General features: G+C 33.3%; 49 protein-coding genes and 1 pseudogene (1 of these 50 running past the window's edge). 33 read left to right on the forward strand and 17 right to left on the reverse strand.

Features of this window, described 5'->3' with window-relative positions; all coding sequences use genetic code 11:
* The 20 genes and pseudogenes from ASD98_RS24030 to ASD98_RS11280 all read left to right on the forward strand — a co-directional run.
* A pseudogene (locus ASD98_RS24030) lies at window positions 1–480 on the forward strand (gliding motility-associated C-terminal domain-containing protein); the annotation flags it as partial.
* 59 nt (window positions 481–539) lie between these two features.
* A complete protein-coding gene (locus tag ASD98_RS11190; RefSeq protein WP_056204418.1) occupies window positions 540–2,513 on the forward strand; it encodes a gliding motility-associated C-terminal domain-containing protein in 1,974 nt (657 codons plus the stop codon).
* Window positions 2,514–2,563: 50 nt separating this feature from the next.
* Window positions 2,564–3,475 (forward strand): type IX secretion system membrane protein PorP/SprF, encoded by a 912-nt coding sequence (locus ASD98_RS11195; protein ID WP_056204422.1) that lies wholly within the window; start codon window positions 2,564–2,566, stop codon window positions 3,473–3,475.
* A 9-nt stretch (window positions 3,476–3,484) separates the two neighbouring features.
* Window positions 3,485–5,488, forward strand: coding sequence for an OmpA family protein (locus ASD98_RS11200; RefSeq protein WP_056204426.1), 2,004 nt, complete (start codon window positions 3,485–3,487; stop codon window positions 5,486–5,488).
* 525 nt (window positions 5,489–6,013) lie between these two features.
* Entirely contained in the window at window positions 6,014–6,439 is a 426-nt protein-coding gene (locus ASD98_RS11205; RefSeq protein WP_053471668.1) for a CBS domain-containing protein, read from the forward strand.
* Window positions 6,440–6,596: 157 nt separating this feature from the next.
* Window positions 6,597–8,888 (forward strand): NADP-dependent malic enzyme, encoded by a 2,292-nt coding sequence (locus ASD98_RS11210; protein ID WP_056204430.1) that lies wholly within the window; start codon window positions 6,597–6,599, stop codon window positions 8,886–8,888.
* Window positions 8,889–8,970: 82 nt separating this feature from the next.
* Window positions 8,971–9,552: a Holliday junction branch migration protein RuvA gene (ruvA, locus tag ASD98_RS11215; protein ID WP_053471666.1), complete on the forward strand. Its 582-nt coding sequence runs from the start codon at window positions 8,971–8,973 to the stop codon at window positions 9,550–9,552.
* 24 nt (window positions 9,553–9,576) lie between these two features.
* A complete protein-coding gene (sprA, locus tag ASD98_RS11220; RefSeq protein ID WP_056204432.1) occupies window positions 9,577–16,797 on the forward strand; it encodes a cell surface protein SprA in 7,221 nt (2,406 codons plus the stop codon).
* 85 nt (window positions 16,798–16,882) lie between these two features.
* Window positions 16,883–17,263 carry a glycine cleavage system protein GcvH gene (gene gcvH, locus ASD98_RS11225; protein WP_056204435.1) on the forward strand — a complete coding sequence of 127 codons (381 nt, stop codon included), beginning with the start codon at window positions 16,883–16,885 and terminating at the stop codon, window positions 17,261–17,263.
* Window positions 17,256–17,639 carry a VanZ family protein gene (locus ASD98_RS11230; RefSeq protein ID WP_056204439.1) on the forward strand — a complete coding sequence of 128 codons (384 nt, stop codon included), beginning with the start codon at window positions 17,256–17,258 and terminating at the stop codon, window positions 17,637–17,639. Before gcvH ends, ASD98_RS11230 begins: the two co-directional genes overlap by 8 nt.
* A gap of 114 nt (window positions 17,640–17,753) precedes the next feature.
* Window positions 17,754–18,497: a deoxyribose-phosphate aldolase gene (gene deoC, locus ASD98_RS11235; RefSeq protein ID WP_056204443.1), complete on the forward strand. Its 744-nt coding sequence runs from the start codon at window positions 17,754–17,756 to the stop codon at window positions 18,495–18,497.
* A gap of 19 nt (window positions 18,498–18,516) precedes the next feature.
* Window positions 18,517–20,631: an energy transducer TonB gene (locus tag ASD98_RS11240; RefSeq protein WP_056204447.1), complete on the forward strand. Its 2,115-nt coding sequence runs from the start codon at window positions 18,517–18,519 to the stop codon at window positions 20,629–20,631.
* A 158-nt stretch (window positions 20,632–20,789) separates the two neighbouring features.
* Window positions 20,790–21,692, forward strand: a complete 903-nt coding sequence (cyoE, locus tag ASD98_RS11245; RefSeq protein ID WP_056204449.1) for a heme o synthase — start codon at window positions 20,790–20,792, stop codon at window positions 21,690–21,692.
* A gap of 7 nt (window positions 21,693–21,699) precedes the next feature.
* Entirely contained in the window at window positions 21,700–22,287 is a 588-nt protein-coding gene (locus ASD98_RS11250) for a cytochrome c oxidase subunit 3 (protein WP_056204451.1), read from the forward strand.
* 42 nt (window positions 22,288–22,329) lie between these two features.
* Entirely contained in the window at window positions 22,330–23,316 is a 987-nt protein-coding gene (locus ASD98_RS11255; RefSeq protein ID WP_056204454.1) for a cytochrome c oxidase subunit 3, read from the forward strand.
* An 18-nt stretch (window positions 23,317–23,334) separates the two neighbouring features.
* Window positions 23,335–23,685, forward strand: a complete 351-nt coding sequence (locus tag ASD98_RS11260) for a cytochrome C oxidase subunit IV family protein (RefSeq protein ID WP_056204456.1) — start codon at window positions 23,335–23,337, stop codon at window positions 23,683–23,685.
* 78 nt (window positions 23,686–23,763) lie between these two features.
* Entirely contained in the window at window positions 23,764–24,420 is a 657-nt protein-coding gene (locus tag ASD98_RS11265) for a hypothetical protein (protein WP_056204459.1), read from the forward strand.
* Window positions 24,421–24,432: 12 nt separating this feature from the next.
* A complete protein-coding gene (locus ASD98_RS11270; RefSeq protein WP_056204462.1) occupies window positions 24,433–25,119 on the forward strand; it encodes an SCO family protein in 687 nt (228 codons plus the stop codon).
* Between the two features lie 2 nt (window positions 25,120–25,121).
* Window positions 25,122–25,703, forward strand: coding sequence for a DUF420 domain-containing protein (locus ASD98_RS11275; RefSeq protein ID WP_056204465.1), 582 nt, complete (start codon window positions 25,122–25,124; stop codon window positions 25,701–25,703).
* Window positions 25,704–25,758: 55 nt separating this feature from the next.
* A complete protein-coding gene (locus tag ASD98_RS11280; RefSeq protein ID WP_369814766.1) occupies window positions 25,759–25,998 on the forward strand; it encodes a hypothetical protein in 240 nt (79 codons plus the stop codon).
* Between the two features lie 15 nt (window positions 25,999–26,013).
* Here ASD98_RS11280 and ASD98_RS11285 read toward each other — a convergent pair whose 3' ends face one another.
* Entirely contained in the window at window positions 26,014–27,420 is a 1,407-nt protein-coding gene (locus tag ASD98_RS11285) for a DUF4403 family protein (protein ID WP_056204473.1), read from the reverse strand.
* A 178-nt stretch (window positions 27,421–27,598) separates the two neighbouring features.
* On the opposite strand from ASD98_RS11285, the gene ASD98_RS11290 reads away from it, so the two are divergent.
* From ASD98_RS11290 to tsaB, 7 genes are all read left to right on the forward strand, one after another.
* On the forward strand, window positions 27,599–28,300 hold the full coding sequence (locus tag ASD98_RS11290) for an ABC transporter ATP-binding protein (protein ID WP_056204476.1): 702 nt from the start codon (window positions 27,599–27,601) through the stop codon (window positions 28,298–28,300).
* Window positions 28,293–29,537 (forward strand): ABC transporter permease, encoded by a 1,245-nt coding sequence (locus ASD98_RS11295; RefSeq protein WP_056204479.1) that lies wholly within the window; start codon window positions 28,293–28,295, stop codon window positions 29,535–29,537. The genes ASD98_RS11290 and ASD98_RS11295 overlap by 8 nt, the downstream gene beginning before the upstream one ends.
* A 2-nt stretch (window positions 29,538–29,539) precedes the next feature.
* Window positions 29,540–30,805: an ABC transporter permease gene (locus tag ASD98_RS11300; RefSeq protein WP_056204482.1), complete on the forward strand. Its 1,266-nt coding sequence runs from the start codon at window positions 29,540–29,542 to the stop codon at window positions 30,803–30,805.
* Between the two features lie 42 nt (window positions 30,806–30,847).
* Entirely contained in the window at window positions 30,848–31,966 is a 1,119-nt protein-coding gene (locus tag ASD98_RS11305) for an efflux RND transporter periplasmic adaptor subunit (RefSeq protein WP_056204485.1), read from the forward strand.
* 80 nt (window positions 31,967–32,046) lie between these two features.
* Window positions 32,047–33,498, forward strand: coding sequence for a TolC family protein (locus tag ASD98_RS11310; RefSeq protein WP_056204488.1), 1,452 nt, complete (start codon window positions 32,047–32,049; stop codon window positions 33,496–33,498).
* A gap of 5 nt (window positions 33,499–33,503) precedes the next feature.
* Window positions 33,504–34,787, forward strand: coding sequence for an efflux RND transporter periplasmic adaptor subunit (locus ASD98_RS11315; RefSeq protein WP_056204492.1), 1,284 nt, complete (start codon window positions 33,504–33,506; stop codon window positions 34,785–34,787).
* 290 nt (window positions 34,788–35,077) lie between these two features.
* The gene (gene tsaB, locus ASD98_RS11325; protein WP_056204499.1) at window positions 35,078–35,752 is read left to right on the forward strand and encodes a tRNA (adenosine(37)-N6)-threonylcarbamoyltransferase complex dimerization subunit type 1 TsaB; all 675 of its coding nucleotides are present in this window, start codon (window positions 35,078–35,080) and stop codon (window positions 35,750–35,752) included.
* Window positions 35,753–35,760: 8 nt separating this feature from the next.
* Here tsaB and ASD98_RS11330 read toward each other — a convergent pair whose 3' ends face one another.
* The 3 genes from ASD98_RS11330 to ASD98_RS11340 all read right to left on the reverse strand — a co-directional run bounded on the left by ASD98_RS11330 (window position 35,761) and on the right by ASD98_RS11340 (window position 38,025).
* Window positions 35,761–36,573 carry a mechanosensitive ion channel family protein gene (locus ASD98_RS11330; RefSeq protein WP_056204502.1) on the reverse strand — a complete coding sequence of 271 codons (813 nt, stop codon included), beginning with the start codon at window positions 36,571–36,573 and terminating at the stop codon, window positions 35,761–35,763.
* Between the two features lie 92 nt (window positions 36,574–36,665).
* A complete protein-coding gene (locus ASD98_RS11335; protein ID WP_056204505.1) occupies window positions 36,666–36,992 on the reverse strand; it encodes a YtxH domain-containing protein in 327 nt (108 codons plus the stop codon).
* 133 nt (window positions 36,993–37,125) lie between these two features.
* Window positions 37,126–38,025, reverse strand: coding sequence for a NifU family protein (locus ASD98_RS11340; protein WP_056204508.1), 900 nt, complete (start codon window positions 38,023–38,025; stop codon window positions 37,126–37,128).
* 143 nt (window positions 38,026–38,168) lie between these two features.
* Here ASD98_RS11340 and ASD98_RS11345 point away from each other — a divergent pair, with 143 nt between their 5' ends.
* Both ASD98_RS11345 and ASD98_RS11350 read left to right on the forward strand, forming a co-directional pair.
* Entirely contained in the window at window positions 38,169–39,158 is a 990-nt protein-coding gene (locus ASD98_RS11345) for a type IX secretion system membrane protein PorP/SprF (RefSeq protein WP_056204510.1), read from the forward strand.
* Window positions 39,159–39,167: 9 nt separating this feature from the next.
* A complete protein-coding gene (locus ASD98_RS11350) occupies window positions 39,168–39,680 on the forward strand; it encodes a gamma carbonic anhydrase family protein (protein ID WP_056204513.1) in 513 nt (170 codons plus the stop codon).
* A 95-nt stretch (window positions 39,681–39,775) separates the two neighbouring features.
* On the opposite strand, the gene ASD98_RS11355 is transcribed toward ASD98_RS11350, so the two are convergent.
* The 5 genes from ASD98_RS11355 to ASD98_RS11375 all read right to left on the reverse strand — a co-directional run bounded on the left by ASD98_RS11355 (window position 39,776) and on the right by ASD98_RS11375 (window position 43,836).
* A complete protein-coding gene (locus tag ASD98_RS11355) occupies window positions 39,776–40,492 on the reverse strand; it encodes a LytTR family DNA-binding domain-containing protein (RefSeq protein ID WP_056204514.1) in 717 nt (238 codons plus the stop codon).
* A 117-nt stretch (window positions 40,493–40,609) separates the two neighbouring features.
* Window positions 40,610–41,701, reverse strand: a complete 1,092-nt coding sequence (locus tag ASD98_RS11360; protein ID WP_056204515.1) for a sensor histidine kinase — start codon at window positions 41,699–41,701, stop codon at window positions 40,610–40,612.
* The gene (locus ASD98_RS11365; RefSeq protein WP_056204516.1) at window positions 41,702–42,031 is read right to left on the reverse strand and encodes a DUF4907 domain-containing protein; all 330 of its coding nucleotides are present in this window, start codon (window positions 42,029–42,031) and stop codon (window positions 41,702–41,704) included.
* The gene (locus ASD98_RS11370; RefSeq protein ID WP_056204519.1) at window positions 42,021–43,028 is read right to left on the reverse strand and encodes a kelch repeat-containing protein; all 1,008 of its coding nucleotides are present in this window, start codon (window positions 43,026–43,028) and stop codon (window positions 42,021–42,023) included. The genes ASD98_RS11365 and ASD98_RS11370 overlap by 11 nt, the downstream gene beginning before the upstream one ends.
* A gap of 16 nt (window positions 43,029–43,044) precedes the next feature.
* A complete protein-coding gene (locus tag ASD98_RS11375) occupies window positions 43,045–43,836 on the reverse strand; it encodes a DUF6268 family outer membrane beta-barrel protein (RefSeq protein WP_242412100.1) in 792 nt (263 codons plus the stop codon).
* Window positions 43,837–44,117: 281 nt separating this feature from the next.
* Here ASD98_RS11375 and ASD98_RS11380 point away from each other — a divergent pair, with 281 nt between their 5' ends.
* Together ASD98_RS11380 and ASD98_RS11385 are read left to right on the forward strand one after the other, a co-directional pair.
* The gene (locus ASD98_RS11380) at window positions 44,118–45,446 is read left to right on the forward strand and encodes a DUF4270 family protein (RefSeq protein ID WP_056204526.1); all 1,329 of its coding nucleotides are present in this window, start codon (window positions 44,118–44,120) and stop codon (window positions 45,444–45,446) included.
* Entirely contained in the window at window positions 45,447–46,685 is a 1,239-nt protein-coding gene (locus tag ASD98_RS11385) for a hypothetical protein (protein WP_056204532.1), read from the forward strand.
* Here the strand turns inward: ASD98_RS11385 and murI are convergent, their stop codons facing one another.
* From murI to ASD98_RS11425, 8 genes are all read right to left on the reverse strand, one after another.
* Window positions 46,686–47,462 (reverse strand): glutamate racemase, encoded by a 777-nt coding sequence (murI, locus tag ASD98_RS11390; RefSeq protein WP_056204534.1) that lies wholly within the window; start codon window positions 47,460–47,462, stop codon window positions 46,686–46,688.
* Window positions 47,463–47,611: 149 nt separating this feature from the next.
* A complete protein-coding gene (locus tag ASD98_RS11395; RefSeq protein ID WP_242412101.1) occupies window positions 47,612–48,115 on the reverse strand; it encodes an OmpH family outer membrane protein in 504 nt (167 codons plus the stop codon).
* 13 nt (window positions 48,116–48,128) lie between these two features.
* Window positions 48,129–49,151 (reverse strand): OmpH family outer membrane protein, encoded by a 1,023-nt coding sequence (locus ASD98_RS11400; protein WP_056204536.1) that lies wholly within the window; start codon window positions 49,149–49,151, stop codon window positions 48,129–48,131.
* A 59-nt stretch (window positions 49,152–49,210) separates the two neighbouring features.
* Window positions 49,211–51,967, reverse strand: coding sequence for an outer membrane protein assembly factor (locus ASD98_RS11405; RefSeq protein ID WP_056204540.1), 2,757 nt, complete (start codon window positions 51,965–51,967; stop codon window positions 49,211–49,213).
* On the reverse strand, window positions 51,900–52,640 hold the full coding sequence (locus tag ASD98_RS11410) for an isoprenyl transferase (protein ID WP_056204543.1): 741 nt from the start codon (window positions 52,638–52,640) through the stop codon (window positions 51,900–51,902). Before ASD98_RS11410 ends, ASD98_RS11405 begins: the two co-directional genes overlap by 68 nt.
* 5 nt (window positions 52,641–52,645) lie before the next feature.
* A complete protein-coding gene (locus ASD98_RS11415) occupies window positions 52,646–53,335 on the reverse strand; it encodes a DUF6089 family protein (protein ID WP_056204547.1) in 690 nt (229 codons plus the stop codon).
* A gap of 173 nt (window positions 53,336–53,508) precedes the next feature.
* Entirely contained in the window at window positions 53,509–54,393 is an 885-nt protein-coding gene (locus tag ASD98_RS11420; RefSeq protein ID WP_056204550.1) for an NAD kinase, read from the reverse strand.
* A gap of 98 nt (window positions 54,394–54,491) precedes the next feature.
* Window positions 54,492–55,151, reverse strand: a complete 660-nt coding sequence (locus tag ASD98_RS11425) for a CBS domain-containing protein (RefSeq protein ID WP_056204554.1) — start codon at window positions 55,149–55,151, stop codon at window positions 54,492–54,494.
* Between the two features lie 116 nt (window positions 55,152–55,267).
* Between ASD98_RS11425 and ASD98_RS11430 the strand changes: the two genes are divergently transcribed.
* Window positions 55,268–55,981 (forward strand): pyridoxine 5'-phosphate synthase, encoded by a 714-nt coding sequence (locus ASD98_RS11430; RefSeq protein ID WP_053471624.1) that lies wholly within the window; start codon window positions 55,268–55,270, stop codon window positions 55,979–55,981.
* Window positions 55,982–56,058: 77 nt separating this feature from the next.
* A protein-coding gene (locus tag ASD98_RS11435) for a TonB-dependent siderophore receptor (protein WP_056204557.1) crosses the window boundary here: on the forward strand, window positions 56,059–57,671 show its 5' portion. 661 nt of this gene lie beyond the right edge of the window; only the first 1,613 of its 2,274 coding nucleotides appear in the window; it begins with the start codon at window positions 56,059–56,061; its stop codon lies beyond the right edge, outside the window.

The following is a 57,671-nucleotide window of genomic DNA, read 5'->3' on the forward strand; positions in this document are numbered from 1 at the left end:
TCAAGCAGTTCATCTCAGACCTTACCATTAAATGTATTTAGTAACGATACTAAAAACGGAACAGCATTAGTTCCATCAGATGTAAATCTGACAACCACTACTGCAGACCCGAYAGGATATTTAGTTCTAAATCCAGATGGAAGTTTAACATTAGGTGCTAATGCTCCGGCAGGTACTTATCAGTTAACTTACACGATTTGTGAGAAACTAAACCCATCAAACTGCAGTTCCAACACAGTAAGTGTAACAGTAGGGGCACCGACACCAACACCAATAATTGATGCAGTAACTGAAACTACAGCAGCTATTAACGGAAGTATAGGAGGAAAAACAGCGCCATTAACAGCAAACGATACCTTAAACGGAAACCCAGCTGTGATCGGCAGTTCATCTGGACAGGTAACATTAACAGCAATCAGCGTTCCAACAGGATTAACATTAAATGCAGACGGAACAGTAACGCCGGAATCTACGATGTAGAATACCGTATCTGCGAGATTACTAATCCAACAAACTGTGATGCAGTAATCTCAAAAGTTGTGGTAATTAACGGAGCACTATTACAAGCGATTGATGATCTAGTGGGTTCAGTAGTTGGAGTAAATCATCCTCAAACCATTATTAATGTTTTTGATAATGATACTAACAACGGATTACCAGTTGTCACAAATGATATGAATCTTTCAATTGTAATTCCAGATCCAACAGGATTCTTAACATTGAACCCTGACGGAACAGTTACTTTGGGAGCAAATGCACCAAGAGGAACATATGAGTTGGCTTATCAGATTTGTGAAAAGTTGAACCCAACAAATTGTAGTTCAGCTTCGATTAAAGTAACAGTTGATGAACCAACAATGACAGTAACAGCAAGCAGTTATTGTTCTAATAATGTTCCTTATGTAACATACAATGTTGTAGCAGATAATTTCACACCTACAAATTTGTTAACAATCCAATGGGTTGATAGTGCAAACAATGTAGTGGCGACTCAAACAAACTTGCCATTAAGTGGAAATATTTTATGGCCGGGTGCAGTAATTGATGTCAGCGGAAATGGAGTAGACTGGCCAGGATGGATAAATACAAACGGTCAATGGACAGAAGGAGCGGATGGATTTGAGAAAACAAGACCAGCGGTTACAATGGTATTCTCATTAAACCCAACAGTTAGTGTGTTGGTAAATTATCCAATAGCTACAGGAGATTGTAATGCAAGACCAACTTTTGCTATCCAAGCAAATAATGATTCGGCAGGACCAATTGACATTACTAAAGGAACGGGTTCAGGTATAAATGTATTTAACAATGATACACATAACGAATCAGCAGTTATTCCAGCGAACGTAACTTTAAGTACAGTTACTCCAAATGCTAATTTAACTTTAAATGCAGATGGTACAGTTGATATTAAACCTGGAACACCAACAGGAACTTATCAATTGACTTATCAAATATGCGATGCTTTAAGTTCATCTAATTGCAGTCAGGCAGTTGTAACGGTTGAAGTCTTGAATACAGTTATTCCAGTTACACCAACAAAACCAATTGTAGCTAACAATGACGGAGTAATATCGGTTGATGGAATTAATGGTTCTCTTGAATTCATAAATGTTTTAGATAATGATTTATTAGACGGATTGGCAGTTAATCCTGCAGACGTTACTATTACAAACACATCTGGAGATAACAATTTTGAATTTAATGCAGATGGAACCGTAAATGTAAAACCAAATACACCAGGCAGAACATATCAAATTACATATCAAATTTGTGAAAAAGCAGCAACGACTACAAATTGTGCTACAGCAACATTGACAGTTTTTGTTGAAGTTCCGGGAATTGCAATTGTTAAAACAGCAGTCTTCAATGATGATAATGATAACAAAATTGCAAATGCAGGCGAAACAATTACATACAAATTCGAAGTAACAAACACAGGAAATGTGCCGTTAACAGGAATTACAGTTACAGATCCGCTGCCGGGAGTAATCGTTTCAGGACAGGTTATCAGTTTAGCAGTTGGCGAATCAAACGATACAAACTTTACAGCAGTTTATAAAATAACACAAACTGATATTAATAACGGAAAAGTTACAAATCAGGCAAGTGTTAAAGGAAGCAGTGGAAAAGGAGTAGTAGTTGAAGATATCTCAGATGATACAGGTATCAACGGAGACAAACCTACTGTGATAACATTAAATGGTTGTGAAATTGATGTTAAGAAAGGTTTCTCTCCAAATGGAGATGGTAAAAATGAGCGATTCTACATTCAGGGAATAGAATGCTATCCAGACAATACAGTAGAAATCTACAACCGTTGGGGAGTATTAGTTTTCGAAAAATCTGGATATAACAATGAAGACAGAGTATTTAAAGGATATTCAGAAGGGCGTACAACTATGAAACAATCAGAAGGATTGCCAGTAGGAACCTATTTCTATATTCTAAAATATAAAGACAGCGGTTCAAACCCTCACGAAAAATCAGGTTATTTATATATCAATAAATAAAAATTACAAACGGCTTAGTACAAGCTAAGCCGTTTTTAAAACTCTTATAAATGAAAAAATTAGGCTTAATTTTCATGTTTTTTACAATTGTGTGTTCTGCTCAGCAAGACTCTCAATTCACACAATATATGTATAATACAATCGAAATCAATCCGGCATATGCAGGTTCGCGCGGCGTATTAAGTGCTTTCGGTTTATATCGTACACAATGGGTTGGACTTGACGGAGCGCCGGTAACAAGTACTTTTTCAGTAAATACACCTTTGGATAATAGTAAATTAGGATTAGGAGTTTCGTTGGTAAATGATAAAATTGGACCAACGACTGAAAACACACTATCGGCAGATTTGTCTTATAGTGTTCCAACTTCAGAGTCATTTCAACTTTCATTTGGTATCAAAGCCACAGCCAATCTTTTTAATCTTGATGCAAGTAAATTAAGCTATGAAGATCAAAATGATGAAATGTTTCAGGATTTAAGAAACAAGTTTACGCCAAATATTGGAGCCGGAATTTACTGGCATTCAGATCGTGCTTATTTAGGATTATCAGTTCCAAATTTTATCGAAACAAACAGATACGATGATAACGATGTTGCCATCTTCAAAGAAAAAATAAACTACTATTTCATGGCAGGTTATGTTTTCAATTTAGATCGTTTAGAATATATAAAATTCAAACCGGCATTGTTAACAAAAATGGTTGAAGGAGCACCTTTGCAGGTAGACCTTTCAGGAAATTTTATGTTTAATGACAAATTTGTTGTGGGACTTGCTTACCGTTGGAGCGCTTCTGTAAGTGCGATGGCAGGTTTTCAGGTTACAAAAGGAATGTATATAGGATACGGTTATGATCATGAAACCACACGTTTACAAAAATACAATTCGGGATCACATGAAATTTTCCTTCGTTTTGACTTCTTTAATAATTACAGCAAACTTACTTCACCAAGATTCTTTTAATATTTAAATATGAAGATGAAAAATTTAATTTATTCCTTTTTATTCTTTTGCTATTTCTTCAATGCAAATGCGCAAACTGCCGGTATAAAAAATGCAGATCAAAAATATGATAGTTACGCTTACGCAGATGCTATAAAAGCGTATGAAAGCTTAGTAAAAAAAGGAGTTAAAGAAGAAAGAATATTTCAAAGACTTGGTAATTCCTACTATTTCATAGGAGAATTAGAAGAAGCTTTAAATTACTATCAGGAACTATTTAATTTAAATGAAAATCAGGAAGCGGAGTATTTGTACAAATATGCCCAATGCTTAAAATCAATCGGGAGTTATCGTAAAGCAGATGAAGTTTTAGAAAAATTCAGCCAAAAAGCATCTTCAGATAAAAGAGCGATTTTGTTTTTAAAGAACAGAAGTTATCTGGAAGATATCAAAGCAAATTCAGGACGATTTGATATTGCTGACGCTGGAGTTAATTCAAAAGATTCAGATTACGGAAGTACAATTTTAGACAATAAATTAGTATTTACTTCTGCAAGAGATACAGGTGCGATCATCAAAAAGAATTTTAAATGGACAAATAAAGCCATTTCGACATTATATACTGTTGAATTAAATGCTGACGGAAGCATCGAAAAACCAGTATTATTTCACAAAAAGAATTTAAAAGTAAACTTCAACCAATCGACTCCGGTTTTTACAAAAGACGGACGAACTATGTATTTTACCAGAAACAATTCTGTAAACGGTAAAAGAAGACAAAACGAAAAGAACATTACACTATTAAAACTTTATAAAGCAGTTTTAATTGATAACGAATGGAAAGAAGTTCAGGAACTTCCTTTCAATAGCGACGAATACAGTGTAGCACATCCAGCTTTAAGTGCCGATGAAAAAACATTATATTTTGCATCAGATATGCCGGGAACATTTGGCCTTTCTGATATATTCAAAGTAAGTATAGCGGCCGATGGAACATTTGGCACACCACAAAATTTAGGCCCTGAAATTAATACAGAAGGAAGAGAAACTTTTCCATTTATTTCAGATGAAAACGAACTTTATTTTGCCAGCGACGGAAGACCAGGTTTGGGCGGACTTGATATTTATGTTTCAAGAATAACTAAAGAAGGTACTTTTGATGATGTACTAAATGTTGGAGAACCAGTAAACAGTAAACAAGACGATTTTGCTTTTATAATTGATAGTAAAAACAGAAATGGTTTTTTCTCTTCAAATAGAGTAAATGGCCACGGACTTGATGATATTTACCGTTTTACAGAAAACCGCAGATTAATCTGCGAGCAGCAATTATCAGGAACAGTTACAGATCAGGAAACAAACGAACCACTTTCAAATGTTAATTTGATTCTATTTGATGAAGCTGGTAAAACTGCTGTTGAAACAAAATCAGACGCAAACGGAAATTATGTTTTTGCAGATGTAAGATGCGGAAAAAAATATTTTATCAAAACATCAAAAGAAGATTATTTGTTTAAAGAAGTTTCTATAACGTTAAAAAAAGCTACAGGTTCAGTTTCTCTGCCAATCGCTTTAGAAAAGAAACCAAAACCAATTGTAACGGCAATGCCAATTATAATAAAAGGAAACGCTATCAAACCAGTTAAAGTTAACATTACAATAGGAACCGATTTGGTAAAACTTTTAAACATCCCGATGAACTTTTTCGATTTAGGTAAAGCAACAATTAAAAAAGAATCTGAGCCTAAACTGCAAAAAATTGTCGATATGTTAAAACAATATCCAACCATAAAAATAGATATTCGTTCACATACAGACAGTCGTTCATCATCAGAAAGCAATCAGACTTTATCAGATAAAAGAGCACAGTCTTCTAAAAGCTGGCTCGAGCAAAGAGGAATTGATCCAAGCCGCTTAACAGCAAAAGGATACGGAGAAACACAATTGGTAAATAATTGTGCCGATGGTGTAAAATGTACCGAAAAAGAACATCAGCAAAACAGACGAAGTGAATTTATAATTACAAGTATGTAATTTTAGAATAAAAAAAAAGCCCTTTTCTAATCCAGAAAAGGGCTTTTTATTTTTATGTTGATTACAACATATATGTAGTGTTCATAATTTTTATTTAATCCCTATGGAATATTTCAATGGGATTTTCTTTTTCTACCGATATAACTCCTAACGGAGTATTCCATACAAATCACAACATTTGATTTTACCAATCTTTAATTTTCACGAAACAATCCGTTAGGAATGACTGGTCGGTAAAAAAAAATATCCCACATGCATTTTGTCTCGTAGAGACATTTGTTCGTCGACAAAAATAGGAATATATAATGAAATTCATATTTTATAACCAACACGTCAAAACGTTAAAAAATCTATTTTTATACAAAAAAACTTTGTAAATCTTTTCTTTCTTTGATGTATAATTTCGAAAACTCTAAATTTAATGTATTTTGTTTAAAATGAGCAAGTTGTGTTTTTAAAAAATCGATTTCGTTGCGCATCGTATTTGTTTTTATTTTAACTTTATAAATCTAAAATTTTTCAGATATGACTGTACATCAAATACTTAATGCAAAAGGAAGGAATGTTTATTCCGTACGTTCAACAACTACCGTTTTTGAAGCCTTAAAAGTAATGGGCGATAAAAATATAGGTGCCATTCTGGTTATTGACGGAAACGATTTAAAAGGAATTTTGTCTGAGAGGGATTATGCTCGAAAAATTGTTTTAAAAGACAAATCTTCAAAAGAAACTTTTGTACATGAAATTATGGAAAGCAATGTTTTCTCAGTATTGCTTTCAAATAATATTGAAGACTGCATGGAACTCATGAGTTCAAAAAGAATCAGACATCTTCCTGTTTTAGAAGATGGAACAGTAGTGGGAATTATTTCAATCAGCGATGTTGTTAAGGCAATTATCGAAATTCAAAAAGACACTATTAACCACTTAAACTCTTATATATCACAGTAAATACGCTTATTAAAATACTTTTTTCAATAGTCCGAAACAGCTCGGACTATTTTTTTTGACTTTCCAATTTTTATATTTTAACAAAAGAAAGCACCAAAACGCCCCATTTTAAAAGTAAGACTTATATCTTTGTAAGCTAGAATAAAAGCTAAAAATAATGAACAAAGAGAGTAAAAAAAGAGAGGCGTTACTGTATCACTCAGAGCCAACTCCAGGAAAAATTCAGGTAGTTCCAACAAAAAAATATGCAACCCAAAGAGATTTATCGCTGGCTTATTCGCCAGGTGTTGCAGAGCCATGTTTAGCAATTGCAGAAAACATTGAAGATGTTTACAAATACACAGCAAAAGGAAATTTAGTAGCTGTAATCTCAAATGGTACAGCTGTTTTAGGTCTTGGAGACATAGGCCCTGAAGCAGGGAAACCTGTAATGGAAGGAAAAGGTTTATTATTTAAAATATTCTCTGACATTGACGTTTTTGATATCGAAGTTGGTACAAAAGACGTTGAAGAATTTATTCAGACTGTAAAAAATATTGCTCCAACTTTTGGAGGTATTAATCTTGAAGATATCAAAGCACCGGAATCTTTTGAAATCGAAAGAAGATTAATAGAAGAATTAGATATTCCGGTAATGCATGATGACCAGCACGGAACTGCAATTATTTCTTCTGCAGCATTAATCAATGCACTTGAATTAGCAGGTAAAAAAGCCGAAGATGTAAAAGTAGTAGTTTCTGGAGCAGGATCTGCAGCAATTGCATGTACAGATTTATACGTATTATTAGGTGTAAAAGTGGAGAACGTTTTAATGTATAACAGTAAAGGACTTTTAACAAAAGACAATCCTTCACTTTCAGAATTACAATTAAAATATGCAATCGACGGTCCAAAAATTGAATTAGCAGAAGCTGTAAAAGGAGCTGATGTTTTCATCGGATTATCGTCTGGAGATATTCTTTCGCCAGAAATGTTATTGACCATGAAAGAGAACCCGATTGTTTTTGCAATGGCAAATCCAAATCCAGAAATCGATTATAACTTAGCTGTAGAAACTCGTAAAGACGTTATTATGGCTACAGGCCGTTCAGATTTTCCTAATCAGGTAAATAACGTTTTAGGATTCCCTTACATTTTTAGAGGAGCATTAGACGTACGTGCTACAAAAATTAATGAAGCTATGAAAATGGCCGCTGTGAAAGCATTGGCTATTTTAGCAAAAGAACCAGTTCCAGAACAGGTTAACGTAGCTTACGGAGCAACAAAATTAGGTTTCGGACAAGAATATATTATCCCTAAACCATTTGATCCTAGATTAATTACAATTGTTGCGCCTGCAGTTGCAAAAGCAGCAATGGAATCTGGAGTAGCAAAAAATCCTATTACAGACTGGGCTGCTTATGAAGATAAGCTTCGCGAACGTATGGGTAATGATAATAAAATGGTACGTTTAATTACAAACCGTGCTAAATTAGAGCCTAAACGAGTTGTTTTTGCCGAGGCAGATCAATTAAATGTATTAAAAGCAGCACAAATTGTGCATGAAGACGGAATTGGTATCCCGGTTTTATTAGGAAACAGAGAAACTATTTTAGAATTAAAAGAGGAATTAGGTTTTGATGCTGAATTAGAAATCATTGATCCTAAAACAAACGAAGAAGAAGAAAGACGTAACAGATTTGCAGCTTCATACTGGGAAACAAGAGAACGCAGAGGAGTTTCATTGCTAGATGCTCAAAAGTTCATGCGCGAAAGAAACTATTTTGCAGCCATGATGGTAAACGAAGGTGAGGCAGATGCTTTGGTAACAGGCTACTCAAGAAGTTACCCAAGTGTGGTAAAACCAATGCTTCAATTAATTGAAAAAGCACACGGAGCTTCACTTGTTGCAACAGCAAACATGATGTTAACGTCTCGTGGCCCAATGTTTTTATCAGATACTGCAATAAATATTAATCCATCTTCTGAAGATTTAGTGAACATTGCATTGATGACTGCTAAAACGGCAAAAATGTTCGGAATTGAACCTGTTATTGCAATGGTTTCGTATTCAAACTTTGGTTCATCAACACATCAAAATGCTTCAAAAGTAAGAGATGCTGTGGCGTATTTGCATAAAAATCACCCAGAGATGGTCGTAGATGGTGAAATTCAGGCAGACTTTGCTTTAAATTCAGAAATGCTTCAGGAAAAATTCCCTTTTTCTAAATTAGCAGGAAAGAAAGTAAATACACTGATATTCCCTAACTTAGAGTCAGCAAATATTACTTATAAGTTGATGAAAGAGTTGAATAAATCAGCTTCTATTGGACCAATTATGATGGGATTGAATAAACCGGTTCACATTTTTCAATTAGGAGCAAGCGTTGAAGAAATGGTAAACATGGCAGCAATCGCTGTTATCGACGCTCAGGAAAAAGAAAGTAAAAAAAATAAATTAGTTCAATAGTAGTAGCATTAAATAAGGATCAAATAATATTGTCTTATTTTTATTGCATTTTTATTATATTTGATACTTATTTAATAATACTATGATAGCACATTTGCAGGGGAAATTAGTTGAAAAAAATCCCACAGAAGTTGTAATTGATTGCGGTGGAGTAGGATACCACGTAAATATTTCTTTACATACTTTTTCATTAATCCCTAATGCTGATTTTATAAAATTGTATACGCATCTTCAAATCAAAGAAGATGCGCATACTTTATTCGGATTTGTAGAAAAATCTGAGCGTGAAATATTTAGAATGCTTTTGTCTGTATCGGGAATTGGGGCAAACATTGCACGGACAATGCTTTCTTCGATAGAACCAAGACAAATTATTAATGCAATTGCTTCAGGAGATGTAGGTTTAATACAATCCATAAAAGGAATAGGAAACAAGACTGCACAACGTGTAATACTTGATTTGAAAGAAAAAGTGTTAAAGTTGTACGATTTAGATGAAGTTTCGGTAGTTCAAAACAATACAAATCGAGATGAAGCGTTATCTGCTTTGGAAGTTCTTGGGTTTGTTAGAAAAACTTCTGAAAAGGTAGTAGAAAAGATTGTCAAAGAAGACCCGGAAGCTACTGTAGAAACGATCATTAAAAAGGCTTTAAAAAGCTTATAAAACCAATTTTTTATAACCAATTGTATGCGTAAAATTTGTATTTTTTTACTGGTTTTATTTTGTGGTAATGTTATACGATCACAAGTAAATCCGGCGGTTCAAGATACAACTAAAACTCAGTTTTCTGTAGGGAAACTCGAGATCGATAATCCTCCAAGCATACTTTCGGCTTATAAATATGATCCTATTACAGATCGATATATTTACACCAGTTCGGTTGATGGTTTTTCAATCGATTACCCTATTGTTTTAACTCCCAAAGAATATGAAGATTTAGTTCTAAAAGAATCACGAAGAGATTATTTTAGAAAAAAAGCGGATGCAATCGATGGGAAAAAAACCGGAGCTGAAGCAGCTAAAAAAGATTTACTTCCAAGATACTATATCAATTCAAGTCTTTTTGAAAGCGTTTTTGGAAGTAATACCATTGATGTAAAACCTACAGGTTCTGTCGAAATGGATTTAGGTGTTCGTTACACCAAACAAGACAATCCTTCGTTCTCTCCTCGTAACAGATCAAGTCTTACATTCGACTTTGATCAGCGTATCAGTATGAGTTTAATGGGGAAAGTAGGAACCAGATTAGAGGTAAATGCCAATTACGATACCCAATCGACATTTGCATTTCAAAACTTATTTAAGCTGGCTTACACTCCTTCAGAAGACGATATTATTCAAAAAATAGAAGTGGGTAACGTAAGCATGCCGCTAAATAGTACCTTAATTCGTGGAGCACAAAGTTTATTTGGGGTAAAAGCACAATTGCAATTTGGAAAAACTACCATTACAGGAGTTTTCTCCGAACAAAAATCACAGACAAAAAGTGTAGTTGCAGAAAACGGAGGAACGGTTCAAAACTTTGATTTATATGCTTTAGACTACGATAGCGATCGTCACTTTTTCTTATCTCAATACTTTAGAAATAAGTACGATGCATCATTAAAAAAATATCCATTTATTGACAGCCGTGTTCAAATTACAAGATTAGAAGTTTGGGTAACCAATAAACAAAATCGTGTAAGCACAAATAATAATAACCTTAGAAACATTATTGCGCTTCAGGATTTAGGTGAAGCTCAAATTACAGGAATTCCAGATAATCAAGTTGTAGTTATTAGTTCAACGGCAGGATTTTTCAATAATCCGATAGATTCGCCAACCGATAACAATAACAATAAGTACGATCCGGCAACAATAGGTCAGGCAAGTTCTTTCTTAAATTCTAAAATTAGAGAAATTGTAACCGCAAAATCTGGATTCAACAACACAAATGTCAGCGAAGCAACAGATTATTCTGTTTTAGAAAATGCCAGAAAATTAACCACTGCAGAATATACATTTAATCCACAGTTAGGATACCTTTCTTTGCAGCAGCGTTTAGCAAATGATGAAATTCTGGCCGTTGCCTTCGAATATACAATTGGAGGAAAGGTGTATCAGGTTGGAGAGTTTGGTAGTGATGGTGTTGACGGAACTGTTGTAACAGGAAATAACAATGCTAATCAGGCAATTATTACACAAAGTTTAGTTTTAAAAATGCTGAAAAGTAATTTGACAAACGTTCAAAATCCGGTTTGGAACCTGATGATGAAAAACGTTTATCAAATTCCACAGGCTTATCAAATTAAACAAGACGATTTCAGGTTAAATATCCTTTACACAGACCCTTCGCCAATAAATTATATTACGCCGGTTCAGGGATCCAGTTTCCCTTCAAACCCAACATCGGATATGAAGGTAGATCAAACTCCATTATTAAATGTTTTCAACCTAGACCGTTTAAATTATAATAACGATCCACAAGCTGGCGGTGATGGTTTCTTTGATTATATTCCGGGTGTTACAGTCGATGTTCAAAACGGGCGAATCATATTTACCACAAAAGAACCTTTTGGGGAACTTATATTTGACAAATTGAAAGATGGTGGTCAGAATTATAACGATCCATCAACCTATAATGCAAACCAGCAGAAGTATGTATTTAGAAATATGTACCGAAATACTCAAGCTGGCGCATTGCAGGATAGTGATAAAAACAAATTCTTATTAAGAGGAAAATACAAATCATCTGGAAGTAACGGAATCCCAATTGGAGCATTCAATGTACCGCAAGGTTCTGTTGTCGTTACAGCAGCCGGAAGAGTTTTAGTTGAGGGAATAGATTACAGCGTCGATTATCAATTAGGAAGAGTACAAATTCTGGATCCTTCATTACAGGCATCAAATACACCAATTGAAGTTTCGTTAGAAAATAATTCAATCTTCGGGCAGCAGACTCGAAGATTTATGGGATTAAATGTCGAGCATAAAATTTCGGATAAATTTGTAGTGGGTGGAACTTTCTTAAAAATGACAGAAAGACCATTTACTCAAAAATCAAGTTATGGTCAGGAATCTGTAAACAATACTATTTTTGGATTCAATGGAAACTATTCAACAGAAGTTCCATTCTTAACCAGATTAGCAAACAAGCTTCCAAATGTTGATACAGATGTTCCTTCGAATTTATCTATTCGTGGTGAGATCGCATTTTTAAAACCAGATGCACCAAAAGCCAGTGATTTTGAAGGAGAGGCAACAATATATGTTGACGATTTTGAAGGTTCGCAGTCAACCATAGATATGCGTTCTGCTTATGCATGGAGTTTAGCTTCTGTTCCATTTATCACTAATGATGCCGATGTTACTTTTAATGCTAATTTTAATGATTTACGATACGGTTATAAAAGAGCAAAATTATCTTGGTATACAATTGACCCGGTATTTTATACCTCAAAACCATCCGGAATCTCAAATGATGATTTATCATTAAATACAACAAGAAGAATCTACAGCCGAGAGTTATATCCAAATACAGATATTGCCCAAGGACAGATTCAGGTAATTAATACACTCGATTTAACTTATTATCCATCTGAAAGAGGTCCGTATAATAATAATCCCGATTTTGGAACAACTAATCCGGCAACAAATTTTGGTGGAATTATGCGTGCTTTAAATTCAACTAATTTTGAACAGGGAAATGTCGAGTATATTCAGTTTTGGGTTCTTGATCCATACGTTGGAAATTCAGAAGCACCGACAAATAATACAGGTAAAATTTATTTCAATTTAGGTGAAATCTCTGAAGATGTATTAAAAGACGGAAGAAAACAATATGAAAACGGATTAGGACCAGACCAAATAAAGGTTAATCCGAGGCCGCTTTGGGGAGATGTTCCGGCTTCGCAATCCTTAATTTATGCTTTTGATACGAATCCTGATAACAGAAAAAATCAGGATATTGGTTTAGACGGATTGCCAAGTTCTCAAGAAGCACAAGTCTATACAAATTATGGTGGAGAAGCAGATCCTGCAGCAGATGATTATACTTATTATTTAAATACAGATGGAGGCGTTTTAGAGCGCTATAAAAATTATAACGGTACAGAAGGAAACTCTGCAGTTAGTATAGACGATCCTAATCGTGGTTCTACAACTTTGCCGGATGTTGAAGATATTAACCGTGACAACACAATGAGTACCATCAATGCTTATTATGAATATAGTATTGATATTAAACCCGGAATGCAGATTGGTCAAAATTACATTACAGATATTCGTGAACCAGGTGATGTAGGACCTGTAGAATTGCCAAATGGAGGAACAACAACTGCCAGATGGATTCAGTTTAAAATTCCTGTTTCGCAGCCGCAAAATACAATTGGAAATATTACAGATTTTAGATCTGTTCGTTTCATGCGTATGTTCATGACCGGATTTAGCAGTCAGGCAACGGTACGCTTTGGTGCTTTAGATTTAGTAAGAGGGGAATGGAGAAGATATACAGGGACACTAGATGTTAATCATCCTAAACCAGACGATTCTACTGTAGAATTTGATGTTGCAGCAGTAAACATCCAGGAAAACAGCAATAAATGCCCGGTTAACTATGTAATCCCGCCGGGAGTACAAAGAGAACAATTGTATAATAATAACACCGTTATTAATCAAAACGAACAAGCATTAGCAGTAAGAGTTGCAGGCTCAGGTTTACAATATCAGGATTCGAGAGCAGTTTTCAAAAACGTAAGTGTCGATATGCGTCAGTATAAAAAACTGAAAATGTTTTTACACGCAGAATCTTTACCGCGTGAAAATACACTTGAAAATGATGAAATGGTAGGTTTTATTCGTTTTGGAAATGACTTTACACAAAACTTTTATCAGGTAGAAATTCCGTTAAAAGTAACTCCTTCGGGAGGAGCTTGTAACATAAGTCCAGATCAGGTTTGGATGGAAGAAAATGATATTGATTTAGCGCTCGAATTGCTTACAAAAATGAAAATCAAAGGTATGAGCATTGATATCAATTCTACTAAAAGAGATGTCAATGGAATTTATTATCCAGATAACGATCCAGATGCTGAAGGCGGTGACGGAAGCGACAGATTAACTTTGGGTATTAAAGGAAATCCAAACTTCGGTTTAGTTCGAAATTTAATGGTCGGAGTAAAGAGCAGGGCAGATCATAAAGATATTAAAGGAGAGGTTTGGTTTAACGAACTTCGTATGTCTGATTTAGAAAACAAAGGCGGTATGGCAGCGATATTAAATGTCGACACCAATATGGCTGACCTTGCTACGCTTTCTGCAACGGGTAGAAAAAGTACAATTGGTTTTGGGTCTTTAGAGCAGGGAGCAAATGAGCGTAGTCGTGAAGATATTCAGCAGTATAATATTGTAACCAATTTAAACTTAGGAAAATTACTTCCTAAAAAATGGGGAATTAACCTGCCATTTAATTATGCAATTGGGGAAGAAGTAATCACTCCTGAATACGATCCGTTTAACCAGGATATTAAGTTGGATCAATTAATTAGAGAAACGACAGATCAGGCAGAAAAAGACAATATTAGAACTCGTGCTGTAGATTATACAAAACGAAAAAGCATCAACTTTATCGGAGTAAGAAAAGACAGAGCACAAGAGCAAAAACCTCACGTTTATGATGTCGAAAACTTTACGTTTTCACAATCATACAATCAGGTGGAACGTCATGATTATGAAGTTGAAGATTATGAAGACGAACAATCAAATACGGCTGTAAATTATGCTTATACATTCCAGCCAAAAGAAGTTGTTCCTTTTAAGAGTACCAAATTCATGAAGAAAAGTGATTATTGGAAATTACTAAGTGATTTCAACTTTAATTATCTTCCTTCAAATATATCTTTTAACTCTAATATTTTAAGACAAAGCAATCGTCAGCAGTTTAGAGAAGTTGAGTTAACTGAAAATAGTATTGGACTTGATCCGCTTTACAGAAGAAATTTTGCCTTTAATTATCAATATGGTTTTGGTTTTAATTTAACCAAATCTTTAAAGCTTAATTATAGTGCAACATCAAATAACATTGTTCGAAACTTCTTAAACGATGACAATACTCCAAAAGAAGATTTTAATATCTGGGATGATTATTTTGATATTGGAACGCCAAACCAGCACGCACAGCAATTGGTCTTGAATTATGAAATTCCAATTAACAAAATTCCAATTTTTAGTTTTGTAAAAGCGAGTTACTCTTATACGGCCGATTATAACTGGCAGCGTTCATCAACAGCGTTTTCTGAATATGAGGATCCTAATACCGGTACTATTTATGATTTAGGAAATACAATTCAAAATGCGAACTCAAATACGCTTACAACGACCTTAACTATGGCTACGTTGTATAAGTATTTAGGTTTAGTTCCTGGTGCAAAAAAACAAGCGAAACCTAAACCAACCGCTCCACCAAAACCGGGAGAAAAAATTGTAAACACGGCTAAACCAGTAGTAAGCAGTAGTCCGTTTTATGATGGTTTAATAGGTGTATTAACAAGCCTTAAAAATGTTCAGATTAATTATACCAAAAACAGTGGAACTGTTTTACCGGGTTATACGCCAAGTATTGGTTTCTTAGGAACGTCTAAACCATCTTTAGGATTTATTTTCGGAAGTCAGGATGATGTACGTTACGAAGCAGCTAAAAACGGATGGTTAACAACTTATCAGGATTTCAACCAAAGCTATTCGCAGGTTACTAATAAACTGTTGAAGGTTACGGCTAATATTGATTTACTGCCAGATTTAAAAATTGATTTGTCAATGGACCGCTCTTATTCTGAAAATACTTCAGAACAATATACGGTTGATCCGGCGACACGCGAATATATGCCATTGTCTCCTTATACTTATGGAATGTTCTCTATTTCTACAGTATTAATAAAGACAGCTTTTCAAACGAGCAACGAAAACGAGTCGGCTGCATTTGATGATTTTAGAAATAACCGTTTAATAATTGCAAACCGTTTGGCAGAGCAGCATTACGGTTCAGGAGTTGAGATTCCAAGATATGGAGATGTAAACAATCCAATTCCGGCAGAGACCGCTCCAAATTATGCGATTTATACTGCTAATCAAGGATATCCAATAGGATACACTAAGAGTAATCAGGCCGTGTTATTGCCGTCATTCTTGGCAGCGTATGCAGGAAATGATGCTTCCAGTTCATCAACAGATATATTTAGAAGTTTCCCAATTCCAAACTGGAGTATTAAGTACAACGGGTTAATGCGTTACAAATATTTCAAAGATAAATTCAAGCGTTTTTCATTACAGCATAATTATAGAGCATCATATACAATCAATCAGTTTAGATCAAATTTTGATTATAATGATACGCCAACAGTGCAGGACGTTAATACCAATTTCTTCAATAAAATTATTATGTCGAATATCAATTTGGTAGAACAATTCAGTCCATTAATTAGAATGGATTTTGAATTGAAAAGCTCGCTGAGAGTTCTTTCTGAAATTAAAAAAGACAGAGCATTATCAATGAGTTTTGACAATAATTTATTGACAGAAGTTAAAGGGATTGAATATGTAGTAGGTTTAGGATACCGATTTAAAGACGTTATATTTTCGTCAAGACTTGCTGATAATCCAACAGGAATTATTAAAAGTGACATTAATATAAAAGCTGATTTTTCATTTAGAAACAATCAAACCTTAGTTCGTTACTTAGATTATGATAACAATCAATTAGCAGCCGGGCAAAATATCTGGTCATTAAAATTAACAGCAGATTATTCATTCAGTAAAAACCTTACAGCAATATTCTATTATGATCATTCGTTCTCAAAGGCAGTGATTTCGACATCATTCCCGTTAACGAATATTCGATCAGGTTTCACGCTTCGATATAATTTCGGAAATTAAATTTAGGTTTCTAATCGAGATTTTATTAGAAGATTATTACATTTGTTGCTGAATTATTAAAATATCAATTTTCAAACATACTATTATGAGCATACCAGCAAATTTAAAGTACACAAAAGATCACGAATGGGTTAGCATCGAAGGCGATGTTGCGACTGTAGGAATTACTCATTTTGCACAAAAAGAGTTAGGGGATATCGTGTATGTTGAAGTAGAAACTTTAGATCAGACACTTGATAAAGATGAGGTTTTTGGAACAGTTGAAGCTGTAAAAACAGTTTCTGATTTGTTTTTACCTTTAACTGGAGAAATTATTGCTTTTAATGAAGATTTAGAAAGCGCTCCTGAAACTGTAAATTCTGATCCTTACGGAGCTGGATGGATGATTAAAATTAAAATTGCTGATGCATCAGAAATAGATAGTTTATTATCTGACGAAGCTTATAAAGAACTTATCGGTGCCTAAACAATTATTGTTAATCTGGGCAATTATCTGCTCTGGAATCATTGCGTATTTTTGTTTAATAGATTCAAGCAATATTCCGGCAGTAAATTTTCCGAGTATTGACAAGATCGTGCATTTTTGTTTTCACTTTGGATTTACGATTTCCTGGATCTTATTCTTTAAGAAAGAGCTTAAAGGAAAGGATGCTAATGATTACAAAGCTTATTTGATTTCGTTTATCTTTTCTGTTTTTTTCGGAATAACAATCGAAATTCTACAAGGTGTAATGACAATAACTAGAGCATCAGATGTAACGGATGTTTTAGCAAATGCATTAGGTGCATTCGTAGGCGTTTTTTCGGCGATAGCTTTTAAAAAACAAATCGATAAAATATAAGAATATAATTACCCACTTCGGTGGGTTTTTTATTGGGATAAAATCAAGCTTTTAAAACAGTATTTTTTCTGAATTTAAATGTATTTTTGCCCCATTCGATGTAACTTCAATATTATGAATGTTAAGCAATACTTAGATTCTACTTATTTAAAAACTGCTTCTCAGGCCGGAATTTCGGAAGAGGATAATAGTATTGTAGTTAAAAACGCAATTGCTGAAGCAATTAAGGAAAAGTTTAAACTCATAATGATTCGGCCTGAATATGTGAGTCTGGCTAAAGAAATGATCTTAAACGAAAAATCGAATTTACTTGTTGGGACTGTAATAGATTTTCCAAAGGGGAATTCAAGTTTAGAATCTAAGATCAAAGAAGCAAATGAAGCAATTGAAAATGGTGCCGATGATTTAGATTTTGTCTGCAATTATGAAGCTTTTAAAAACGGAGATGTTTCATTAATAAAAGAAGAAATTCTAATAGGAAGCCAAATAGGATTAGCCAGTAATAAAACAGTGAAATGGATTATTGAAGTTGCAGCATTGACGGATAAAGAAATTATTCAGCTTTCGGCTTTAATAAAAAATGTTGTTATATCGAATTTTAAAGAAGAAGATTATGCTTCTGTTTTTGTAAAATCATCAACAGGTTTTTATAAAACCGAAAATAATCTGCCAAACGGAGCTACAGTTCCTACCATTATAATGATGCTCGAAAACGCATCGCCTTTGCCGGTAAAAGCTGCCGGCGGTGTTCGCTCTTATGAAGACGCCGTAGAAATGATTCGTTTAGGAGTTAAACGCATAGGGACTTCGGCAGCAAAAGCGATCGCAGACGGAAAAAATACCACAAATCAATATTAAATCATAAGCCCCAATCTACGTGAATAAGTTTTTTTTATCTTTTGTTATCACCCTTTTTACTTTACTTGGTTTTGCACAGCAGACTAATGTAAAGCCTGATTTTACTTCAGAGCAGTTTCCTGTTTTTCCTCATTGTGAAAATCTTCGGGGTAAAAATTTAGAAAACTGTTTTTACAGAGAAGTGCAGAATTTTGTATATGATAATTTTCAAATTCCGGAAAACTTAAAACAAAATAATTACAAAGGAGAAGTAAAAGTGCTTTTTGAAGTTGATGCAAACGGTGAGTTTAAAGTAATTTATGTAAATGCAGCAGATGATTTACTAGTTGAAGAAGCAAAACGTGTTTTTGGAAAATTCCCGAAAATAAAACCTTCAACTTATAACGGAAAACCGACTTATTCAAAATATACGATTTCAATTGATATTCCTTTAAAAAGTGCAGATCAGATTGCGGCAGAAGCTTTGGCAGCATCCGAAATTGAAAAGCCAATTGAAAAGCCAATGACAGAATTAGATAGTATTGTATACAAAAAATACAATATGCCTGAATTTGAAAGTCATTTAAATATACCATTTTCTCATAGTTATTATGCGCAGTTTGACGGTGCAATGAATCAGGTGGGGACTAATAATCATACTGCTTCAAAACCTTATACGTATACTGAGGTTTCAAAATATTACAATTTAAAGGCAGTAAACGAATCGCTTCAGAAAAAAGTTTCGGGCTGGTGGGGAAGAAAACTTTGGAATGAAAACCTTGTTCAGATTCAGGGTGAAGATTATTGGCTGGCACTAAACCCAATTCTTGATTTACAAATGGGAAAAGCGTCGGATCTTGATGCATCTTATTCGTATGTAAATACGCGTGCGCTTAATTTTAGAGGAGGTTTAGGAAAACAGATTAATTTTACCACAACCATTTTTGAAAGTCAGGGAAGATTTGCAGGTTATTACAATGACTATGCAGAAACATTAAAACCTTCAGGAGGGAATCCGGCGATCATTCCGGGAATGGGAATTGCAAAACAATTTAAAACTGATGCTTACGATTTTCCTTTGGCGGAAGCCAATATTACTTTTGCGCCAAGTAAAATATTTGATTTGCAGTTAGGTTACGGTAGAAATTTTATTGGAGACGGATATCGTTCATTACTTGAAACTGACGGAGCAAGTCCTTATCCATACTTTAAAATCAATACTACTTTCTGGAAAATTAAATATACCAATACTTATATGTGGCTTAAAGATGTTCGCCCAGATGTAACAGTTGACAGAACGTATGCAAGCAAATATATGGCAAACCATTATTTGAGTTGGAATGTTTCGAATAAACTGAATTTAGGTTTCTTTGAGTCAGTAGTTTGGACAGATACCAACAACAGAGGATTTGATGTTAACTTTGTAAATCCTATTATTTTTTACCGTTCTGTTGAATTTGCCTCATCATCACGAAGTGGAAATGCGCTTTTAGGAATGACGTCTAAATACAAATGGAATAACAATGTCAATTTGTACGCTCAGTTTTTATTAGATGAATTCTCGATTGGCGATATGAAGTCTGGAGACCAAAGCTGGAAAAATAAATTTGGTTACCAGTTAGGCGCTAAATATTATAATGCTTTTCATGTAAAAGATTTGCTTTTACAATTAGAATACAATCACGTTCGCCCTTATGTGTATTCTCATAGTGATCCAATTACGAATTACGGTCATAACAATCAAAGCATTGGACATCAATGGGGAGGGAACTTTGAAGAATTTATCGCAATTGGCCGTTACCATAAAGGACGTCTTTTTGCCGATGCTAAATTTACAGTTGGAAAAAGAGGTTTAGATTTTGATACCGCAGAAAACAGCTTTAATTATGGAGGAAATATCTATAAAGATTATGACGAAAATCGCCCATATGATACAGGTGTAAAAGTTGGTCAGGGAAATAAAACGAGTATTTTTATTGCTGATATTCAAGGTGGATATTTAATAAATCCGATCACAAATTTAAAATTTTTTGGAAGTTTTATTTACAGAAATTTTGATCCAACACAGGAAACGGCGACAACATTTAAGCAAAGTACGACCTGGTTTACTATTGGTTTACGCTCTGATATCTTTAACTGGTATTTTGATTACTAGAATTTTTAATAAGATTTTTCGAAATAATAGTGTTAAAGATTGGGAAGTTCTTATTTTGTAGAGGTTTTATTGGAAAAAATCTAATTTTAAAGTTCCAAATTCTATAATCTAATTTGTACATTTGCAGCACTCAAAAAAAATATACAAAGACTACGGTATTGAACGCTGCTAAAAATACAATTTCAATCAAATCAATATTTCTGGATTTCAAAGAGATAACTAAGGCCGGCTTGGCTATTAGTGTTTTGTTTTCTTCAATTGCCGGATATTTATTAGGAGTTAATGACGAACATCCTTTTAAATGGAGTGTTTTGATTATTTTGTCAATTGGCGGCTATTGCATGGTTGGAGCTTCAAACGCTTTCAATCAGGTAATTGAAAAAGATATCGATTCTTTGATGGATCGAACAAAAAATCGTCCGGTTCCTTCCGGAAGAATGTCTCCCGTAACAGCATTAATTGTTGCAAGTCTGCTTACTATAATAGGTATTGCATTGTTGTACACGATCAATGCAAAGTCGGCAATGTTTGCCGCAGTATCAATATTTTTATATACAAGCATATATACACCATTAAAAACCGTAACTTCATTGTCAGTTTTTGTTGGTGCTTTTCCCGGAGCAATTCCATTTATGTTAGGCTGGGTTGCGGCAACCGGAGAATTTGGTATCGAAGCCGGAACATTATTTTTAATTCAGTTTTTCTGGCAGTTTCCTCATTTTTGGGCCATTGGATGGTTTTTGTATGATGATTATGCAAAAGCAGGCATTTACATGCTTCCAACCGGAAATAAAGATAGAAAAACAGCTTTGCAGGTTATTTTATATACGATTTGGTTAATTATAGCTTCTCTATTACCGGTTTTAGGATATACAGGGCAGTTATTTATTTCGCCAGTTGCAGCAGTTTTAGTGTTTTTACTAGGTTTATGGATGTTGTTTTATGCGGTGCGTTTGTACCAATTAAGAACACCAAAAGCTGCAAGAACATTAATGCTGGTAAGCGTATCGTATATTTCGTTACTGCAGATTGTATTTATAGTAGATAAATTTTTAAGATAGTTATGTTATGGAAATGACAATTAAAGTAAGTGAAGAGCAGGTGCAGAAATCAAAATCAGCTAAACTGATTTTGTTATTCGCAATGGTAAGTATGACCATGATGTTTGCTGGTCTGGCCAGTGCATTTGTAGTAAGTAAATCAAGAGCAGACTGGTTGACGAATTTTCAAATACCAACTGCGTTTTATTTTAGTACAGCAGTTATTATTGCCTGTAGTGTTACTTTTTATTTAGCAAAAAAAGCAATTGAAAAAGGAAACAGAAGTGCAACTTCTGCGTTTCTTTTAGGAACATTTGCTTTAGGAGTTCTATTTGTAATTTTGCAATTTAGAGGTTTCGGGCAAATTATCGAAAGCGGTTATTATATGACAGGACAAGGTAGTTCAATTACTACAACTTTCCTTTATGTAATAGCGCTTATGCACTTATTGCACTTGGCAGGCGGATTAATTTCGCTTTTAATTATAATTTATAATCATTTTAAACAAAAATACAATCCGACTCAAACTCTTGGTATAGAACTAGGTGCGATGTATTGGCACTTTTTGGATTTATTATGGGTATTATTATTTTTATTTTTATATTTCTTTAAATAAGAAAAAAACGTAAATTTGGGAACTTTTTAACGAATATCTTTTATGGAAGCGACAGTTACTACTGCAAATAACGACGAAAAAACTTGGGGAGGCGGTGAGCATAGCCAGCCACTAGGAGCAAGTTATGGTAAAATGATGATGTGGTTTTTTATCGTATCAGATGCCTTGACATTCTCTGGATTTTTAGGTGCTTACGGTTTTTCTAGATTTAAATTTATTGAAACATGGCCATTGGCTGACGAAGTGTTTACTCACTTTCCTTTTATGCATGGTGTTTCGGCTCCTATGTATTATGTAGCCTTAATGACTTTTATCTTGATTTTCTCATCTGTAACAATGGTTTTGGCTGTTGATGCAGGTCACCAATTAAAGAAATCAAAAGTTGCTGTGTACATGTTCTTAACTATTATTGGAGGTTTAATTTTCGTTGGTTCTCAAGCTTGGGAGTGGAAAAACTTCATTAAAGGAGAATACGGTGCAGTTGAAACTAAAGGTGGAAGTTTATTGCAGTTTGTTAAAGCAGATGGAACAAGAGTTGCTCTTGCAGATTTTGCAGTAAAATTGCCAGAACAAAGAGAAGAATTAACAAGAAGCCATGCAACTTGGTTTGTTCAGGATGCAGAGACACAGCCAACGTATACTGTTGCTGAAATTCAGGCAGGTTTTAAAGCACACCCTGATGTATTAATCAGAACTGAAAAACTTGATGCGCATAAGAAAAAAACTGTTTTAAGTAGAGCAGAATCTGAAGCTCGTTTAGTTGACGCAAAATATGTAGTAGAAGGAGCAAACTTAACTAGAAATGAATACGGAAGTAAACTATTCGCTGATTTCTTCTTCTTCATCACAGGATTCCACGGATTCCACGTATTTTCTGGAGTTATCATTAATATCATTATTTTCTTTAATGTATTATTAGGAACTTACGAGAAAAGAAGAAGCTACGAAATGGTAGAGAAAGTTGGTTTATACTGGCACTTTGTAGATTTAGTTTGGGTATTTGTATTTACAGTTTTCTACTTAGTTTAATTTAAGATTTTAATTATTATGTCACACGAGCACGTATCAAATACAAAAAGAATCTGGTTTGTTTTTGCATTACTATCAGTAGTAACTACAGTAGAAGTTATCCTTGGTATTTTAAAACCAGAATCATTAGAGTTTACACATTTTGTTGGTTTGAATTTGTTAAACTGGATATTTTATATCTTAACAATATTCAAAGCTTATTATATTGTATGGGCATTCATGCACATGGAAGGTGAAAAAAGCAGCCTTAGATGGTCTGTTGTATCACCAGTTATTTTCCTAGTATTATATTTATTGTTCATCTTGTTGACAGAAGGACACTATATTTATGGGGTTTTTAAAGATTCTACTATTAAATGGAATTTTTAACATGATATTAATTCGAAAAGAAGCTCCGTTTAACGGAGCTTTTTTTATTTTTGTACCTCAATAACTTCCGTTAAAACAATGAAAAAAAATATAGTTCTTTTTGTGCTTTTTGTTTTACCCATTGTAGCCTATTTGTTTTTTGCTTCAGGTGTAAATAGTTTTACAAAACTTCCCATTATTACCCCCAAAATTGCTGACTTTGGAAACTGGAAATCTCTCGACGGCAAAAAAGTTTCTTTAGATAAAAAAATTACTGTTTTAGGTTTTTCCGGTTCTGATATTTTAGAGAATAGAGGAAACTACTTTAATCTTAATGAAAAAATCTACAAACGCTACCACGGTTTCGAAGATCTTCAGTTTGTAGTAATCTGCCCTCTAGGAACAGAAAATGAAGCTCAAAAGCTTGTTGATGCCCTTAAACCTTTTACAGATGTTTCTGGGTGGGATTTTGTTTTTGCTTCACCAGATGATATTCAGGCATTTTATAACCAATTACATTTAAAAGGAAAACTGGATGATAAACTAGGTACATCAAATGTTTTCATTGTAGATAAAGAACGAAACTTAAGAGGCCGTAAAGGCGGAAATATAGATAAAAAAGACGAATACAAAGAAGGATACGATACTTTTCATCCATCTGAATTGAGTAATGAAATGCTGGATGATTTTAAAATCATTTTGTATGAATATCGTGCCGCTCTTAAAAAGAACCATAACGCTACTAAACAACTTTAAAAATTACTTACAATGAAGAATAAATCATACATAGGAATATCATTTGTTATCTTGATTTTTGGGATTATTTTTGTGCCTCAGATCGTGGATAGAATTAAAAATGGTGAAGTTGTTAAGGGAAAAGGCTTGGATAATGTAAGTTCTAAAAATGCTAAAGGCGATTCAAAATTAGTAACGATTGGAGCAGCTCCAAAATTTGAATTGACAAATCAGGATAATGTTAAAATATCCAATGCAACCTATAAAGGAAAAGTGTATGTTTTAGAATTCTTCTTTACAACTTGTCCGTCAATCTGCCCGAAGATGAATATGAGCATGCTGGAAATTGAAAAAACATTTTTTGGCAATCCTAATTTCGGAATTGTTTCTATTACCATTGATCCTACTCATGATACGCCAGCGGTTTTAAAAGATCATGCAAAATTATTAGGAGTAAAATCTTCTACCTGGAATTTTTTAACCGGAGACAGAGCTACAATTATGGATTTGTCGAACAAAGGTTTTAATCTTTATGCAGGAGAAAATTCAAAAGTAAGCGGTGGATTTGAACATTCTGGATTATTTGCTTTGATTGACAAAGATGGAAACATCCGATGCCGAAAAGATGAATTTGGAAACCCAAATATTTACTATGATGGGTTAGATAAAAAAGGCGTTAGAGAGATTCAAGAAGATATTAAAATACTATTAGAAGAATAAAAATGGAAGATCATTCATTAGAAAAAAAATACAATAAATACATAATTGCTGTTTCGATTGTTATACCGGTACTCGTAGGGATTCTTTTTGCAATCAAATTAAAAGATTTTGGAATCAATGTAGAACCGCTTTCATTTTTACCTCCAATTTATGCTTCTACAAATGGTCTTACAGCGATTGTTTTAGTTGCAGCGGTAATTGCCGTTAAAAACGGAAAACTTAAACTGCACGAACGTTTAATGACTTTTGCAATTGCTTTGTCTTTGGCTTTTTTGGCCATGTATGTTGCGTACCATATGACTGCTGACTCTACTAAATTTGGTGATGTAAATCATGACGGAATTTTAGATGCAGTTGAAAAAGCTAAAATTGGTGCTGTTAGATATTTATATGCTTTTATTTTAATCACACATATTCTTTTATCAATTATAATTATCCCGTTTGTATTGGTAACATATGTAAGAGCACTTGCAAAGCGTTTTGATAAACACAAAAAAATAGCTAAAATAACATTCCCGCTTTGGTTATATGTTGCGGTAACAGGTGTTGTAGTTTATTTAATGATTTCTCCTTATTATGCATAAATTAGAAAATAGAACAAAGAATAAAGAACAAAGAATTCAAGAAAATAGCAATAATATGAAAAACTTTTTTTCGTCAAAGTATATCTATATTCTATTCTCTATATTCTATTCTCTGAGTACAAACGCCCAATGTGCTATGTGCCGCGCCGCACTTGCAGGAGATTCTAACATAAAAAAAGCAGAAGCTGTAAATGACGGAATCGTTTTTTTAATGATAATTCCGTATTTACTTGTAGCCATAATTGGTTTTCTTATTTATAAGATGTACCGATCTAAAAAGAAAAATGCAGTATAATATACTGCATTTTTTTTATTTCAACCCATTAACGGAGACATTCACAGTTCCGTTTATTTTGATAAAAGCGATAATCGCCTGATTTGTTAATTGGATTTTGTCAAACTGAATATCGTCCATTTTTCCGTTTACAAAAACGCCCGGCATTGGAGAATAATTTTTAAGATAAGCGGCCATACTTTTTTTACCTTCTTCTAAATTGGGCTGTATCGAATATCTACAGCTTTCTTCCATTTTTCTTAATACAAAACCTTGCGCAAGCCAGTTTGCAGTTCGCATTAATTTGCTTTTGGTATCTAAAACATAATCTAGTTTGTCGAAATAAATTTCTTTAGTCTGCGCATTATATTGTGGAATTCCGTTTAAATAAAGTGTTCCGTCTATAGAACCCAGAACATCAAGCGCAATAATCATTTTTCCGTTTTTGTGCCAGATTGAAACATTTTTAACCGTTACTTTTTTGCTTCCGGAACCAAATTCCTGTCCGGCAAAATTCTTCGTCATAATTTTTGAAGCATCTATATAACTTGAAATAGCTGCAATATTTGCCGAAATCTGATTTGGGATTTTGGTAACCGGTTTCAAAACAATTTTACTTGCATTAAACTTAGATTCCGGCTGTTTGCCTACAATAGTTTCCATATTGCATTTCATTCCCATTTCGAGTAAAAAAGAATCATTTTTCAGTTTTGCGTTTGTAGAATAAACTTCAACAGGAACAATTCTTAACCAGCTTTCATAAGTATCGCTCATTTGAAAAGGCGTACAGATTTTTTCTAAAGCCGATAAAACATTCGGTTTAAAATCCATAGATTTTTCGATTGCCTCATCAATTTTATGCTCCAGTTTAGATTTAAAAATAGAGATTGCCGGATTAATCAAATACGTAATCGGCATATTTTTTCCAAAAACCGTCATTGTTGGACTTTCGTTCCAGTCTAAAGATTTGAATTCGGTTTTAGTATTTAATTTCCAATTCGTTAAAGCAACATCACTGGATAATGTAATAATACCATTTAAATTAAATTCTCTCGTATCGTAAAGTTCAATACCCATTTTTTTTGTTCCAATTCGGTATTTAATATTCGCCTTTAACGGAAGAATCGTTTTAATCTTTTTATCCGGATTAGCAGGATCATTTTGAATTTTTATAGGAGCCTGTTTCCAGATTTTTATTTCAATATCGTCATCTTCAATATCATTGTCTTCATAAATCAATCCGTTTAAGAGAGTATTGGTTTGATTTTCAATATCATTCAGTTTTACCGTAATAGGCAGATTTATAAATGAAGGATTAGCATCATAAATTAACGGACTTGCGTCATCTGGTTCTGGTTTTAAAGTTTCTAATTTTTGAGAAGTTGAACAGCTGAAGAATGTGGCAGTTACCGCAAACACTGAGATTATGGAAAAAAATTTCATAAGTAATGATTTTTTTAAGTGTAGCAAAATTAAGAAAACAATTAAATTATCTTGATAAAGTGTAACATTTGATAATAACTGCCGTCTTATTTAGATAATGAAACACAATTATTAACGTTTTATTATCATAATTTACTTATAAAATATATTATTATTGTTTTAAAAATTTAACAATACCATGATCGAAATTAAAGATTTACATAAATCCTATAAAATGGGGAGTTCGGAGTTGCATGTGTTGAAAGGGATAAATTTTAATATTGCAGAAGGAGAATTAGTAGCGATTATGGGATCATCAGGATCTGGAAAATCGACTCTTCTTAACATTTTAGGAATTCTTGATGAGGCCGATTCGGGTAGTTATACTTTAGACAAAACACCAATTAAAAAATTAAACGAAACCTTAGCTTCAAAATACAGAAACAAGTTTTTAGGTTTTGTTTTTCAATCTTTTAATTTGATAAACTATAAATCAGCATTAGATAACGTAGCTATGCCATTGTATTATCAAGGTGTAAAAAGAAAAGAGCGTTACGATATTGCAATGAAATATCTTGAAAAAGTAGGTCTGGGTTCACATTCACATCACTTACCTAATGAACTTTCAGGAGGGCAGAAACAACGTGTTGCAATTGCAAGAGCGTTGGCTTCGAACCCGAAAGTTTTGCTTGCTGATGAGCCAACAGGAGCATTGGATACTAAAACTTCTTATGAAGTTATGGAACTTATTCAAGGAATTAACGATGAAGGAAAAACAATTTTGATCGTTACACACGAACCTGATATTGCCGCAATGTGCAAAAGAAATGTGGTCCTGAAAGATGGATTAATTATCGATGATAAATTAGTAGAACAAGTTAGAGCTTCATCTTATGTTTAATATTGAGCGTTGGCAGGAAATATTTGATGCAATTTCCAAAAACCGACTCCGAACATTTCTGACAGGAGTTTCGGTAGCGTCGGGAATTTTTATTTTGGTGATTTTGCTTGGAGCCGGGAAAGGGCTTCAAAATGGTATTGAAAAACAATTCGAACGTGATGCCGCCGGAATTATTGAGGTTTGGTCTGGTACGACCACAAAAGAGTATAAAGGATTGAATCCTGGAAGACAGATTCAGTTTAGAAATAGCGATTATAATCAATCCGTTCAAAAATTTGAGGATAAATTAGATTTAAGAGCTTCAACACAAAATTATTGGGGAGCACAATTTGCTTACGGTAAGGAAAATGGAAATTATCAGTATAGAGGTGTTAATCCTGATTATGGCGGAATTGAAAACCTTACGATAGTTCAGGGACGATATGTAAATAGTAAAGACTTAGAAAATAACGAAAAAGTCGCAACGATCGGGATGAAAATAAAAACAGATTTGTTTAAAGACAAGGACGCTCTTGGAAAAGAGATTCTAATCAACAATATCAGTTTTAAAGTGATTGGAATTTTTACAGATCCGGGAGGAGAAAGAGAAGAAGCAAGAGCTTATCTGCCATTGACAACTGTGCAAAGAACTTTTGGTGCCGGCGACAAAATCAGTAACATCTTTTTTACTTTAAAAAAAACTGATAATTATGATGAAGCTTTAGCTCAATCTGAAAAATTTACTAAAGAATTAAAGGAATTATTGAAAAGTAAAAATGTTGTAGCTCCGGATGACGACGGCGGAATAAATGCCTATAACTCGGTTAAAGATGCCAAACAGTTTTACGATTTAAACTTATACATCAGATTATTTTTCTGGTGGGTTGGGATTTGTACTATTATCGCCGGAGTTGTAGGTGTAAGTAATATCATGCTGATTATTGTAAAAGAAAGAACCAAAGAAATTGGAATTAGAAAAGCCTTAGGTGCATCGCCTTTTTCTATTATTTCGATGATACTTCACGAATCCATTTTTATTACAACAATAGCAGGTTTTACTGGACTTTTAGCGAGTTTGTTGTTATTAGAATTAGTTGGGCCGATGGTTCAGAGTGAATATTTTAGAAATCCCGAAGTAGATTTTAGTGTGGCTTTAACGACACTATTTTTACTTGTATTTGCCGGTGCCGTTGCAGGGTTTTTTCCCGCATACAGAGCAGCCAAAATTAGACCTATTGTAGCACTTAGAGACGAATAATCATGTTTAAAAAAGATAATTGGGATGAAATTTTACAGGCCTTAACGGCGAATCCCTTCAGAACTATTCTGACTGCTTTTGGTGTATTTTGGGGAATTTTTATTTTGGTGATTTTGCTTGCGGCCGGTAATGGTTTGGAAAATGGAATCAAAAAAGGTTTTGACGGAATCGCCACAAATACTATGTTTATGTGGAGCCAGACAACCTCTAAAGCCTATAAAGGGCTGCCAAAAACACGTCGTTATGATTTTAGAAATAGTGATGTAGCGGCTTTAAAAGCGGCTTTGCCTGATTTGTTATATGTTTCGCCAAGAAATCAGTTAGGAGATTTTAACGGAACAAATAATGTGGTTCGAGGGACAAAAACTTCTGCTTTTACCATTTATGGAGATTATCCGGAGCTGATTAAACAACAGCCAATGGATATTATAAACGGCAGATTTATAAACCAGCAGGATATTCTGGATAAAAGAAAAGTGGCCATAATTGGTAAAGGAGTTATCAGCGAACTTTACGGAAAAGAAGAAGAAGCTGTTGGAACTTATATCAAAATTAACGGCATCAACTTCATGGTTGTCGGAGTTTATAAGTCTAAACAGCAAGGCGGAAATGCAGAGCAGGAACAAAAAAATATTTTTATCCCGTTTACGACTTTTCAGCAAGCTTTTAATTATGGAGATAAAGTAGGATGGATGGCGCTTACGGCAAAAGATGAAACTTCTATTACCGATTTGAAACCTAAGATTTTAGAAATTATAAAAGGGCTTCATTCCATAAATCCTGCAGATGACAGAGCAGTAGGAAATTTTGATTTGTACGAGCAGTTTAACAAAGTGCAGAGTTTGTTTAATATCTTGAAAATCATTGCCTATTTTGTGGGAACATTAGTTTTGATTTCGGGTGTTATCGGAATTTCAAACATTATGTTGATTGTAGTTAAAGAACGTACAAAAGAAATAGGAATAAGAAGAGCTTTAGGAGCAACTCCGGGAGCAATTCGCAGTCAGATTTTATCTGAATCTATATTTTTAACGATCATTTCAGGAATGTTTGGTATAGCCGTGGCAACGGGAATTATAGCCCTCTTAAATTTGGCGTTAGATTCGATGCCCCCCGGCAATGATACCATGTTTGCCAACCCAAGTGTTGACTTAGGAGTTGTATTTGTTGCCTTAATAATATTAGTAGGATCTGGTTTGCTGGCAGGATTTATTCCGGCGCAGACCGCAATTAATGTAAAGCCTGTAGATGCTTTGCGAACAGAATAAAATTATCAATCAAAAAAATAATCGATTAAACTAAAAAACAAAATGAAAAAAGGAGTAACCGTAACCATTTTAATTTTAATTGCTATAGTCTTTTTTGGCGCGCTTTATTATTTATACGCAAAGAATCAAGAATCGCCAATTGTTTTTAAAACGGAAAAAGCAGAGATTAAAACAATCGTAAAAAATACAATTGCGACTGGTAATATTCAGCCTGATGAAGAGGTATTAATCAAACCAAATATTTCAGGTATTATTGAACAGGTTTATATCAAAGCGGGAGAAAAAATTAAGGCAGGAGATATGATTGCTAAAATTAGAGTTGTGGCTAATGTTTCTAATGTAAGCAGTACTCAAAATCAGGTGCAGACTGCAAAAATTGCATTAGACAATCAGGAGAAAATCTTTCAGAGACAAAAAACGCTTTTTGATAAAGATGTAATTTCTGCCAATGATTTTGATGCAGCACAAGTCGCTTACAAACAAGCAAAACAAACGTATCTGGCTGCAAAACAAAACTTAGATATTGTAAAAACAGGTACAACGACTTCATTAGGAAATTATGCTAATACCTTAATTCGTTCAACAGTAAACGGAATGGTTTTACAGGTTCCTGTAAAAGTGGGTAACCAGGTTATTGAAAGTAATAATTTCAACGAAGGAACAACAATTGCAAGTGTTGCCGATGTTGGAAGAATGATTTTTATTGGAAAAATTGACGAATCTGAGGTTGGAAAAATCAAAGAAAAAATGGCAATTGAAATTACTGTCGGGGCTATTGAAAATAAAAAATTCGAAGCCGTTTTAACGGATATTGCACCAAAAGGAGTTGTAGAAAACGGAGCAATTCAGTTTGAAATAAAAGCAAGATTAGAAAATAGGGATGATACATTTATTAGAGCCGGTTTAAGTGCAAATGCATCTATTATTCTTGAAAAAGCCGATAAAGTTCTGGCTATAAAAGAATCATTAGTTCAATTTGACAAAAAAACTCAAAAACCATACGTTGAAGTTGAAACAGCACCTCAAAAATTTGAAAGAAGAGATCTAGTTTTGGGTGTAAGCGACGGAATTTACGTTCAGGTTAAAAGCGGAATCAAAAATACAGATAAAATTAAAATCTGGAATCAGGGTTTAATTGACGAGAAAGAAGAGAAAAAGTAATTTGAAATTGTAAAGGGTTTTTTGGTTTTAAAAATGTTAAATTTGCGTAGTTTGGTTAACTGCGCTTTCATTCAAAATATATGAAAATAAATAAATATAATAGTCTTGTTTTTGCTATGTTGTTTGGATTTGGATTAGCCGGACACGCGCAATCAAAACAATGGACACTGGAAGAATGTGTGAGATACGCATTAGAGAATAATATTACAATAAAGCTGACAGAGTTAGATTTGAAAACTGCGGCGATTGATAAAAAAAGTGCGATAGGCAATTATCTTCCAGCAGTTAATGCAAATGCTTCACACTCTTGGAATATTGGTTTGAACCAAAATATTACAACAGGTTTGCTTGAAAACCAAACTACACAATATTCATCTATTGGAGCTTCTGTTGGAGTTGATATTTACAAAGGACTTCAAAATCAAAACACATTGCGAAAAGCAAATCTTTCTATTATAGCTTCAAGATATCAATTATTGAAAATGCAGGAAGATATTTCGTTAAATGTTGCCAGCGCTTTTTTACAGATTTTGTCAAATAAAGAGGATTTAAAAGTAAAAAAAGAGCAGTTAGCAATTGATGAAAAACGTTATGCTCGTTCTGAAGAAATGGTAAATGCCGGAACAATTCCGCGTGGTGATTTATTCGATTTAAAAGCGACTGTAGCTACAGATAAACAAAATATTACAGTTTCGGAAAACAATTTATTAATTTCGAAATTAAGTTTAGCTCAGCTTTTACAATTAAAAGAATTTGCAGATTTTGACGTAATTGATAACACCAATTTACAGGATGAAAATAATATCATGGCGCAAAGTCCAATTGATATTTATAATAAAGCTAAAGAAACACGAACAGAGTTAAAACTAGCACAGACGAATCTTGAAATTGCAGAAAAAAATGTTGCAATAGCACGTGGAGCTTACCAGCCTACATTAAGCGCTTTCTATAACTTTAACACAAGAGCAAGTTATTCTGATATTATTACGGGATCGACTTTAAATACAGCAAATCCTACTCAGCAAATTGGATATGTTGAAGGAACAAATCAACCTGTAGTACGTGATAATTATAGCTCTGTTTTAGGAAATGCGGCACCAATTTTAGACCAGTTTGATGATAATAAAGGGCAGTCTTTTGGTTTACAGCTTTCGGTTCCAATATTTAATGGCTTCTCTACGAGAAACAATGTTGAAAGAAACAAAGTAAGTTTAGAGAAATCTAAAATAGATTTAGAACAAAAAAGTTTAGATTTGCAACGTAACGTTTATACGGCATTTACAGATGCAAAAGGAGCTTTAAATACTTATGAATCTTCAACGATTACTTTAGAAGCAAGACAGCAGGCATACAATTATGCCAAAGAAAAGTACGATGTTGGTTTAATGAATTCATTTGATTTTACACAAGCTCAAACTTTGCTGACAAATGCACAATCTGATGTTATCAGAACGAAATATGATTACATGTTTAAAATTAAAATACTTGAATTTTATTTCGGAATTCCAATTGTTCCAATTATTACAAAATAATTATTATGTCAAAAAAAACAGTTTACTTCTTAGTTGGTATAGCCGTAGTTCTTATTATAGCATTAATAGTATACAAAGGAGTAATAGGAAAGAAAGAAGAAGGAAAAGAAGTTGAAACTTCAAAAGTAATTGCTTCAACAATTGTTGAAACGGTATCGGCCACAGGAAAAATCCAGCCGGAAATTGAAGTAAAAATTTCACCTGAAGTTTCTGGAGAGATTATTTTGTTAAATGTAAAAGAAGGGCAGGTTGTAAAAAAAGGAGATTTATTAGTTAAAATAAACCCTGATTTGTATACATCCAGCTACAATCGTTCTGTTTCTAATTTATCTGGAACAAAGGCAGGTTTAACACAATCTGAAGCTAGTTTTAAAGAAGCAAAAGCCAATTACGAGCGAAATAAAACCTTATATGATAAAGGGGTTATTTCAAAATCGGATTGGGATAAGTCGATCGCTTCTTTTGAAGTAGCAAAAGCAACAAGACAATCTTCTTACTATAACGTTCAGAGTGCTTCTGCTTCTGTAAATGAAGCAAAAGACAATTTAGGACGTACCACAATTTATGCTCCTGCAGACGGTACAATTTCGGTACTGAATGTTGAATTAGGAGAACGTGTTTTAGGAACGCAGCAAATGGCCGGAACGGAGCTTTTAAGAGTTGCGAATCTTAATAACATGGAAGTTGAAGTAGACGTAAATGAAAATGACATTGTAAAAATTAAAATTGGAGACGAAGCAAATGTTGAAGTCGATGCCTATTTAAAAAAGAAATTTAAAGGTGTTGTAACCAGTATTTCAAATTCTGCAAGTACAACCTTAACATCCGATCAGGTTACGAATTTCAAAGTAAAAGTTCGTATTTTAAAAGAATCATATCAGGATTTATTAGAAGGAAAGCCAGATACATATTCACCTTTTAGACCTGGAATGACGGCCACAGTTGATATTATTACAACAACTAAAAACAATGTTTTAGCAGTGCCGATAAGTTCTGTTGTGGTAAAATCTGATACAACTGCCGTAAAAGATTTTACGGTTGAAGATCCGAACGAGAAAAAAACAGCTCCCAAAAGCGACAAGAAATTCGAATGTGTTTTTGTAAAAGTAGGAGACAAAGCTAAAATCAGAATTATTAAAACAGGAATTCAGGACGATACGAATATTGAAGTAATGTCTGGATTGAAATCTGGGGATGTTGTAATTACAGGGCCATACACAACAGTTTCTAAAGAACTAAATTCTGGAGATAAAGTAAAGCTTAAAAAAGCAGATGATCCAAAAAAGTAGATCCATAGTATGATCATTGCATTGCATGGAATTCCGGCAGAAATGATTTTTAGTTTATTTGGTGCTTTTATTGTTGTGATTATATATTTGATATGGGTGCATTACAGCGTCTATAAGACAAAATATTATAATGATGAATTTAAATATTTTGCAGTACAAAAAAGGCTGATCATATATTTAGGCTTTTTATTAGCAAATTTAGGTGTGGCATTTCTTTTATTTTGGTTATTAACCTTTATTTTTGCAACTACAATTTTCAGATGATTTTTTAATAAAAAACACTTACTACATTGTCTTTCATTCTCAATATAGAAACCGCTACCAAAAACTGTTCAGTCTCAATTGCAAAAAATGGAGAAACCATTCTCTGTAAAGAAATTGCTGAAGAAGGATATTCTCATGCTGAAAAGCTTCATGTTTTTATTGAAGAAGTTATTGCAGAATCAGGTATTTCAGTTCAGGATTTAAAAGCCATTGCAGTAAGTCAGGGGCCAGGTTCTTATACAGGTCTTCGAATTGGAGTTTCAGCTGCAAAAGGACTGTGTTTCGCATTAAATATTCCGTTAATTGCTGTAGATACTTTACAGACTTTAGCATCAAAAGCCAATGTTTCTGACGGAAAAATTATCCCGATGCTGGATGCGAGAAGAATGGAAGTGTACAGTGAGGTTTTTAATGCTGATTTAAAAGTTGAAAGAGCAATTCAGGCGGAGATAATTACAGAAGATTCTTTTGCAGTATATACAGAAAAACTTTATTTCGTTGGAGATTGTGCGGAGAAATGCAAACCGGTTTTAACTAAAGAAAACTTTGTGTTTTTAGAAGAAATCAAATACCCTTCGGCAAGAGAAATGAGTAAAATCAGTTTTGATAAATATCAAAAAAGCGACACTGTAGATGTCGCTTATTTTGAACCTTATTATTTAAAAGATTTTATGATGACGCTGCCATCAAAAAAACAATAATCTATTTTTTATTTTTGAACGGTAAACGGCTGAACAGAAATTCCTGCTTCGTCTAAAGCTGTTTTGCAATTTTCTAAAGTATCAGAAAAAACAGCGCCATAATTGATATTCTTTGCCCAGGGACGAACTGCGAAATCAACAGAACTCGCTGATAAATTTTTCACGAAAACCTCTGGAGCCGGCTTTTTAAGAACCTTTGGGTTTTTATTTAAAACGTCCAATAAAACTTCTTTCGCTTTTTTAATATCAGAGTCATAAGAAACAGAGAAAGTCAAATCGGCTCTTCTTTCACCCTGCATTGAATAATTAATAATAGTTCCGTTTGACAATGCGCCATTCGGAACAAAAACGGTTTGATTATTTCCTGTCAACATTTTGGTAACAAAAATCTGAATCTCTAAAACTGTTGCAATAACTCCCTGAGCCTCGATTGTATCTCCAACTTTAAAAGGTTTGAAAACGATAATCAGCATTCCGCCCGCAAAATTTGAAAGTGAACCTTGAAGCGATAAACCAATCGCAAGTCCCATTGCACCCAGAATAGCTACAAATGAAGAAGTCTCGATTCCGAGTTTTGAAATAAAAGTCACAAACAATAAAACCCGAAGCGCCCACAATAAAATGTCAGCAAGGAATTTTGTTAATGTTGGGTCAAGATTTCTCTTAACCATTACTTTTCTAATTATTCTATTGATTAATCGAATGGCATATAAACCAATAAATAAAATCAGTAGTGCCGATATTAATTTTGGCGAATAATCGATTAAAATATTGATGAATTTTGTAGCGTAACCGCTAAACTGTTCAGGATTGATGTACATATTATTTTGAATAAAAAAACCTTCTCAAAGAGAAGGTAAATTAATTTTTGCAAATATAGCTATATTTTGTTTTTATATGAAAATACTTTGTATTACTTCTCTTCTTCAGAGTCCGAATCTGTTACTCCGTCTTCGCTTACGTCGACAACAGTTTCTGTAACCAATTTATAATCCTCATTTGCAGTTTCAGTAATTACTTCTTTTATTGAATCAATCACATCATTTATAGAGTCAGATGCTTTTTCGACATATTCACTTACGGCATCTTTGGTTTGTTCCAGATATTCTGCTGCAGAATCAAGTATTGGTTCTGAGGCTTCTTTAACTTCTTCAAAAGTATTTTCGGCCTGATCTGCAAAATCTACTGCTGTTTCTTTTGCCGAGCCAAATAAATTGCTGAAAAATGATGATAATCCCATGGTTTTAAAATGATTAGTTAAGGTTACAATATTAATTATTTTTGGAGAAAAACAATTTAATTTTCGTTTAATTAATTATAAAATAAAAAAGCGCCTCAAATGAGACGCTTAAAATTATATACAATTAAAGTTTTTATGCATTTAAAGCTTCAACCTTAATACCTTCATCATTCAACATGCTTTTCAGCATATTTTCGATACCGCTTTTTAAAGTAAAAGTAGAGGATGGACAACCGCTGCAGGCCCCTTGTAAAATCACTTTTACAGTCTTGTCTTCTTCGTTATAAGAATCAAAAGCAATATTTCCTCCATCAGCCGCAACAGCCGGTTTTACGTATTCTTCTAAAATATTGATAATTTGCTGAGACGTAACATCTAATTTGTCAAATGCTTCATCTTTTGTAACATCATTTTTAGTAGTAGTCTGAATTAAACTTTCATCTAAAACAGTTCCTCCGTTTTCAATAAATTGTTTAATGAATGTTCTTATTTCTAAAGTGATTTCAGACCAATCGTTGATTTCGTATTTAGTAACAGAAATATAATTCTCATCAATGAAAACTTCTTTTACATAAGGAAATTTAAATAATTCCTGTGCTAGCGGAGAAGAAGCGGTCTGATCTATATTTTTGTATTCAACAGCATTTCTAGTTAACATTCTGCTCACCACAAATTTAAGTGCTGAAGGATTTGGAGTTGTTTCTCCATAAACCGTAATAGGCTGTTTTTTTGCTTTGTTTTCGTCAACTTTAATGATAACGCCGCCTTTGTCTACAAATGCAGCAATTTGCTCTGCAACATCTTCTTGGACATCGCTCCATTCTACAATGCTGTATCTTTCGATTGCAATAAAATTTCCTGAAATATAAACTGTTTTTACAAACGGCAGGTAAAACAATTGCTGTGCTAATGGTGAAGCTTGGGCTTCATCAATATTTTTGAACTCAAAGTTTTGATTTTGAGTAATAAAATCTTCAAATTCGAACTTTAGGATAGTAGGATTTTGAGTCTCCTTTATAGTGATTTTTGTCATGGTAGTAATTTTTTGCAAATTTACTAAAGTTATTTTCTACTATTACCTATATTTGATTTTTTAATAAAATAATTAAGACTCTCTTCAAATAATTCGTACTAAATTGTTAAGAGTGTAAAAATTAGACTAACTAGCCAGCCACTATGAAATTAAAAATCAAGTTATTAATTGTTTTTTTAATAACGACTTTTTATACTTATTCTCAAGAAGGAATTCCGGTTTACTCCGATTATTTATCAGATAATTACTACTTGATTCACCCTTCGATGGCGGGAGCTGCAAATTGTGCTAAAATTAGATTAACAGCCAGAAAACAATGGTTTGGCCAGGAAGATGCGCCTACACTTCAAACTTTAAGTTTTAATGGAAGAATAGGAGAGCGTTCAGGAGCCGGTATTATTGTTTTTAATGATAAAAACGGATATCATTCTGAAAAAGGAGTAAAGCTTACCTATGCACACCATATTATGTTTTCAAGAGATGAAGTCGATTTAAATCAGCTTTCTTTTGGTATTAGCGGAGGATTGATTCAGAATCAATTAGATGAAACAAAATTTGGTGGTACTTTTGATCCAATTGTTTTTGGTTCGATTCAAAAAGACTCTTATTTTAATGTAGATTTTGGAGCTTCTTATAATTATTTAGATTTTTATGCGCATGCAACGGTTCAGGGTGTGCTTGAAACCAGAAGAGAATTATATACAGATTACGAAAGTGATAATTTAAGAAAGTTTCTTTTCAGCGCAGGATATGTATTTGGAAAAAGAGATAATATTACCTGGGAACCCTCTATTTTATTCCAATTGTTTGATCAGACAAAAGAAAAATCTATTGACTTGAACCTGAAAGCTTACAAGAATTTGGATTTTGGAAGTTTATGGGCAGCTTTATCTTATAGAAGAAGTTTTGATGGAGCTCAATTTAGCTCTGGAAGCGGAGTTTCAACTCAAAAACTGCAATATTTTACCCCAATTGTGGGCGTGAATTTTAAAAACTTCATGTTTGCTTATACCTATTCGCAGGTTACAGGCGATGTAAAATTTGATACTGGCGGATACCACCAGATTACTTTAGGAGTTAATATATTTTGTAGAAAGGAACGTTACGACTGTAACTGTCCGGCAATTAATTAAAATTTTATTATGCTTATTAAATCTGTAAACGGAAAATCACCTGCAATTCCAGAAGATTGTTATGTGGCTGAAAATGCAACTATAGTTGGCGATGTTTCTTTTGGAGAATCGTGCAGTGTTTGGTTTAATGCAGTTGTTCGCGGCGATGTTCACTTTATTAAAATCGGGAATAAAGTAAATATTCAGGATGGTGCAATAATTCACTGTACCTATCAAAAACACCCAACAATTATAGGAAACAATGTTTCTATAGGGCATAACGCCATTGTTCACGGTTGTACAATTCACGACAATGTTTTAATAGGAATGGGCGCTATTGTAATGGATAACTGCGTTGTCGAAAGCAATTCGATTGTGGCAGCCGGAGCGGTTTTAACTCAAAATACCGTTGTTCCTTCAGGAACTATTTTTGCCGGCGTTCCTGCCAAAAAGGTAAAAGATATTGACCAGTCTGATTTTGCTGGAGAAATTGAACGTATTTCAAACAACTACGTAATGTATTCTGGCTGGTTTAAAGAATAAAATTCAATAAATTCCAAATAATAAAAATTCCAAATTTCAATGTATTGTCAATAAATATTGGAATTTGGAATTTTTATTTTTGGAATTTAATAAGCTTATAAATTGATTTTTTCGAAGAAAGCGTTTTTATAACTTTCACTTATTGGAATGCGTTTATCGCTAATCAAAACTTTATTTTTTTGAATTGATTTTACGTGTTTTATATTGATAATGTAAGATCTGTGAATTCGCGAAAATCCTTTGCTTGAAAGCAGGTTTTCTAATTTTATTAAACTGATTAAAGTCAGTGTGAATTTATTGTCTGTCGTGTAAATTTTCACATAATCCTTCAACCCTTCGATAAAAAGAATATCCGAAAAATTCATTTTTACATTTTCATATTCAGCTCTCACAAACATAAAATCCTGTTCAACTTCTGGTGTAGCAATAGTTTCAGAAATTGGATGAACAGCTGCTGCAGGGTTACTGATTTGCTGTGCCCTAACTACCGATTTTAAAAAACGATGAAACGGAATTGGTTTTACTAAATAATCAACTGCACCAAGATTAAATCCTTCAACGGCATAATCAGAATAAGCGGTTGTAAAAATTACCAAAGGTTTTTTTTCGATTGTATTTAAAAAGTCAATTCCTGAAAAATGCGGCATTTGAATGTCAAGAAAAATCAAATCAATATTATTTTGATTGATAAACGAAACAGCATCGATCGCATTATTAAAAGTGTTGACCAATTCAAGCGAATCTACTTTCTTGACAAAATCTTCTAATAGTTCAACTGCTAAAGGTTCATCATCTATAATTACACATTTCATCTGTTGAAAATTAAGTTTTTAAATTTGTTTTGGCAGTCAAAAGTAGTTTTAAACCAATGAATTAAGTTTTAAAATTATCATAAAAATACGCAATTAATTCGAGTATCAATTTAACGTTTAAGTCGTTTTAATTTCGTCTAATTTCAGACTTAAATGAACGCGATAAAATTGATTGTCTTGATTAATAGTTAGTTCGTGTGCGTTTGGATAAAGTAAATCTAATCGGCTTTGGATATTTATAAGTCCGATGCCTGAATTGTCAGGATCTTTTTCATAATTTTCAATAGTATTCTCAATCCAAAAATCCAGATCATTTTCAGAAATGAATATCTTAATTTTTACGTGTGTTGCACCTTTGTAATCGGTTCCATACTTAAAAGCATTTTCCACAAAAGAAATTAATAATAAAGGCTCAATAAACTTGTTTTTGGTATTGCCGTGAACATTTATTACAATGTCTTCAATATTATTAAGTCTGAGTTTTTGCAACTCAATATAATTCTGAATATAATTGATTTCTTTCTCTAAAGCCACCGTTTTGTTATCTGTTTCGTAGAGCATATAGCGCATTAATTCAGATAAGGTTACGATGGCATCAGGAACCAAATCAGATTTCTTATGTGCCAGAGAGTAAATACTGTTTAATGAATTGAATAAAAAATGCGGATTGGTTTGCTTACGCAGATATATCAATTCTGTATTCGTTCTGTGTGTTTCGGCGATTAATTTGTTTTGCTGATTATTATAGAATTCTGTCAGCGTTCTAATAACGGCACTTATCGTAATAATTAAAATATAGAAAAACGACGGGCCAATTTTAAAAAACAATGGCTGGTGTCTCGTTGCCAATATGACTCTGCCTCTTCGCTTAAACAGGTTAATTTCTTCGGGCTGAATCATTCGTGGTCTTACATGTTTAAATTCAGGAATAAAATAATGAATCCTGATAATCATAAAGACGGCGATAATAATAAAAATGAACAGAAAATATTTCCAGTATTTTTTCTGTAAAAGAAGGGCAGGTACCAAGTAAAAATAATTCAGATAAAACAACAAAATTCCCGTTGCCCATTGTACATAGAAATCATTATTGATTCTAAATGGACTTTCATAAAATTGAATCAGCGATGTCAGAATAAAGAAAATCCAAATCATAAAATGAAAGAGTATTTTATTTGAATTTGTATTTTTAATGGTATCTAGTGTCATTTATAATTTTATTTTTAATAAAATTAATTCATTTTTGGTTACCGTTGGAGATAAGTTTTGTTTGAGTTTTTCAACTACAAAATGAGCTGTTTTTAAGGCATCTTTTTCTGTCGAAAAACTTTTATTATCATTTATTACAGGAATAATCGATTGTTTAATTATGATTTTATCTTTATAAGAAATCGAATATCCCCAGCCTGAATTTGTTTGGAATGATTCAGTTTTAAAAACCTCCTTTTTTGTACAGGAAACAATTTGTAAAACCAGAATCAAAAGCAATAAATTCTTCTGGATTTTACTCCAGAAGAATTGTTTAGTATTAATTGTCATCGTCGCTTTGTTCATCTTGAGGCCTAAATTCCCATGCATCGTCAAAGTAAGTAGAACCTACTCTTCCTAGCATATAAAACCCGCGGTTGTTAATTGTAAAGCCAACAGCATCGGTTCTTGTTGCGCCCTCCATAGCTGTTCTTTCTTCCCAAAGATCTGATGAAGGATTGTATTCCCAAACGGTTTTGATGTTTTCACCGCCCACAACATATCCTAATCCGTTCATTGAGAAACTAGAAGCATTAGATCTTGTAATGGCATATTCATCATTCCAAGTGTAATCATCATCCGTATCTTTATCGATATCTCTTTTTCTTGTCCAGACATCAGTTGCGGGATCAAATTCCCAAAAATCTTCCTGATAAACCCCATTGTTAACTCCAGTTACCAAATAAGCTTTATCTGAAATTACAAATACAGTTGCATTACGTCTTTTATTACCGCTAAATCCGTTTACAAGGGTCCATGTATTTGCTTGGTCGTCATATTGATAAAAGTCTTTTAAATAATTTCCATCATAACCAGTTCCAAAATAAGCTTTTCCGCCAGCCTGAAACCCAACCGCACCATAACGACCGGTTCCTGCAAAATCAGCTTTTTGAGTCCAGCTGTTGCTTGATGGATCGTATTGATAGAAATCTTTCAGTTTGTTAGTTCCATCATAACCAAGTCCAACATAACCTTTATCATTTAATGTAAAGCTAGATGCCGAACTTCTTGCAACACCTGAGAAATTAGCTTTTTGCTCCCAGTAATCTCCAGTTGAGTTGTAAGCCCATAAATCTTTTAAATATTCATCTCCGGTATAACCCGTTGCTACATAAGCAAAATCTCCAATTACAAAACTTGTTGCACTAGATCTTGCAGGACCGTCAAACGCTGATTTTTTAATCCAGTTACCTACTAAATCATCATCATCGTCATCATTGCTGCAGCTTATAAAAAAGAGGCTCGAAAGCAGGGTTGCGAATAATATTCCTTTTTTTAGATTATTCATAGTGTTTAAAATTTATTTATTGTTTGTATTTGATGCCAATTCCTAAAATGTATCCGTTACTTATGTTGAAATCATAAACGGTATGATTTTCACCGTCGGTTAATTTGTATTTTTTGTCAAAATCATATCCGGCTTTAAAATTTAAAAACCAGTTTTTGTCAACATTTCTTTCATATTCAAATGAGGTTGTCATTTGTGATAAAGCAGCTTTTGAAGCATTTTTATCTATTTCATTCTGAATATTTAAATTGTAAAAACTTCCATTGAAGCTGTTACTTAAACTAAAATTGTTTCTTATGTTATTCGAATAAGAAATCCTTGAATCCGGAAAACCAATCAGTAAATTTGCGTTGTCATTTACTTTATAATTTAATGATGCTGAAGGCAGAAATTTTGGGTTTCCAAAAACACTTGTTCTTGCTGCTCCAATACTTAAAGTTGTTTTTGAATTTAACTGCTGTTTTATTTCAAAACTTCCTAAAAGTGTAAAATCAGAAAAACCTAAATTTTCTTGAAAACTGAATGTCGGCGTAACTGAAAAATTCAGTTTTGTCGAATTTGATACTTCCTGCGAAAATTCAAATTTGTTCTTAATCAGCTGCAGCTTGTCTAAATCTTCAAACGATTCGTAACTGCCTAAATCATAGTTTAGATTCAAATTTGAATATTCCAGCGTATTTGTTATCAGGCTTTTTGGACTTATTTTTTTGCTGAACGAGATACCAATATCCGTTTCAGTAAAATCAATTTTGTCAGTAGGCTCTGTTTTCAAATTCAGCTGCACTGAAAATTTTTCCTGTGCTTTCATATTTAGAAATGACACTAAAAAAACCGAACAAATTATAAACCTTATTTTCATTACTTATTTATTGGTTCAAAAGTAGGTTGGAGAAGGTTTTAAAAAAAAGAAGATATATGTATGGGTCTTTTTGATAGACAAAACAGCCTTTTTTAAGGTCGAATGAAATATTTATTTGCGATATTCTATTGTAGATGTTTTTTCGCCGTTTATAGTCTAAAAACGCGAGACTGTATATGTTATAGTGTGGTGCAGAAGACTGCATTTTATATTTGCTCAAAAAATTGATTATGGGCAAGTTTTTATTAATGTTAGTTTTTGCTTTTACTTTATTTTCCTGCGGTACAGATACTGATGCGGGAGAATTTGTTGTTGGTTCTGATTATTTGGCTGTGAATAATAAAGTTGTTCTGATCGACACGCTGACAGTCGAAATGTCCACTATAAATTTCGATTCGCTCGTGACTTCGGGGCAAAGCCGTATTTTGGTTGGTAATTATGATGATCCTGTTTTTGGAAAAGTAAAATCAAACAGTTATTTCCAGCTTTCTGCAAGTTCTTATGCCTTGAATAATTCAGGTTCAGATACTGAGGCTGTAAATTTCGTTTTTGATTCTATCTCAATGATTTTAAAATATGATAACTATTATTACGGAGATACTACTCAGGTTCAAAAATTTGACATTCATCGATTAATACAAAAGGTAAAACCCAATACAGACGATGACAGTTTTTATAATAACTCAACCTTAAGTTACAGCGACGAAAGTCTGGGCACTGTTTCGTACAAACCCCGCCCAATTGAAAAAGATTCTATTAATATTAAAATGAGTAAGGATTTTGGAGATGCGCTTTTTCAAAAAATAAAAAAGAGAGAAATTACAGGTTTGGATAATCTTACAGAATACTTAAAAGGATTAGTGCTTGTTCCTTCAAGTTCTAATTCATCAAGTGTAATAGGTTTTCATACGACTACCAGTAAAGTTCGGATGTATTATTCAAAATATCAGGGCGATGCAGATGCAGATTCTTTTTTTATTGATTTTTTGATGTCAAATACTTCAACACAATTTAATTCTATTTCGCTCGATAAAACAGGAACTATAATTCAAAATTTACCCATTTCGACCAGTAAACTTTCAAGTTCTTTAACAAACAAACAAGGATTTATTCAGTCTGGTACCGGAGTTGCCTGCCGTATTGATTTCCCGAATATAAAACAGCTTAAAAACATTTCAAGTAACGGAGCCATTGTTGACGCTCAAATGTTCATAAAACCTGTAAACAATTCATATTCTAATAAATATCCTCTGGCAGATTCTTTAAAAGTATATGTGGGCGATAATTTAAACAGAATTAGCGGCAGTTTGCTTAATGCTGCAGGAGCGGCAGTTTATGGGACTTTGAGCCAGAAAAGCGACGAGTTTAATGAAAATATAGGCTATACCATTCCACTTGGCAGTTTTCTACAGAAAGAAATGCTGAAAGCATCAGATTCAAGATCATCCCTGATATTAACATTACCCGGAATTTCTAAATCAGTTAACAGACTTGTTTTAGGAGATCAAAAACATCCCGAAAATAAAATTCTAATAAAAATTTATTACCTCTCCTATTAAATGAAAAAGAAAATAATTTTTGTAAGCTGCTTCATTTTAATGGCGCTGACTTCATTTTCTCAAAGTATTTCGAGTTCGCCCTATTCATTGTATGGTTTAGGAAGTGTGTATGATGCAGATTTTGGTGCGATTTCATCAATTGGATCTTCCGGAATTGCTTTGCCATCAGAAGGTTTTATCAATAATCTAAATCCGGCGTCTTTAGGTTTTATGCCTTTAAATCATTTTATGCTTGATGTTGGCGGAAAAGCCATTGGAACAACATATCAAAGTAAATCCAAAACAGAGAAGCGAAATAACTTTCAGTTTTCTCATTTGGCTTTTGCTTTTCCGATAACAAAGAATTCAGGGTTTAGCATTGCGCTTAAACCTTATTCGAGTTCTACGTATAAAATTTCAAATCTTTTACTGCCTATTGCCGATAGTCAGGAATCGTATAATTTGTCTGCAACCGGTTCTGGAGGATTAAATAACTTTGATTTTTCATACGGATATCGTTTTGGTAAAAAACTGACTGTTGGAGCTTCTGCAGCTTTATTATTTGGAAATATTGTAGACGACCGCACCTTTACTATTTTGAATTCCATTACTACAGTTCATAAAAAAACAGATTATAACGGACTTCGTGCTACTTTGGGAACGCAGTATAAAATTGATTCGACATTAACGATTGGAACAACTTTTAAACTTCCGGCACAAATTAAAGGATCGAAAGTTCAATCTGTTGAAACAATTACAGATGGCGTTTCTAATGTTATTGAGTCTGAAGTAGGCTCTGATGTTGATGATTATTATATGCCTTTAGAAATAGGAATAGGGATCAGCAAACGCTTTAAGAATGTTTTGAACATGACTTTAGATTACGAAAAAAGTTTGTGGAATGATACCAAACAGTCTGATCTTTATGGGGATTTTGTAAACCAGGACAGATTTGCCCTGGGATTTTCTTATTTTAATGCTAATAGAAATATTCGAAAGTACTGGGACAGGATAACGTATTCTGCGGGAGCAAATTTTGATACCGGTTATCTTGAAGTCGACGGAAAAAGAGTTAACAACGCCTCAATTTCGGTTGGAATTAATCTCCCAATCGAAAACACTTCTTCGGCCTTAAATATTTCATATTCCTATGGTCAAAGAGGTAGAATATCAGAGAATCTTATTAAGGAAAATTATCATAAGATATCTCTTAATTTATCTTTAGATGGAATTTGGTTTGTGAAACGAAAGTTTGATTAATTAAAAGTCTTTTTCAATTACCGGATATTTATCTTCTAAAATAGATTTTAAAACCGCTGGATTTGAATTGACATAAAATATAGGTTCACTTTCTGGAGTGTCAGTAAAACCGACTTTTTCACGCAAAATATTTTGTGTCTGTCTTGCTACTGCCTCTCCAGAATCTATGATCTGGATATGATCCGGAAGTATCTTTTTAATCTGCGGAATTAAATAAGGATAATGACTGCAGCCTAAAACAAGATAATCAATATTTGCATCAATCATAGGCTGTAAATATTCCTCTAATAATTGAGTCATTTCCGGAGAATATAAATTGCCATCTTCAATTAATTTAACCAGACCGTAACCCACCTGTTCAATAATTGTAGTATGCTGAAACATCTCTGCAGTTTTATTAAACAGTTCACTGTTTAAGGTTCCTTTTGTAGCCAGGATTCCAATAACCTGTGTTTTAGAATTATTGGCTGCGGGTTTTATTGCAGGTTCAATTCCTATAAACGGAACATCATAATCATTACGAAGTTCCCAAATTGCATTTGTTGTTGCAGTATTGCATGCTACTACAATTAATTTGCAATTATTTTCAAGTAAAAATTCTACATTTTTTTTACTTAAGGCAACAATTTCTTCCTTTGACTTTTGACCGTAGGGAGCATTTTTACTATCGGCTAAATAAATTGTTTTTTCGTTTGGAAGTAAATCGTGAATTTCTTTCCAGATTGAAGTTCCTCCAATACCAGAGTCGAAAACGCCTATAGGATTATTGTTTGTCATAATACAAAATTAGTATTTTTTGAAATAAAAATATATTCCAATTTAATAGAAATCTGGAAATATTAATGCATTTTAATTTTAAATAAATGTAAAAAAAAACTGCTTAAATTTTTAAAATTTAAGCAGTTTAATTAAAAGGAATTCGTTTATTAGAATCCTAAGTCTTTTTTCACATCAGCAGTAATGTTTGGACCATCAGCTAATAAAAGAGTAGAGCCATCTAAAACATATTGGAAACCTTTAGCTTTACCAACTTTTTGGATAGAAGCTCTTACTTTTTCCATTAAAGGTTTTACGATGTCAGTTTCTTTTTGTTGAAGTTCTTTTTGAGCATTGTCTCTGTAGTCAACAATTCTTTTTTGCATATCCTGAACTTCTTTAGAACGATCTCCGTTTATAGCTTCAGTTACAGTTGCAGCTTCAGCTTCATACTTTTTAATTTTAGTTTGGTATTCGTCAACCATTTTTTTGTATTCAGCATCATATGTCCCACTTAATTTTTGCAGTTGATTTTGAGCATCTAGCATAGCAGGCATTTTCGACATAATCTCGCTAACATCAACATGGGCAACCTTCGCCTGTGCGTTCATTGTGTTACTTGCTCCTAAAATAAGTATTGCAGCAATTAGTAAAGTTTTGATTTGTTTCATCATTTTTAAAAATTAATTAATTATTGGTCGTATTTGTTTTTTGTGTTTCGGCCTCTTTCGCTTTTTTAGCCGCTTCTCGTTCCTCGAGGATTTTTTTTCTTCTTTCTTCTAATTCTTTTTTACGCTGTTCGTAAAGCTTTTGTCTTTCTGCTGCTTTATCTACTGCCGGCTCTGTAGCTGCTGGATCAGTAGTTGTTGCGGCAGGTTTGGCTGTTTCTCCAGTTTTAGTCGCTTCAGTTGTTTTAGCTGCTTCGGTTGTTTTTGCTGGTTCAGAAACCGTGCCATTTTTTTTAGCTTCTCTTTCTGCCTGAATTGCTTTTCTTCTGTCGTCGTATTCTTTTTTCTTAGCTTCCTGCTCTAATCTTCTATCTTCAATCAGTTTTTCTCTTGCAGATTTCTTTTCATCCAAAGCCTTTTGACGATCTGCCATTGCCGGATTTTCATCAATAGCATTTTCTTTACTTTCCTTAGCTTCCTGATCTTTCAATTGTTTTTTAGTCAATTGTTCTCTTTTCTCGGTTCTGTTTAGAACACGCAACACCTGATCACTAATATCAAACCTTTTATTGCTAAAAAGCATTGTTAAATCTGACGATTTATCAAAAATGAAATCATAATTTTTAGCTTCTGCAATATCTTGAACGGCTGTAAAAACCTGATCCTGAATTGGCTTTGCTAAAGCTGATTTCTGTCTCATTAAATTTCCGTCAGCTCCAAACTGTTTTTGCTGATATTCGAGCATCTCGTTTTCCTGAAATTTGATTTCAGTTTCTCTTTCATCAATTAATTCCTTAGTCAATAAAGCTTTTTCGGTCTTAAGATTTTCTTTAAGAGTATTGATGTTTAATTTTTTGGCTTCTATTTCTTGTTTCCACTTTTGAGCTTTTAGCTCTAGTTGTGATTTTGCTTCTTTGTAATCAGAAACATTTTCCAAAATATATTCCATATCAATGTAACCGATTCTAGTCGTCTTACCTTGAGCCTGACTTGTATTTACCGCAATCAAAACTAAAAATATAAATAAAAACCGTTGTTTCATAACATTACTTTATTTTGAATTTTTAGCCAAAGGTATTAAAATTTGTACTAAAACCCGCACTAAAACTGTTGACCAATAATAAAATGTGTTTCCCAGCCATTTGCCTTGTTTGTAACTGACCCAGGAAGCGCATCAAAACCGTAACCGAAATCAATTCCTAATAATCCGAATGCAGGCATGAATACACGTAAACCAGCACCAGCAGAACGATTTAAGTCAAACGGGTTATAATCTCTAAACGTTGGATAAGACGAACCTGCTTCTAAAAAAGTCAATGCATAAATCGATGCAGACGATTTTAATGTAATAGGATAACGTAATTCCATCGAGAATTTGTTATACACAGTTGCGCCAATCTGTTGTCCTAATGAATTAACAGGTGTCAGCGAGTTGTTCGGATAACCTCTTAATTGTATTGTTTCTCTACCATCCATAGAATAGTTTGCCATTCCATCTCCTCCTAAATAGAAACGTTCAAACGGAACAACACCTCTTGATTGATCATAAGCGCCTAAGAAACCAAATTCTGTTAATGTTCTTAAAACTAATTTTCCATACACTTTAGTATACCAGTCAGCTTTAAATTTTACTTTATAATATTCTAACCAGTTATATTTCTTTTGATCGACCTTCGCAACATCAGTGTCAGCGCTTTTATAATCAGATCCTACACTCACATATTGAGAAGATCCGTTTATAACTTCAGACTTCATATAATCACCTGAATTTATAGGCTGGCCGTCCGGACCCACTTTTGCATCTCCGATATATTGTACTTTGTATTCTTTTTGATTTCCTAAATCTCCGTAATTAACGCCATTAAATAATGAATAAGGAGGTGTGACTTTTGCAGAGATACTAAACTCAGAACCATAAGTTGGGAATATTGGGTTAACCCCTTTATTACTTCTTGAAAGTCCTATAGTATAAGCAAGGTTTCTTGATGCTCCGTTGCCAAATGTAAACAATCCTGTATAGTAATTGTTTAAGTCATAATGCTGATAACTCACAGATTGTGAAAGAACGAAATAATCATCCGGCACAGTTAAACGCTTCGCTAAACCAACTTGTACTGTAAAAATATTAAAACTTTGGCTTCTATCTACGGTTCTGGTTACATAATTGTTGTTGAACTGTTTACTGTATGAAATTGATGAACTAAACTGTACTGGTTTTTTACCTCCAAACCATGGCTCAGAGAATGATAAACTGTATGTTTGGAAATAAGTACTTCCTTGTAAACGTAGTGCTACTTTTTGTCCGTCTCCCATAGGAAGCGGTTTATAAGCATCTTTATCAAATAATTTTCTTGCAGAGAAGTTGTTAAAAGATAAACCTAAAGTTCCAATGAAACCTCCTCCTCCGTAACCTCCCTGAAGTTCAACCTGGCTAGATCCTTTTTCTACTAATTGGTATTCGATATCAACTGTTCCTGCAGCAGGATCAACGTTTCTAAATTCTGGTTTAATAGCCTCCGGATCAAAGAAACCTAATTGACCAATTTCACGAATAGTTCTAACTAACTCCTCTTTGCTGTATTTGTTTCCTGGCTTAGTTCTTAACTCACGGTAAATAACGTGGTCATTTGTTTTGTCATTTCCAGTAACATAGATTTTATTGAAATAGGCGATAGGGCCTTCTGTAATTCTAATCTCGAAATCAATTGTATCGTTTACGGTTTTTACCTCTACAGCATTGATTTTAGAGAATAAATAACCGTTGTTTTGGTATAAGTTTGTAATATCTTCTCCGTCAGGTTTCGAGTTATCAGCGATTCTTTTTTCTAGTAAAACACCATTATAAGTTTCTCCTCTTTTGATACCTAAATAACGGTTTAACTGCTGATCTGAATATACGGTATTACCTAAAAATTTAATATTTCCGAAGTAATATTTGTTTCCTTCTTCTACATTAATTTTTATAGCAAGCATATTTTTATCCTTGTTATAAGTAACAGAGTCATAAATAATACGTGCATCACGATACCCTTTTTCTTTGTAGGTCGCGATAACTTTTTCTAAGTCGGTTTTGTATTTTTCAGGAATAAATTTTGAGGCTTTAAAAACACGAAGCAGGTTTTTCTGTTTCGTATCTTTCATTGCAGCTCTTAATTTTGTATCAGTAAGCTGCTTGTTTCCTATGAAATCAATGCTGCTGATTTTAACTTTATCTCCTTTATCTACTCTAACAAGCATGTTTACCTGATTTCCGGCAGTACTGTCAGGAGTAGTAGTAATGGTAACTTTTGTGTTGTAAAAACCGTCCTTTTTATACTTGTTTTCGATGTAATTTTTAGTAGTCGTAATTAAGTTTTCGTTTACAATTTTATTTTTAGTTAAATTGTTATCCTTAATCAATCCTTCGATTTTACTTTTCTTAACGCCGGTGATTTTAACTTCATTTAATTTTGGAAGTTCAACGATATTTAAATCTAAATAAATACTGTCATTTTGGACTTTATTAATATAAAAAGCGATCTCGTCGAAAAGACCTAGTTTACCTAATTTTTTGATAGCGCCAGTGATTTCTTCACCTGGAACTGTTATTTCATGACCTACCTGAAGGCCTGAGAAAGTAACAACAGTCTGCTCATTGAAGCTTATTTTACCAACAACTGAAACTTTAGCCAGAACATATTTTTTTCCTTGGTCAAAAGGAACTCTATCTTGAGCTTTAACTTGTGAAAAACTACCCAATAGCAAAAGGGTACAGATTATTTGTGGTATTCTTTTTTGCAACACTAAAAAATTATTTAATTTGTTCACTGGTTTTTCCAAATCTACGTTCTCTTTTTTGATAACTAATAATAGCCTCATATAAATCTTGATCTTTAAAGTCTGGCCACAAGACATTAGTAAAATATAATTCTGCATAGGCAATCTGCCAAAGCAAAAAATTACTTATTCTATGTTCTCCACTTGTTCGTATTAATAAATCTACGTCAGGTAAATTTTGCGTGTAAAGATGCTCATTTATAATTGAATCGTCAATAGTGTCTATTGAAATTATATTATTTTTAACTTTATCACTAATCACTCTGACAGCATTTACCAATTCCTCTCTGGAACCATAGCTTAAAGCAAGGGTTAAGGTTAGTCTTGTGTTGTTTTTGGTCTTCTCAATTACGCCTAAAAGTTCTTTTTGGGCTGATTTTGGTAATTTGTCAAGATTTCCAATTGCATTAAGTCTGATATTGTTTTCTTGAAGTGTAACTAACTCTTTTTTTAAGGAATTGATCAATATTTTCATTAACGCCTCCACTTCCAGTTTAGGACGATTCCAGTTTTCTGTAGAAAAAGCATACAAGGTTAGATATTCAATACCTAGTTTAGCACAAGTTGTAATTGTTTTTTTTACAGATTTGGTACCGTTTTCATGTCCAAAAGCTCTTAAAAAGCCTTGTTGTTTAGCCCAGCGCCCGTTTCCGTCCATAATGATGGCCAGATGTTTTGGTAAGTTTGATTGATCTATAGAGTCTAGTAAATTCATTTTTATTATTCTGCGCAGTAGCAAGGTTTTTGTCCAAAGGTATAGGTTAAAGTAATACCTGAAAAGACATACCAGTCATTATTATTTAAATTTCCGAATTTTAGAATGTTTGCATTGCTGGTATCAGGATTACTGCCGTCGATATTGTCGGTAAAAGTATATCGTGCTCCAACTTCAGCACCTATAATAAAATGAGGAGTTACATTTGATTTAATTCCGAGTGTTATGGGTATTGCAAATGAATTAGAATTTATCTTTTGCGTTGTATTAATACTGTTGATATCACGATATAAACCATCATAAATGAAAAAACTTAAACCTGAATATATATAAGGAGTGATTTTTGTATGATAATCATGAAGATTAAAATCGAAAAAGTTAAATTCTAAACCAGCAGAAAATTCTTTTACATCGTTTTCAAAACGATATCCTCTGTTGCTGCGACTTGTTTCATCTGAATCAGCATCATTTCCAAGAATCGTAGATTGTGTATAGGAGAAACGATAAGAGTGTCTTGGACTTTTGTTCCATTTGTACAAAATACCAAAAGCCGGTTTATTTGGGTTAATGTAAGTTGTACTTCCAACATCACCAACAAAGTTACTTCCGCCAATAAAAACACCGAGCTCATTGATTTGAGCATTAAGTGTAATAAAAGGGAAAAAACATAACAATAAATTAAAAATTTTCTTCATTTAATTCAAAATTGCGTGCAAATATAATAATTATCAATACGAATCAAAGTTCCTTTAGATAAATGTGCTTTTTTTTCAATTTACATTATGATTTTGAGCAATTTAATGATGATTCGCTATATGCAGAACGAGAAAATGTGGTATTATCGTATAGTGATGAAGGAGAAAAGAGTTTAATTTCTCTTGTCTTCTCCCCAAAGCAGTTTGTTTCTTAAGGTTTTTAAGAAAGTTTCGCCTGGAATTTCAACCATTTTTATTTTGTAATCTGTTTTTTTAATCTTAAGAACCGATTCGTTCTTTACCGAAGAAATTCTCGAATCTAAAGAAACCAAATATTGGTCTTCTCTTCCTGTTACACGTAAAGTGATTTCTGTATCATCTGGTATAACAAGTGGTCTGGCGGTTAAATTATGGGGAGCAATCGGCGTAATTACTAAACTTTTTACATCTGGAGTTAAAATAGGCCCGCCGCAGCTTAATGAATATCCTGTAGATCCTGTTGGTGTAGAAATGATTAAACCATCTGCCCAGTAAGAGTTTAAATATTCATTGTTCAAATACGTTTCTACAGTTATCATCGAGGTGGTATCTTTTCTGCTGACTGTAACCTCGTTCATGGCAAAATTAAGTTCTGCAAATGCATCATTTTTAGGTTCGCAGGATATGCCCAGCAAAGTTCTTTCGGATGTTGTGTAATTTTGATCGATCACAAATTGCAATAAACTGTCAATATTTTCTTTTTGAACTTTTGCAAGAAACCCTAATCTTCCTGCATTTATGCCTAATAAAGGAATACCTGAATTACGAACAAAAGCTGCAGCTCTCAAAATAGTTCCATCTCCGCCAATACTAATCAGCATTTCAAAACTATTGTCTAATGTTGTAATTGGAGAAAAGGTTTTATACTCCTTTTTTATAAGCTGCTTGTCATAAAGCATATTTAGGAAGTTTTCTTCGATTACCATTTCTACATTCTTGGAACTAAAAAACGAGAAAATGTCTTTTATAATAGGTTCGGTACTGTTTTGATAATATTGTCCGTAAATGGCTATTTTCATTCTTTTTAAATTAGATAATTTGTCAACGTGTCAATTAGATAACTGGAAAATGCGAAAATTATCTAATTAACTAATTCTCTCATTGGCACATTAATAATTTATATGTTGAGATATTTGTCTAAATAATCAGAGCGTTCTTTCAAACTATTAATATAGGTGTCTTCCTGATGTTCTGAAATAATTTCATAACCATATCTTCTATACGTCTGAATAATCTCATTCATTGCTCCCAAACCTATTTTTATAGTAATCTGAACATTTTCTATATCAGCTTCAGAAACAAAACAGCCTAATATTTTACCATTATTGCTTTCTACAATTTGAGTTACTTCACTCATCGAATAATCCAGCAGCCCTTTTTGAACAATAATAATTCCTCCTTGTTCCTTTAAAAATGGCGTTTCCTGAAAAAACTTCATAATATCTTCCATTTCATAATAGCCTATGTAGCTATTATTCTCATCAAGAATTGGAATAATATTAGTGTGATTTTTTGCAAAAACTTCCAGAACATCCAGCCAGATCATTGATTTTCTGGCAAAAAAACGTTCTAAAGTGTATTTGTAGTCAATAGCTTTTTTATCGGTATCAAACGTTTCAACATCATCAGAAGAAATACTTCCAATGAAAATCCCATCTTCTAAAATCGGGAAATGAGAAAAATTTACATCGATAAAAAAGTCCTGAATCGAGGCTATCGTTTCCTGACTATCAATCGCTCTGAAATCATTTGTGATATAGTTTGTAATTTCTGTCATAAATCAATCGAAGATATTTGATGCAAAATAATCAAAAAATACCAAAAACTGCTGCGTTTTACTTTGTATTTTTGTCGTAACAAATATAGTGTTACTTGAATTAATTATCTATTTATATGACAAAGTTAAGTGTAAATATCAATAAAATTGCAACGCTTCGAAATGCGCGAGGCGGAAATGTACCTGATTTATTAAAAGTTGCTGTCGATATTCAGCGTTTTGGAGGGCAGGGAATTACCATTCATCCACGTCCGGATGAGCGCCATATTCGCTATCAGGATGCACGCGATTTAAAAGCAATTGTTACTACCGAATATAATATTGAAGGAAATCCACAGCATAATTTTATTGATTTGGTTTTAGAATGCAAGCCAGATCAGGTTACATTGGTTCCGGATGCAATTGGTGCTATCACATCTTCTGCTGGTTGGGACACGATCAAAAATCAAGATTATTTAACTGAGGTCATTCAGGAATTTCAAAGAAACGGAATCAGAACATCGATTTTTGTTGATCCGGTTTTAGAAATTATCGAAGGAGCTAAAAAAACAGGAACTGACAGAATCGAATTGTACACGGAAGCTTTTGCACATCAATATGATTTAGGAAATAAAAACGGGATTGATCCTTATGTAAAAGCTGCAGAATTAGCAAATGAATTAGGTTTGGGAATTAACGCCGGCCATGATTTAAGTTTAGATAATATTCAGTTTTTCAAACAAAATATTCCGGGATTGCTGGAAGTTTCAATTGGACACGCACTAATTTCAGAGGCACTTTATCTTGGTCTGGATAATGTTGTCAATATGTACTTGAATAAATTGAAATAAGATTAAAATTAAACAATTATAACCTGATATAATTGGGTTATAATTGTTTACTTTCGCGCTTTTCTTATTAAAATTACGTGTCGAAATCTATTATTCTTTTTTTATTATTTTCCTTTTCCAACCTTTTTGCACAGTCAAATGTCCAAATAAAAGGAAATGTAAAATCTTTTGAAAACCAAAATCTTGTTGGTGCCAATATTTCTTTAGAGATTAATCAGAAACAGCTGTATACGATTACAGATACTTTAGGTAATTTTTCAGAAAGCATTCCCTCAGGTAATCTGATTATACAAATCAACCATCTAGATTTTACGCCAAAAACTATTTATTGTAATGTTTTTAAGGACACTGTATTTTCTATTGTTTTAGAAAAAGATATTTCGCTTTTAAAAGAAGTAATTATTTCGAATGATAAGAAAAACGGAATCAAAACTTTATCCGGCGGTAAGCTTTCTTTTAATTTAAAAGAATTAAACGCTGTTCCAACACTTTTAGGAACTACAGATGTTATAAAGCTTTTGCAATTAACACCCGGAGTGCAAAATTCCGGAGACGCAAACGGCTATTTGTACGTACGCGGTGGCGATCCGGGGCATAATGCCATCTTATATAATGAAACTCCAATTTATGGAATGTCACATCTGCTGGGTATTTTTCCTTTTTACAATGCAGACCATATTAAAGATGTAGAATTTGATAAATCAAGTTCAAACGCAAAATATGGGGGACGATTAAGTTCTACGACACTTTTAAACACCAATAAAAAAGTACCGTCAGAATTTTCGATTCAGGGAAATATCGGAATTTTGGCTTCGCAATTAACATTGGCAGTTCCTCTTAATGATAAAACAGGGTTCTATATTTCCGGAAGAAAAACTTATATTGATGAAGTTGTAGGGCCAATATTAAAATCAGGTTCAGAAACCAATGATGTTCAGGATATGAAATATGGTTTTTCTGATGCAAATTTTACTTTTTTATCCCAAATTTCTAAAAAAAATCTATTTTCATTAGACGCTTTTTTTAGCGGAGATAAATTGAAAATAAAAGATGAGAATTTGGCACTGCGAACCGATTTAAAATGGAGCAACTTTACCGTTTCACCATCTTTAACCACAACATTTTCTCCAAAAGTAAGCATGTCTAATTCCGTTTATTTTAGTCATTATTCTAATGATTTAAGTATGGAACAGGCAACAATTCAATTTGGAGTTTCTTCTTATGTGAAAGATTTTGGGTTTACAAATGCCGTACGATTTTCAATTCATAATATTCCATTTGAGTCAGGATTGCAATATGTTTATCACAATTTACAGCCTCAAAAAGTTAATGTAGAAAACCTGACAACGCTTGATAATTATTCTCAAAGAATAATTAATGCCAATGAAGCAGCGATTTTTGTAAACGCTAAACCTAAGTTATTTGAAAACGTAACGGCCGATTTAGGACTTCGAATTAATTACTATACTTCGGGATCAGATTCTTATTTACATTTTCAGCCTCGCGCTGTCGTGAATTATTATCCGAATGAAAAATATTCATTTTACGCTTCATACAACAGACAATATCAATATCTGAGTTTAATTACAACTTCAAGCGTTGGTATTCCAACTGATTTTTGGATTGCGAGTTCTGATGGAATAAAACCGCAATCGTCTAATGAATTTTCTATTGGCTCCAATCAAAATAT

This window comes from Flavobacterium sp. Root186, assembly GCF_001428525.1.
Lineage (GTDB): Bacteria > Bacteroidota > Bacteroidia > Flavobacteriales > Flavobacteriaceae > Flavobacterium.

Coding starts and splice junctions, on each gene's coding strand:
- ASD98_RS11195 (WP_056204422.1), top strand. CDS start 2,564: ATGAAAAAATTAGGCTTAATTTTCATGTTTTTTACAATTGTGTGTTCT.
- ASD98_RS11200 (WP_056204426.1), top strand. CDS start 3,485: ATGAAGATGAAAAATTTAATTTATTCCTTTTTATTCTTTTGCTATTTC.
- ASD98_RS11205 (WP_053471668.1), top strand. CDS start 6,014: ATGACTGTACATCAAATACTTAATGCAAAAGGAAGGAATGTTTATTCC.
- ASD98_RS11210 (WP_056204430.1), top strand. CDS start 6,597: ATGAACAAAGAGAGTAAAAAAAGAGAGGCGTTACTGTATCACTCAGAG.
- ruvA (WP_053471666.1), top strand. CDS start 8,971: ATGATAGCACATTTGCAGGGGAAATTAGTTGAAAAAAATCCCACAGAA.
- sprA (WP_056204432.1), top strand. CDS start 9,577: ATGCGTAAAATTTGTATTTTTTTACTGGTTTTATTTTGTGGTAATGTT.
- gcvH (WP_056204435.1), top strand. CDS start 16,883: ATGAGCATACCAGCAAATTTAAAGTACACAAAAGATCACGAATGGGTT.
- deoC (WP_056204443.1), top strand. CDS start 17,754: ATGAATGTTAAGCAATACTTAGATTCTACTTATTTAAAAACTGCTTCT.
- ASD98_RS11250 (WP_056204451.1), top strand. CDS start 21,700: ATGGAAATGACAATTAAAGTAAGTGAAGAGCAGGTGCAGAAATCAAAA.
- ASD98_RS11255 (WP_056204454.1), top strand. CDS start 22,330: ATGGAAGCGACAGTTACTACTGCAAATAACGACGAAAAAACTTGGGGA.
- ASD98_RS11260 (WP_056204456.1), top strand. CDS start 23,335: ATGTCACACGAGCACGTATCAAATACAAAAAGAATCTGGTTTGTTTTT.
- ASD98_RS11265 (WP_056204459.1), top strand. CDS start 23,764: ATGAAAAAAAATATAGTTCTTTTTGTGCTTTTTGTTTTACCCATTGTA.
- ASD98_RS11270 (WP_056204462.1), top strand. CDS start 24,433: ATGAAGAATAAATCATACATAGGAATATCATTTGTTATCTTGATTTTT.
- ASD98_RS11275 (WP_056204465.1), top strand. CDS start 25,122: ATGGAAGATCATTCATTAGAAAAAAAATACAATAAATACATAATTGCT.
- ASD98_RS11280 (WP_369814766.1), top strand. CDS start 25,759: ATGAAAAACTTTTTTTCGTCAAAGTATATCTATATTCTATTCTCTATA.
- ASD98_RS11285 (WP_056204473.1), bottom strand. CDS start 27,420: ATGAAATTTTTTTCCATAATCTCAGTGTTTGCGGTAACTGCCACATTC.
- ASD98_RS11290 (WP_056204476.1), top strand. CDS start 27,599: ATGATCGAAATTAAAGATTTACATAAATCCTATAAAATGGGGAGTTCG.
- ASD98_RS11295 (WP_056204479.1), top strand. CDS start 28,293: ATGTTTAATATTGAGCGTTGGCAGGAAATATTTGATGCAATTTCCAAA.
- ASD98_RS11300 (WP_056204482.1), top strand. CDS start 29,540: ATGTTTAAAAAAGATAATTGGGATGAAATTTTACAGGCCTTAACGGCG.
- ASD98_RS11305 (WP_056204485.1), top strand. CDS start 30,848: ATGAAAAAAGGAGTAACCGTAACCATTTTAATTTTAATTGCTATAGTC.
- ASD98_RS11310 (WP_056204488.1), top strand. CDS start 32,047: ATGAAAATAAATAAATATAATAGTCTTGTTTTTGCTATGTTGTTTGGA.
- ASD98_RS11315 (WP_056204492.1), top strand. CDS start 33,504: ATGTCAAAAAAAACAGTTTACTTCTTAGTTGGTATAGCCGTAGTTCTT.
- ASD98_RS11330 (WP_056204502.1), bottom strand. CDS start 36,573: ATGTACATCAATCCTGAACAGTTTAGCGGTTACGCTACAAAATTCATC.
- ASD98_RS11335 (WP_056204505.1), bottom strand. CDS start 36,992: ATGGGATTATCATCATTTTTCAGCAATTTATTTGGCTCGGCAAAAGAA.
- ASD98_RS11340 (WP_056204508.1), bottom strand. CDS start 38,025: ATGACAAAAATCACTATAAAGGAGACTCAAAATCCTACTATCCTAAAG.
- ASD98_RS11345 (WP_056204510.1), top strand. CDS start 38,169: ATGAAATTAAAAATCAAGTTATTAATTGTTTTTTTAATAACGACTTTT.
- ASD98_RS11350 (WP_056204513.1), top strand. CDS start 39,168: ATGCTTATTAAATCTGTAAACGGAAAATCACCTGCAATTCCAGAAGAT.
- ASD98_RS11355 (WP_056204514.1), bottom strand. CDS start 40,492: ATGAAATGTGTAATTATAGATGATGAACCTTTAGCAGTTGAACTATTA.
- ASD98_RS11360 (WP_056204515.1), bottom strand. CDS start 41,701: ATGACACTAGATACCATTAAAAATACAAATTCAAATAAAATACTCTTT.
- ASD98_RS11365 (WP_056204516.1), bottom strand. CDS start 42,031: ATGACAATTAATACTAAACAATTCTTCTGGAGTAAAATCCAGAAGAAT.
- ASD98_RS11370 (WP_056204519.1), bottom strand. CDS start 43,028: ATGAATAATCTAAAAAAAGGAATATTATTCGCAACCCTGCTTTCGAGC.
- ASD98_RS11375 (WP_242412100.1), bottom strand. CDS start 43,836: ATGAAAGCACAGGAAAAATTTTCAGTGCAGCTGAATTTGAAAACAGAG.
- ASD98_RS11380 (WP_056204526.1), top strand. CDS start 44,118: ATGGGCAAGTTTTTATTAATGTTAGTTTTTGCTTTTACTTTATTTTCC.
- ASD98_RS11385 (WP_056204532.1), top strand. CDS start 45,447: ATGAAAAAGAAAATAATTTTTGTAAGCTGCTTCATTTTAATGGCGCTG.
- murI (WP_056204534.1), bottom strand. CDS start 47,462: ATGACAAACAATAATCCTATAGGCGTTTTCGACTCTGGTATTGGAGGA.
- ASD98_RS11395 (WP_242412101.1), bottom strand. CDS start 48,115: ATGATGAAACAAATCAAAACTTTACTAATTGCTGCAATACTTATTTTA.
- ASD98_RS11400 (WP_056204536.1), bottom strand. CDS start 49,151: ATGAAACAACGGTTTTTATTTATATTTTTAGTTTTGATTGCGGTAAAT.
- ASD98_RS11405 (WP_056204540.1), bottom strand. CDS start 51,967: ATGAGGCTATTATTAGTTATCAAAAAAGAGAACGTAGATTTGGAAAAA.
- ASD98_RS11410 (WP_056204543.1), bottom strand. CDS start 52,640: ATGAATTTACTAGACTCTATAGATCAATCAAACTTACCAAAACATCTG.
- ASD98_RS11415 (WP_056204547.1), bottom strand. CDS start 53,335: ATGAAGAAAATTTTTAATTTATTGTTATGTTTTTTCCCTTTTATTACA.
- ASD98_RS11420 (WP_056204550.1), bottom strand. CDS start 54,393: ATGAAAATAGCCATTTACGGACAATATTATCAAAACAGTACCGAACCT.
- ASD98_RS11425 (WP_056204554.1), bottom strand. CDS start 55,151: ATGACAGAAATTACAAACTATATCACAAATGATTTCAGAGCGATTGAT.
- ASD98_RS11430 (WP_053471624.1), top strand. CDS start 55,268: ATGACAAAGTTAAGTGTAAATATCAATAAAATTGCAACGCTTCGAAAT.